The sequence below is a fragment of the Limnohabitans sp. genome, from assembly GCF_034680285.1.
Lineage (GTDB): Bacteria > Pseudomonadota > Gammaproteobacteria > Burkholderiales > Burkholderiaceae_C > Limnohabitans_A.
The window spans coordinates 110,278-167,033 of the sequence record NZ_JAXITC010000003.1 but is presented as its reverse complement, the minus strand read 5'-3'; the positions used below and the strand labels follow the sequence as shown (position 1 = coordinate 167,033).

At 57.8% G+C, this 56,756-nt stretch carries 53 protein-coding genes, 1 other RNA gene and 1 pseudogene (2 of these 55 only partly in view); 29 read left to right on the top strand and 26 right to left on the bottom strand.

Features of this window, described 5'->3' with window-relative positions; genetic code table 11:
• Positions 1–729, bottom strand: the 5' portion of a protein-coding gene (gene meaB, locus SWE17_RS04110) for a methylmalonyl Co-A mutase-associated GTPase MeaB (RefSeq protein ID WP_322991851.1). 285 nt of this gene lie to the left of the window's left edge; only the first 729 of its 1,014 coding nucleotides appear in the window; it begins with the start codon at positions 727–729; its stop codon lies beyond the left edge, outside the window.
• Complete coding sequence (scpA, locus tag SWE17_RS04105; protein WP_322991850.1) at positions 726–2,903, bottom strand: methylmalonyl-CoA mutase; 2,178 nt, start codon at positions 2,901–2,903, stop codon at positions 726–728. The genes meaB and scpA overlap by 4 nt, the downstream gene beginning before the upstream one ends.
• A gap of 186 nt (positions 2,904–3,089) precedes the next feature.
• Here scpA and SWE17_RS04100 point away from each other — a divergent pair, with 186 nt between their 5' ends.
• Entirely contained in the window at positions 3,090–3,725 is a 636-nt protein-coding gene (locus tag SWE17_RS04100) for a GntR family transcriptional regulator (RefSeq protein WP_322991849.1), read from the top strand.
• A gap of 122 nt (positions 3,726–3,847) precedes the next feature.
• Positions 3,848–5,800 (top strand): methyl-accepting chemotaxis protein, encoded by a 1,953-nt coding sequence (locus SWE17_RS04095; RefSeq protein ID WP_322991848.1) that lies wholly within the window; start codon positions 3,848–3,850, stop codon positions 5,798–5,800.
• Positions 5,801–5,879: 79 nt separating this feature from the next.
• Here the strand turns inward: SWE17_RS04095 and dusA are convergent, their stop codons facing one another.
• Positions 5,880–6,881, bottom strand: a complete 1,002-nt coding sequence (dusA, locus tag SWE17_RS04090) for a tRNA dihydrouridine(20/20a) synthase DusA (RefSeq protein WP_322991847.1) — start codon at positions 6,879–6,881, stop codon at positions 5,880–5,882.
• Positions 6,882–7,006: 125 nt separating this feature from the next.
• Here dusA and SWE17_RS04085 point away from each other — a divergent pair, with 125 nt between their 5' ends.
• Complete coding sequence (locus SWE17_RS04085) at positions 7,007–7,426, top strand: NfeD family protein (protein ID WP_322991846.1); 420 nt, start codon at positions 7,007–7,009, stop codon at positions 7,424–7,426.
• A 37-nt stretch (positions 7,427–7,463) separates the two neighbouring features.
• Positions 7,464–8,381: a stomatin-like protein gene (locus tag SWE17_RS04080; RefSeq protein ID WP_322991845.1), complete on the top strand. Its 918-nt coding sequence runs from the start codon at positions 7,464–7,466 to the stop codon at positions 8,379–8,381.
• Positions 8,382–8,484: 103 nt separating this feature from the next.
• Here the strand turns inward: SWE17_RS04080 and phbB are convergent, their stop codons facing one another.
• From phbB to SWE17_RS04065, 3 genes are read right to left on the bottom strand one after another with little or no spacing between them, the layout of a single operon-like run.
• Positions 8,485–9,222: an acetoacetyl-CoA reductase gene (gene phbB, locus SWE17_RS04075; protein ID WP_100117905.1), complete on the bottom strand. Its 738-nt coding sequence runs from the start codon at positions 9,220–9,222 to the stop codon at positions 8,485–8,487.
• A gap of 47 nt (positions 9,223–9,269) precedes the next feature.
• Entirely contained in the window at positions 9,270–10,451 is a 1,182-nt protein-coding gene (locus SWE17_RS04070; protein WP_322991844.1) for an acetyl-CoA C-acetyltransferase, read from the bottom strand.
• 24 nt (positions 10,452–10,475) lie between these two features.
• The gene (locus tag SWE17_RS04065) at positions 10,476–12,194 is read right to left on the bottom strand and encodes a class I poly(R)-hydroxyalkanoic acid synthase (protein WP_322991843.1); all 1,719 of its coding nucleotides are present in this window, start codon (positions 12,192–12,194) and stop codon (positions 10,476–10,478) included.
• An 88-nt stretch (positions 12,195–12,282) separates the two neighbouring features.
• Between SWE17_RS04065 and SWE17_RS04060 the strand changes: the two genes are divergently transcribed.
• Positions 12,283–12,573: a hypothetical protein gene (locus tag SWE17_RS04060; RefSeq protein WP_322991842.1), complete on the top strand. Its 291-nt coding sequence runs from the start codon at positions 12,283–12,285 to the stop codon at positions 12,571–12,573.
• Here SWE17_RS04060 and pgeF read toward each other — a convergent pair.
• Positions 12,487–13,275 (bottom strand): peptidoglycan editing factor PgeF, encoded by a 789-nt coding sequence (gene pgeF / locus SWE17_RS04055; protein WP_322993941.1) that lies wholly within the window; start codon positions 13,273–13,275, stop codon positions 12,487–12,489. The genes SWE17_RS04060 and pgeF overlap by 87 nt on opposite strands.
• A gap of 133 nt (positions 13,276–13,408) precedes the next feature.
• Here pgeF and aat point away from each other — a divergent pair, with 133 nt between their 5' ends.
• Genes aat through SWE17_RS04040 form a run of 3 tightly spaced genes read left to right on the top strand, consistent with a single transcriptional unit; the run spans position 13,409 to position 15,742 of the window.
• Positions 13,409–14,176 carry a leucyl/phenylalanyl-tRNA--protein transferase gene (aat, locus tag SWE17_RS04050; RefSeq protein WP_322991840.1) on the top strand — a complete coding sequence of 256 codons (768 nt, stop codon included), beginning with the start codon at positions 13,409–13,411 and terminating at the stop codon, positions 14,174–14,176.
• Positions 14,173–14,910, top strand: coding sequence for an arginyltransferase (locus SWE17_RS04045; protein ID WP_322991839.1), 738 nt, complete (start codon positions 14,173–14,175; stop codon positions 14,908–14,910). Before aat ends, SWE17_RS04045 begins: the two co-directional genes overlap by 4 nt.
• Before the next feature lie 49 nt (positions 14,911–14,959).
• A complete protein-coding gene (locus tag SWE17_RS04040; RefSeq protein ID WP_322991838.1) occupies positions 14,960–15,742 on the top strand; it encodes an IclR family transcriptional regulator in 783 nt (260 codons plus the stop codon).
• A gap of 69 nt (positions 15,743–15,811) precedes the next feature.
• Here the strand turns inward: SWE17_RS04040 and SWE17_RS04035 are convergent, their stop codons facing one another.
• The 6 genes from SWE17_RS04035 to SWE17_RS04010 form a co-directional block, all read right to left on the bottom strand.
• On the bottom strand, positions 15,812–16,912 hold the full coding sequence (locus tag SWE17_RS04035; protein WP_416234964.1) for a serine hydrolase: 1,101 nt from the start codon (positions 16,910–16,912) through the stop codon (positions 15,812–15,814).
• Positions 16,913–17,036: 124 nt separating this feature from the next.
• The gene (locus SWE17_RS04030) at positions 17,037–18,575 is read right to left on the bottom strand and encodes a 2-isopropylmalate synthase (protein ID WP_322991836.1); all 1,539 of its coding nucleotides are present in this window, start codon (positions 18,573–18,575) and stop codon (positions 17,037–17,039) included.
• A gap of 197 nt (positions 18,576–18,772) precedes the next feature.
• Positions 18,773–19,588 carry a CDP-diacylglycerol--serine O-phosphatidyltransferase gene (gene pssA / locus SWE17_RS04025; protein ID WP_322991835.1) on the bottom strand — a complete coding sequence of 272 codons (816 nt, stop codon included), beginning with the start codon at positions 19,586–19,588 and terminating at the stop codon, positions 18,773–18,775.
• A gap of 118 nt (positions 19,589–19,706) precedes the next feature.
• Positions 19,707–20,723 (bottom strand): ketol-acid reductoisomerase, encoded by a 1,017-nt coding sequence (ilvC, locus tag SWE17_RS04020; protein WP_100117581.1) that lies wholly within the window; start codon positions 20,721–20,723, stop codon positions 19,707–19,709.
• A gap of 40 nt (positions 20,724–20,763) precedes the next feature.
• A complete protein-coding gene (gene ilvN, locus SWE17_RS04015; protein ID WP_053175395.1) occupies positions 20,764–21,255 on the bottom strand; it encodes an acetolactate synthase small subunit in 492 nt (163 codons plus the stop codon).
• A gap of 2 nt (positions 21,256–21,257) precedes the next feature.
• Positions 21,258–23,021: an acetolactate synthase 3 catalytic subunit gene (locus SWE17_RS04010; protein WP_322991834.1), complete on the bottom strand. Its 1,764-nt coding sequence runs from the start codon at positions 23,019–23,021 to the stop codon at positions 21,258–21,260.
• Positions 23,022–23,302: 281 nt separating this feature from the next.
• On the opposite strand from SWE17_RS04010, the gene SWE17_RS04005 reads away from it, so the two are divergent.
• From SWE17_RS04005 to SWE17_RS03980, 6 genes are all read left to right on the top strand, one after another.
• Positions 23,303–23,869, top strand: a complete 567-nt coding sequence (locus tag SWE17_RS04005) for an RNA polymerase sigma factor (protein WP_322991833.1) — start codon at positions 23,303–23,305, stop codon at positions 23,867–23,869.
• Positions 23,866–24,312, top strand: a complete 447-nt coding sequence (locus SWE17_RS04000) for a DUF3619 family protein (protein ID WP_322991832.1) — start codon at positions 23,866–23,868, stop codon at positions 24,310–24,312. The genes SWE17_RS04005 and SWE17_RS04000 overlap by 4 nt, the downstream gene beginning before the upstream one ends.
• Positions 24,305–25,051, top strand: coding sequence for a DUF3106 domain-containing protein (locus SWE17_RS03995; protein WP_322991831.1), 747 nt, complete (start codon positions 24,305–24,307; stop codon positions 25,049–25,051). Before SWE17_RS04000 ends, SWE17_RS03995 begins: the two co-directional genes overlap by 8 nt.
• Positions 25,052–25,113: 62 nt before the next feature.
• Complete coding sequence (locus SWE17_RS03990) at positions 25,114–25,587, top strand: RDD family protein (RefSeq protein WP_416234963.1); 474 nt, start codon at positions 25,114–25,116, stop codon at positions 25,585–25,587.
• A gap of 22 nt (positions 25,588–25,609) precedes the next feature.
• Positions 25,610–26,020 (top strand): diacylglycerol kinase, encoded by a 411-nt coding sequence (locus SWE17_RS03985; RefSeq protein ID WP_322991829.1) that lies wholly within the window; start codon positions 25,610–25,612, stop codon positions 26,018–26,020.
• A gap of 5 nt (positions 26,021–26,025) precedes the next feature.
• On the top strand, positions 26,026–26,634 hold the full coding sequence (locus SWE17_RS03980) for a TIGR00730 family Rossman fold protein (protein WP_322991828.1): 609 nt from the start codon (positions 26,026–26,028) through the stop codon (positions 26,632–26,634).
• Positions 26,635–26,692: 58 nt separating this feature from the next.
• Here SWE17_RS03980 and SWE17_RS03975 read toward each other — a convergent pair whose 3' ends face one another.
• The gene (locus SWE17_RS03975; RefSeq protein WP_322991827.1) at positions 26,693–27,031 is read right to left on the bottom strand and encodes a P-II family nitrogen regulator; all 339 of its coding nucleotides are present in this window, start codon (positions 27,029–27,031) and stop codon (positions 26,693–26,695) included.
• Positions 27,032–27,066: 35 nt separating this feature from the next.
• Positions 27,067–28,740: an NAD+ synthase gene (locus SWE17_RS03970; RefSeq protein WP_322991826.1), complete on the bottom strand. Its 1,674-nt coding sequence runs from the start codon at positions 28,738–28,740 to the stop codon at positions 27,067–27,069.
• A 4-nt stretch (positions 28,741–28,744) separates the two neighbouring features.
• On the opposite strand from SWE17_RS03970, the gene SWE17_RS03965 reads away from it, so the two are divergent.
• Both SWE17_RS03965 and SWE17_RS03960 read left to right on the top strand, forming a co-directional pair.
• The gene (locus SWE17_RS03965; RefSeq protein ID WP_322991825.1) at positions 28,745–29,944 is read left to right on the top strand and encodes a GNAT family N-acetyltransferase; all 1,200 of its coding nucleotides are present in this window, start codon (positions 28,745–28,747) and stop codon (positions 29,942–29,944) included.
• A gap of 260 nt (positions 29,945–30,204) precedes the next feature.
• Positions 30,205–31,266 (top strand): STAS-like domain-containing protein, encoded by a 1,062-nt coding sequence (locus SWE17_RS03960; RefSeq protein ID WP_322991824.1) that lies wholly within the window; start codon positions 30,205–30,207, stop codon positions 31,264–31,266.
• Positions 31,267–31,388: 122 nt separating this feature from the next.
• Here the strand turns inward: SWE17_RS03960 and ppa are convergent, their stop codons facing one another.
• Positions 31,389–31,919 carry an inorganic diphosphatase gene (gene ppa, locus SWE17_RS03955; protein ID WP_322991823.1) on the bottom strand — a complete coding sequence of 177 codons (531 nt, stop codon included), beginning with the start codon at positions 31,917–31,919 and terminating at the stop codon, positions 31,389–31,391.
• 159 nt (positions 31,920–32,078) lie between these two features.
• Between ppa and SWE17_RS03950 the strand changes: the two genes are divergently transcribed.
• The 4 genes from SWE17_RS03950 (at position 32,079) to glp (ending at position 36,691) form a co-directional block, all read left to right on the top strand.
• Positions 32,079–33,512 (top strand): aldehyde dehydrogenase family protein, encoded by a 1,434-nt coding sequence (locus tag SWE17_RS03950; protein WP_322991822.1) that lies wholly within the window; start codon positions 32,079–32,081, stop codon positions 33,510–33,512.
• A 65-nt stretch (positions 33,513–33,577) separates the two neighbouring features.
• Positions 33,578–34,720 (top strand): GTP 3',8-cyclase MoaA, encoded by a 1,143-nt coding sequence (gene moaA, locus SWE17_RS03945; protein WP_322991821.1) that lies wholly within the window; start codon positions 33,578–33,580, stop codon positions 34,718–34,720.
• A 5-nt stretch (positions 34,721–34,725) separates the two neighbouring features.
• On the top strand, positions 34,726–35,349 hold the full coding sequence (gene mobA, locus SWE17_RS03940; RefSeq protein ID WP_322991820.1) for a molybdenum cofactor guanylyltransferase MobA: 624 nt from the start codon (positions 34,726–34,728) through the stop codon (positions 35,347–35,349).
• 31 nt (positions 35,350–35,380) lie between these two features.
• On the top strand, positions 35,381–36,691 hold the full coding sequence (glp, locus tag SWE17_RS03935) for a gephyrin-like molybdotransferase Glp (RefSeq protein WP_416234962.1): 1,311 nt from the start codon (positions 35,381–35,383) through the stop codon (positions 36,689–36,691).
• A gap of 86 nt (positions 36,692–36,777) precedes the next feature.
• On the opposite strand, the gene SWE17_RS03930 is transcribed toward glp, so the two are convergent.
• From SWE17_RS03930 to SWE17_RS03915, 4 genes are all read right to left on the bottom strand, one after another.
• Entirely contained in the window at positions 36,778–39,861 is a 3,084-nt protein-coding gene (locus SWE17_RS03930) for an efflux RND transporter permease subunit (RefSeq protein WP_322991818.1), read from the bottom strand.
• The gene (locus SWE17_RS03925; protein ID WP_322991817.1) at positions 39,848–41,185 is read right to left on the bottom strand and encodes an efflux RND transporter periplasmic adaptor subunit; all 1,338 of its coding nucleotides are present in this window, start codon (positions 41,183–41,185) and stop codon (positions 39,848–39,850) included. The genes SWE17_RS03930 and SWE17_RS03925 overlap by 14 nt, the downstream gene beginning before the upstream one ends.
• Before the next feature lie 131 nt (positions 41,186–41,316).
• Positions 41,317–41,763 (bottom strand): ribonuclease HI, encoded by a 447-nt coding sequence (rnhA, locus tag SWE17_RS03920; RefSeq protein WP_322991816.1) that lies wholly within the window; start codon positions 41,761–41,763, stop codon positions 41,317–41,319.
• Positions 41,750–42,589, bottom strand: coding sequence for a class I SAM-dependent methyltransferase (locus SWE17_RS03915; RefSeq protein WP_416234959.1), 840 nt, complete (start codon positions 42,587–42,589; stop codon positions 41,750–41,752). The genes rnhA and SWE17_RS03915 overlap by 14 nt, the downstream gene beginning before the upstream one ends.
• On the opposite strand from SWE17_RS03915, the gene gloB reads away from it, so the two are divergent.
• Both gloB and SWE17_RS03905 read left to right on the top strand, forming a co-directional pair.
• On the top strand, positions 42,588–43,358 hold the full coding sequence (gloB, locus tag SWE17_RS03910) for a hydroxyacylglutathione hydrolase (RefSeq protein WP_322991814.1): 771 nt from the start codon (positions 42,588–42,590) through the stop codon (positions 43,356–43,358). The genes SWE17_RS03915 and gloB overlap by 2 nt on opposite strands.
• Positions 43,359–43,387: 29 nt before the next feature.
• Positions 43,388–44,950 (top strand): transglycosylase SLT domain-containing protein, encoded by a 1,563-nt coding sequence (locus SWE17_RS03905; protein WP_416234961.1) that lies wholly within the window; start codon positions 43,388–43,390, stop codon positions 44,948–44,950.
• Positions 44,951–44,977: 27 nt separating this feature from the next.
• Here the strand turns inward: SWE17_RS03905 and SWE17_RS03900 are convergent, their stop codons facing one another.
• The 4 genes from SWE17_RS03900 to dnaX form a co-directional block, all read right to left on the bottom strand.
• Entirely contained in the window at positions 44,978–45,985 is a 1,008-nt protein-coding gene (locus tag SWE17_RS03900) for an ABC transporter substrate-binding protein (RefSeq protein WP_322991932.1), read from the bottom strand.
• 214 nt (positions 45,986–46,199) lie between these two features.
• Positions 46,200–46,790 carry a recombination mediator RecR gene (recR, locus tag SWE17_RS03895; RefSeq protein WP_322991813.1) on the bottom strand — a complete coding sequence of 197 codons (591 nt, stop codon included), beginning with the start codon at positions 46,788–46,790 and terminating at the stop codon, positions 46,200–46,202.
• A gap of 10 nt (positions 46,791–46,800) precedes the next feature.
• Positions 46,801–47,124 (bottom strand): YbaB/EbfC family nucleoid-associated protein, encoded by a 324-nt coding sequence (locus tag SWE17_RS03890; protein WP_100117600.1) that lies wholly within the window; start codon positions 47,122–47,124, stop codon positions 46,801–46,803.
• A gap of 39 nt (positions 47,125–47,163) precedes the next feature.
• Complete coding sequence (dnaX, locus tag SWE17_RS03885; RefSeq protein ID WP_322991812.1) at positions 47,164–49,098, bottom strand: DNA polymerase III subunit gamma/tau; 1,935 nt, start codon at positions 49,096–49,098, stop codon at positions 47,164–47,166.
• A gap of 174 nt (positions 49,099–49,272) precedes the next feature.
• On the opposite strand from dnaX, the gene ffs reads away from it, so the two are divergent.
• Positions 49,273–49,369, top strand: an RNA gene (ffs, locus tag SWE17_RS03880) — signal recognition particle sRNA small type.
• 91 nt (positions 49,370–49,460) lie between these two features.
• Here the strand turns inward: ffs and SWE17_RS03875 are convergent.
• Entirely contained in the window at positions 49,461–49,754 is a 294-nt protein-coding gene (locus SWE17_RS03875; protein ID WP_322991811.1) for a hypothetical protein, read from the bottom strand.
• Between the two features lie 83 nt (positions 49,755–49,837).
• Positions 49,838–51,175: a TIGR03862 family flavoprotein gene (locus tag SWE17_RS03870; RefSeq protein WP_322991810.1), complete on the bottom strand. Its 1,338-nt coding sequence runs from the start codon at positions 51,173–51,175 to the stop codon at positions 49,838–49,840.
• A gap of 103 nt (positions 51,176–51,278) precedes the next feature.
• Here SWE17_RS03870 and trxA point away from each other — a divergent pair, with 103 nt between their 5' ends.
• The 6 genes and pseudogenes from trxA to SWE17_RS03840 all read left to right on the top strand — a co-directional run.
• The gene (gene trxA, locus SWE17_RS03865) at positions 51,279–51,611 is read left to right on the top strand and encodes a thioredoxin TrxA (RefSeq protein ID WP_322991809.1); all 333 of its coding nucleotides are present in this window, start codon (positions 51,279–51,281) and stop codon (positions 51,609–51,611) included.
• 249 nt (positions 51,612–51,860) lie between these two features.
• Positions 51,861–53,123 carry a transcription termination factor Rho gene (rho, locus tag SWE17_RS03860; RefSeq protein ID WP_100117604.1) on the top strand — a complete coding sequence of 421 codons (1,263 nt, stop codon included), beginning with the start codon at positions 51,861–51,863 and terminating at the stop codon, positions 53,121–53,123.
• An 85-nt stretch (positions 53,124–53,208) separates the two neighbouring features.
• Positions 53,209–53,472 carry a type B 50S ribosomal protein L31 gene (locus SWE17_RS03855; RefSeq protein WP_322991808.1) on the top strand — a complete coding sequence of 88 codons (264 nt, stop codon included), beginning with the start codon at positions 53,209–53,211 and terminating at the stop codon, positions 53,470–53,472.
• Positions 53,473–53,616: 144 nt separating this feature from the next.
• The gene (locus tag SWE17_RS03850) at positions 53,617–55,350 is read left to right on the top strand and encodes a hypothetical protein (RefSeq protein WP_322991807.1); all 1,734 of its coding nucleotides are present in this window, start codon (positions 53,617–53,619) and stop codon (positions 55,348–55,350) included.
• 3 nt (positions 55,351–55,353) lie between these two features.
• Positions 55,354–56,715 (top strand): MATE family efflux transporter, encoded by a 1,362-nt coding sequence (locus tag SWE17_RS03845; protein ID WP_322991806.1) that lies wholly within the window; start codon positions 55,354–55,356, stop codon positions 56,713–56,715.
• A 37-nt stretch (positions 56,716–56,752) separates the two neighbouring features.
• Positions 56,753–56,756: pseudogene (locus tag SWE17_RS03840) on the top strand (antibiotic biosynthesis monooxygenase family protein) (it continues 298 nt past the right edge of the window).

The following is a 56,756-nucleotide window of genomic DNA, read 5'->3' as shown; positions in this document are numbered from 1 at the left end:
CACCTTGGGGTGCCACTGGGTGGTGTCGGCGTGTGCATGGCCCGAGCCACCGTGCATACCCAGCAACTGCAAAGCGCTGGTGATCTGAAGCTCGGCGCGGGTGGCCGCAATGGCATCGATGTCGGCTTTGTTGATGACGACCAAGTCGGCAATTTCCATCACGCCTTTTTTAATCGCCTGCAAATCGTCGCCTGCGTTGGGCAGCTGCATGAGCACGAACATGTCGGTCATGTTGGCCACGGCGGTCTCGGACTGGCCCACGCCCACGGTCTCGACGATCACCACGTCGTAGCCCGCCGCTTCGCACACCAGCATGGACTCGCGGGTTTTTTCAGCCACACCGCCCAAAGTGCCGCTGCTGGGGCTGGGGCGGATGTAGGCGCGCTCGTGCACGCTGAGCAACTCCATGCGGGTTTTGTCACCCAAGATGGAGCCGCCCGACACGGTGCTGGACGGGTCCACCGCCAGCACCGCCACGCGGTGGCCTTGACCAATCAGGTAGAGACCCAGCGCCTCAATGAAAGTGGACTTGCCCACGCCCGGGACGCCGCTGATGCCCAAACGGAAAGATTTCCCTGTGTGTGGCAGCATGACCGTGAGCAACTCGTCGACCAAGGCGCGGTGGTCCGCACGCGTGGATTCGAGCAGCGTGATGGCCTTGGCCATGGCGCGACGCTGCCCGGCAGCGTTGCCGTGCAACAGACCGTCGAGCAACTGCGCAGGACTCACCCGAGGGCCTTCTTGATCTGCTCCAGCACATCCTTGGCACTGACCGGGATCGGGGTGCCGGGGCCGTAGATGCCTTTAACACCCGCTTCGTACAACATGTCGTAGTCCTGACGCGGAATCACGCCGCCCACGAACACAATGATGTCGTCAGCGCCCTGCTTTTTGAGCTCGGCAATGATGGCGGGCACCAGGGTTTTGTGGCCTGCGGCGAGTGTCGAGACGCCCACGGCGTGCACATCGTTTTCAATCGCCTGGCGGGCGCACTCTTCGGGGGTCTGAAACAACGGGCCCATGTCCACGTCGTAGCCCAGGTCGGCAAACGCGGTGGCGACCACTTTGGCACCCCGGTCGTGGCCGTCCTGGCCGAGTTTGGAGATCATCACGCGGGGGCGACGGCCTTGTGCATCGGCAAAAGCGGCGATGTCGGCCTTGAGCTGGTTCCAGTACTCCATGGTGTCTCCCACGTTTTCGCCGTCGTCATAAGCCGCGGCGTACACGCCAGCGACCTTTTGTGTGTCGGCGCGGTGGCGACCGAAGGCTTTTTCCAGCGCGTCGGACACCTCGCCCACCGTGGCACGCAGGCGCACGGCCTGGATGGACAGGTCGAGCAAGTTGCCCTGGCCAGATTCGGCGGCTGCGCTCAAAGCGTCCAGCGCGGCCTGCACCTTGGCGCTGTCACGCGTCGCACGAATCTTGTTCAGGCGTTCAATCTGGCCGTCGCGCACCCGCACGTTGTCGATCGACAACGTTTCGATCGGGTCTTCTTTGGCCAGCTTGTATTTGTTCACGCCCACGATGACATCTTTGCCGGAGTCGATGCGGGCCTGCTTTTCAGCGGCCGCTCCTTCGATTTTGAGCTTGGCCCAACCACTGCCCACGGCCTTGGTCATGCCGCCCATGGCCTCGACTTCTTCGATGATGGCCCAGGCCTTGTCGGCCATTTCTTGGGTGAGCGACTCCATCATGTAAGAGCCAGCCCAGGGATCGATCACGTTGGTGATGTGCGTCTCTTCCTGAATGATGAGCTGCGTGTTGCGGGCAATGCGCGAGCTGAATTCGGTGGGCAGTGCGATCGCCTCGTCAAACGAGTTGGTGTGCAGTGACTGGGTGCCGCCAAACACGGCCGCCATGGCTTCGATGGTGGTGCGCACCACGTTGTTGTACGGGTCTTGCTCGGTGAGCGACCAGCCCGAGGTCTGGCTGTGTGTGCGCAGCATCAGGCTCTTGGGGTTCTTGGCGTCAAAGCCCTTCATGATGCGGCACCACAGTAGACGAGCCGCGCGCATCTTGGCGATCTCCAGATAGAAGTTCATGCCCACCGCCCAGAAGAAGGACAGGCGACCGGCGAACTCGTCGACGTCCATGCCCTTGGCAATCGCCGTCTTCACGTATTCCTTGCCATCGGCCAGGGTAAAGGCCATCTCCAGCGCTTGGTTGGCACCGGCTTCTTGCATGTGGTAACCCGAGATCGAGATCGAGTTGAACTTGGGCATGTTCTTGGCCGTGTACTCGATGATGTCACCGATGATCTTCATCGACGGCTCGGGCGGGTAGATGTAGGTGTTGCGCACCATGAACTCTTTCAGAATGTCGTTCTGAATCGTTCCTGAGAGTTTGTCTTGCGACACGCCCTGCTCCTCGGCCGCCACCACATAACCGGCCAGCACGGGCAACACCGCACCGTTCATGGTCATGGACACGCTGACCTTGTCGAGCGGGATCTGGTCAAACAAGATCTTCATGTCCTCGACCGAGTCAATCGCCACACCGGCTTTGCCCACGTCACCCGTCACGCGGGGGTGATCGGAGTCGTAGCCTCGGTGCGTGGCCAAGTCAAAAGCCACCGACACGCCCTGTCCGCCTGCGGCCAAGGCCTTGCGGTAAAAGGCGTTGGACTCTTCGGCGGTGGAGAAACCCGCGTATTGGCGGATCGTCCAAGGGCGCACAGCGTACATGGTGGCTTGCGGCCCCCGCAAGAAAGGCTCAAAGCCCGGCAGCGTGTTGGCGTAAGGCAGGTTGGCCGTGTCGGCCGCTGTGTACAAAGGCTTGACGACGATGCCGTCGGGTGTCTTCCAGTTGAGCGCGTTCACATCGCCACCAGGGGCGGATTTGACCGCAGCTTTTTGCCAGGCTTCCAGGTTGGAAGCGTTGAATTCAAAGGATTTGGACGTCATGGCGCTGTACTTTCGGGACAAAAATGGCTGAGACGGATTTTGGCAGCCCAGGGCTGCCTACCGGCTTACAAGTACCGTGATTCATAATTATTGATGCAAAATATTTTAACCGGCTTACAATTCAGCATCTGAAACGCCTGAAATACTTTGGGCCACGCCCGAACAGCACCCCTTCTAAATCAACCCATGTCCGCCCTGTCCCTCGCCCCCCGCGCCCTGTACGAAGAAGTTGCCGAACTGTTGCGGCAGCGCATCTTTGCGCGCGAATTGGAACCCGGCAGCTGGATCGACGAGTTACGCATTTCCGAGGCCTTGGGCATCAGCCGCACCCCGCTGCGTGAAGCTCTTAAGGTGCTGGCGGCAGAAGGCCTGGTGACCATGAAGGTGCGCCGGGGCGCTTATGTGACCGAGGTCAGCGAAAAAGACTTGCGCGATGTGTACCACTTGCTGGCCTTGCTCGAATCAGACGCGGCACGCGTGGTGGCCATCAAGGCCAGTGCCGATGAACTGCAGCAGATCGAATCGCTGCACCGTGACTTGGAACAGGCCACTGCCGACCGGGATCGGTTCTTTGACATCAACGAAGCCTTCCACATGCTGATTTTGGAGTTGGCGGATAACCGTTGGCGCAACCAGATGGTGGCCGATTTGCGCAAAGTGATGAAACTCAACCGGCACAGCTCTCTGTTCAAAGAGGGGCGCATTGTGCAATCGTTGGCCGAGCACAGCGCCATCGTGCAGGCATTGAAAGACCGTCAGCCCGAGCTGGCTGCGCAGCGCATGCAAGCCCACTTTACCCATGGGCTGGAAGCAGCTACCTGAAGCCGCGTTTCTACAAGGTGGAAAAATCACCGCCAATCCGTCAAAAAACCTGAATTTGGTAGGGACTTTCACTAAAATCACATTTCTGATGCTTTAGCCATAAAACGTGGCCATTTTCGAAAATGCTGAATATCCAAAACTTGCGCATCGGGACTCGACTGGGCATGTCCTTTGCCATTTTGCTGGCCTTGCTTGTCGCGATGGCTGCGGTCGGTATCCAAGAATTGGCCAAGGTTGCCAAAGACACGGAAATGATCGCGCATGACCGGCTGATCAAAGTCACCCTGGCACAAACGATCGAAAACGAAGTGAACCGGCAGTCCCGCGCGATTCGCACGGCTTTGATCGCCAACGACAAGAAAGTGGTCGCCGCCGAGTTGGAAAAAATCAAAGATTCCACACCTCGGATTACCGACGCAGTCAATCGGCTCCAAGCCACCGTGGACACAGCCGAGGGCCAAGAAGCATTGACGCGCCTGAACCAAGCCAGGAAAGTTTTCGAAGACCACGAGCACAAGCTCATCGATCTCATCAAGGCCAACCGCATTGAGCGAGGACAAGAGTACTTGGTCGAGGAAATGCTCAAGCCCCAAACGGACTACATCCTGAGCGTCGAAGCTTTGGCTGAAACAGAGAAAAAAGAGATTGAGGCTTTCGCAGTCGATGCGGCAGAAAACGCCTTATTGGGTCAAAACATCATGCTGACGATCGCGGTCATCGCCGTGGTCATCGCTTTGTTGGTGGCCTTGCTGACCACCCGCTCCATCACACAACCCTTGCAACAATTGCAAAACTTGTTGAGTGATGTTGAAAAAACCTCTGACTTCAGCAAGCGCATGGCGCAAGTCGGTAAAGACGAAGTCGCATTGACAGCGATCGCTTTCAACCAAATGCTCGATGCCCAACAACGGGCCATTCGGGAAGTCAACCAAGTGGTCTCGGCGATGGCCCAAGGCGACTTTGACACCCGCATCAGTACCGATTTGCGTGGCGATTTGGCCAACATGAAACAAGCGGTCAATGACAGTTCAGAAAGCGTCAAAGTCACCATGGCGGCTCTCAACGAGGTGATGCAATCCCTGCACGATGGTCATTTCGGTGTGCAGATTCAAGCCCAAGTCCATGGGCAATTCAAGGTCACCTTGGACCATGCTGCGAAGGCCACTGCAGCACTTCAAGCCATGATGGGTGATGTCGGCCAAGTGATGTCACGCGTTTCTCAAGGTGATTTGACCAGCCGGGTTCAAGCTTCAGGACGTGGTGATTTGGAACAGCTCAAGATCAACATCAACCAGTCTCTGGACACTCTGGCACGCACCTTGCGCGAAATCAACACCAACACCCAGTTGTTGGCCTCCCAAGCCACCCAAACCAACCAAGCCGTGTCACAAATTGCCTCAGGCGCAGACACGCAGACCACGTCCATCAGCCAAGTGGCCACAGCTCTGCGCATGAGTTCGGACTCCATTGCCGATGTGTCCAGCAACACCGAATCGGCCAGCTACCAATCCAGGGCGTCCGTGGCTTTGGTGCGCAGTGGCAAACAAAAAATGCTGCACATGGCCGAGGTCGTCAACAACATCGCGGCCAACTCCCAAAAGATCAACAAAATCTCAGAGGTCATCGAAAGCATTGCCAACCGAACGAATCTTTTGAGCCTGAACGCGGCCATCGAAGCGGCCCGCGCAGGTGAACAAGGCAAAGGCTTTGCCGTGGTCGCTGACGAAGTGGGCAAACTGGCCATCAGCAGTGCTGAAAGCACCAAAGAAATTGCGATTTTGGTCAAACAAGCCACCATCGAGGCACAACGTGCCGTTCAAACGGTCTCGGGCGTCAATGAAGACATGGACAAAATCGAAGCAGGCGCGGGTCAAACAGATGGCATGCTGCAACGCATTGCCGCAGCCGTCGAAGAGCAAAGCAGCGCCTTGCAAGAAATTGATGCCAACGTCGCCAACTTGAGCCACATTGCCGGCAACAACGCCGCAGCTGCCGACGAATTAACGGCCACAGCCCTTGAGTTGGAAAAAATTGCCGACAACAACCGCCGTGAAGTGGAGAAATTCCACTTTTAAGCAGCGCTCAGATCAGCGGCTACTGGGGCAGAACTCAAAACGCCCCTCGCCCTGAACAGGCAGACGGCCATGCCAAGCATCAGTCAGTGACCACCGCCCCCCGCGCCAAAGCTGCACGGGCCAAAGCCCAAACCTCACGCGGCGGCAAAGGCTTGAGCTTGTGGTCGCTCCAGACCTGACGCCACAAACGACCGCCTCGCTGACCGTGGTACAGGCCCAGCATGTGCCGGGCGATCGCATACCAAGGGCAGCCATCTTCGGCAAAAGCGCGCTCCATATAAGCGACCATGGCCTCTTCCACCGCTTCGCGGCTCGGCACTTCGTGGGCGTCGCCGTAAAAAGCGGCGTCCCAGGTGCTGAGCAGCCAAGGGTTGTAATAAGCCTCGCGCCCGATCATCACACCATCGGCGTGCTGCAAATGCAGGGCAATTTCTTCGTTTGTTTTGATGCCGCCGTTCACGGCGATCAGCAGCCCCGGAAAGTCCTTTTTGAGTTGGTAGGCCAGCTCGTAACGAAGCGGCGGAATCTCGCGGTTTTCCTTGGGGCTCAGACCATCGAGCCAGGCATTACGCGCATGGACGATGAAAACCTTGCACCCCGCTTCGCTCACCGTGCCGACAAAGTCGCGCACAAAGTCGTAGCTTTCGATGCGGTCAATGCCAATGCGGTGTTTAACGGTCACCGGCACATCCACCACGTCCAACATGGCTTTCACGCCATCGGCCACGGTGCGCGGCTCGTTCATCAGGCAAGCGCCAAATGCGCCGCGCTGCACGCGGTCTGAGGGACAACCGCAGTTGAGGTTGATCTCGTCGTAACCCCACTCTTGGCCCAACTTGGCGGCGTGGGCCAGGTCAGCAGCATTGCTGCCGCCCAGTTGCAGGGCCACGGGGTGCTCTTCGGCGTTGAAGCGCAGGTGCCGCTGCACACTGCCGTGGCGCAAGGCGCCGGTGGTCACCATCTCGGTGTAAAGCAGGGTGTGGCGGGTCAGCAGACGGTGAAAAAACCGGCAATGGCGGTCGGTCCAATCCATCATGGGCGCTACAGACAAGCGCCAGCGTTGGGTTTCGGGGAAATGCATGGGAGCTGATTATCCTTGGCTTGCTGCGGCCTTGAAAACAAACACTTACGCCTCATTTCAGCAGGGCGTTTAATGAACACAGTTCGTAAGCCTGACAATGATCGCTTGAGCAAGGAGAAATCGAAATGGGTGACACAACATTGTGGTGGGTTATGGCCGGTGTCTTGGTGGCACTGGAGTTGCTGACCGGCACTTTTTATCTCTTGATGTTGGGCTTGGGCGCCGTGGCTGCAGCCTTGGTGGCCATGGCAGGACTAGGCCTGAACACACAATTGGTCGCCGCAGCCATGGTGGGGGGCTTGGGGGCCGTCTTGCTGGGCCAATGGCGCAAGCGCCAAACCACCACGCCGCAAGAAGCAAATGACCAACATCTGGACTTGGGCGCCACCGTACAGGTCGATGCCTGGGATGCCCAGGGCAGCGCGCAAGTCAAACACCGAGGCGCAGCTTGGACAGCCGTGCTGGCTCCGGGTCAAACTGCTGCGCCGGGCGTTTACCGCATTCAGTCCATGGCGGGCAACCGCTTGGTGCTCGAAAAAATTTGAGCTTTTGACCATCCATTCATCACCAGGGAGAAAAATCATGGAAATTGCTGTAGTCCTCTTGATCATTGCAGTCTTGTTCATCGTCAAGACAGTCAAAGTGGTGCCACAACAAGAAGCATGGGTAGTCGAAAGGCTTGGGAAATTCCACGCCAGTCTGGCCCCCGGCCTGAACTTCGTGGTGCCCTTTGTGGACAACGTGATCCAAAAGCACAGCCTGAAAGAAATACCACTCGATGTCCCCAGCCAGATTTGCATCACGCGCGACAACACACAACTGCAGGTCGACGGGATTTTGTACTTTCAAGTCACTGACCCCAAATTGGCCAGCTACGGCTCTTCCAACTACATCGTGGCCGTGACGCAGCTGGCGCAAACCAGCCTGCGCAGCGTGATCGGCAAGCTGGAACTGGACAAAACCTTTGAAGAACGCGACATCATCAACGCGCAGGTGGTGGCCGCCATCGACGAAGCAGCGCTCAACTGGGGCGTGAAGGTGTTGCGTTACGAGATCAAAGACCTGACACCACCCAAAGAAATTTTGCTGGCCATGCAGTCGCAAATCACGGCTGAGCGCGAAAAGCGTGCGCTGATCGCAGCCTCTGAAGGTCGCCGACAAGAGCAGATCAACATCGCCACCGGCGAGCGCGAGGCCTTCATTGCCCGCTCAGAGGGCGAAAAGCAAGCTGCTATCAACAAGGCCCAAGGCGATGCGGCTGCCATCACCGAAATGGCCAACGCCACCGCGCAAGCCATCGAGCGCATCGCCACGGCCATCCGGCAGCCCGGGGGCGAGCAAGCGGTGCAGCTGAAAGTGGCTGAACAAGCCGTACAAGCTTATGCCAAGGTGGCGCAAGACGCCAAGACCACGCTGATCGTGCCGGGCAATATGAGCGAGGTCTCGGGCCTGATCGCTTCGGCCATGCAGATGGTGAGCACAGGCAAGCAAGCCAGCTGAAGCCGCCCTGCAGACGCAAAAAACCCGCCGAGGCGGGTTTTTTCGTGGGTACTGCTGACTTGCAATGCCCAGTTTGGCCGCGCCAAACTGAGCAAGCCAAGCATTAGCCCATGTGCAGACCACCGTTGACCGAGAAGTCAGCGCCGGTGGCGTAACCGCCCTCTTCGCTGGCCAACCACGACACGATGGAGGCGATTTCGCTGGGCTTGCCCAAGCGCTTGACCGGCACCGTGGCCACGATTTTCTCGAGCACATCTGGGCGAATGGCGTTGACCATGTCGGTGCCGATGTAGCCAGGGCTGACCGTGTTCACGGTCACGCCTTTGGTGGCCATTTCTTGCGCCAAGGCCATCGAGAAACCGTGCATGCCGGCTTTGGCGGCCGAGTAGTTGGTTTGGCCTGCTTGGCCTTTATTGCCGTTCACGGAAGAGATCTGGATGATCCGGCCCCAGCCTTTTTCCACCATATCGGGCACGACCTGCTTGGTTACGTTGAACATGGAGTTCAGGTTGGTGTCGATCACCGCATCCCAGTCTTCGCGTGTCATTTTCAAGAACACGCGGTCCTTGGTGATGCCTGCGTTGTTCACCAACACATCAATGACGCCATGCTCTTCTTTCGCTTTGGTGAAAGCGGCGACGGTGGAGTCCCAATCACCCACGTTACCTACCGATGCGTAGAACGTGTAGCCCAGGGCTTTTTGCTCGTCCAGCCATTTGGTGAAGTCACGCGTTGGGCCGCAGCCTGCAATGACCTTGAAACCTTCTTTGTGAAGGCGCTGGCAAATCGCGGTACCAATACCGCCCATGCCACCTGTGACGTACGCTACTTTTTGACTCATGTTTGTCTCCATTTTTATGAGTGGTTGAAATGATGGGAAATTTGAAATCAGACGCGCTCGATGGCCAGTGAAACGCCCATGCCGCCACCAATACACAGTGCAGCCAAGCCCTTCTTGGCCTGGGTGCGCTGCATTTCGTGCAACAAAGTCACCAAGATGCGGCAGCCGGACGCGCCGATGGGGTGACCAATCGCGATCGCGCCGCCGTTGACGTTGACCTTGGCCGGATCGATGTCCAAGGCACGGTTGACGGCGCAGGCCTGCGCAGCGAAGGCTTCGTTCAGTTCGAACAAATCCACGTCTTGGGCTTTCCAGCCCGCGCGGGCCAGCGCCTTTTGCGATGCTGGCACGGGGCCCATGCCCATGGTGGCTGGGTCCAGACCGCTGGTGCCAAAAGCGGCAATGCGGGCCAAGGGCTTGAGGCCCAAAGCGGCAGCCTTCTTGGCGCTCATGACCATCACAGCGGCCGCACCGTCGTTGATGCCCGAGGCGTTGCCTGCGGTCACGCTACCGGCCTTGTCAAAGGCGGGGCGCAGACCGGCCAGCACTTCTTGGCTGGTTTTCTTGTTGATGAATTCGTCAGTGTTGAACACCAAGGCATCGCCCTTGCGCTGGGGAATCATCACATCGACGATTTCGTCTTTGAACTTGCCAGCTTCTTGTGCAGCAGCCGCCTTGCTTTGGCTACCGGCCGCCAAAGCGTCTTGCATTTCACGCGTGATGCCATGGGCCTTGGCCACGTTTTCTGCGGTGATGCCCATGTGGTACTGGTTGTACACGTCCCACAGGCCGTCCACGATCATGGTGTCGGTCATCTTCCAGTCGCCCATGCGCTGGCCGTCACGGCTGCCGCTCAAAACATGTGGGCTGGCGCTCATGTTTTCCTGACCACCGGCAATCACGATTTCGCTGTCGCCCCAAGCCACAGCTTGCGCGGCCAACATCACGGCCTTGAGACCCGAGCCGCACACGGCATTGATGGTGAGAGCGGGGGTTTCTTTGGCCACACCGGCTTTCATCATGGCTTGACGTGCAGGGTTTTGGCCTGCGCCAGCAGCCAGCACTTGGCCCATGATCACTTCACCGATGGCGTCTACCGGCAAACCACTGCGCTCCAGCAAGCCTTTGATGACGATGCTGCCCAGTTCGGTGGCCGGGGTTTTGGCGAGTGAGCCACCAAATTTACCCACGGCTGTGCGGGCTGCTGCAACGATGACGATGTCTTCCATTTTTGTCTCCAGTAAAAAAATCAATCAGGCTTTGGCTTTGACGTAACGGCCTGGAGCCGCTTCGATGGCTTTGAATTTGGCCGCTTTGCCATAGGTTTTGGGTGCTGTAATTTGCTTGCCCGCATGGGTTTTGAGCCAATCCGACCAATCGGTCCACCAGCTGCCCGGCACTTCTTTGGCACTGGCAATCCAGCTGTTCACATCGGCGGGGAATTTGCTGCCTTCGCTCAGCCAGTGGCTGCGTTTTTTCGCTGCGGGTGGGTTAATCACACCTGCGATGTGACCCGAAGCTCCCATCACAAAACGCTTTTTGCCTGGCAAAACTTGCGTGCTGGCATAAGCCCCGCCGATCGGCACGATGTGGTCTTCGCGCGAACCGTAGATGTAAACCGGTATGTCGACTTTGCCCAGATCAATGCTTTCGCCGCAGACTTTGACCTTGGCGGGTTTGACCAGGTTGTTCTCAAGGTAAGTGTGGCGCAAATACCAGGCGTAGAAAGGGCCGGGCAAGTTGGTCGAGTCGCTGTTCCAGTAAAGCAAGTCAAAAGGCGGCGGAGTTTCGCCCTTGAGGTAATTGCCCACCACGTAGTTCCAAACCAAGTCGTTGGGGCGCAAAAAGCTGAAAGTAGAGGCCAAGTCCTGGCCCTTGAGCAAGCCACCTTGCCCCATTTGCTGCTCACGGAATTTGACGAAGTTCTCGTCAATGAACACATCCAAAATGCCGGTGTCGGTGAAGTTGATCAGGGTGGTGAGGAAAGTCGCACTGGCCACCGGTTTTTCACCCCGAGCGGCCAAAACAGCGAGTGCTGTTGAGAGGATGGTGCCACCCACGCAAAAGCCCAAAGCGTTGATCTTGGGTGCGCCCGTGATCGCTTGCACGGTGTGGATGGCCTCTATGGCGGCGTGTTCGATGTAGTCGTCCCAGCTTTTTTTCGCCATGGACTCATCAGGGTTGCGCCAGCTCACCACAAAAGTTCGGTGGCCTTGGCTCACGGCGTAGCGGATCAGTGAGTTTTCGGGCTGTAAATCCAGGATGTAGAACTTGTTGATGCAAGGCGGCACCAGCAAAAACGGCTTTTCATAAACCTTGGCGGTCAGCGGTTTGTATTCGATGAGTTGGAAAAACTCGTTTTCAAAAACCACGGCACCTTCGGTGGTGGCGACGTTCTTGCCGACTTCAAACAGGCTTTCATCGGTCATGGAGACATGGCCTTGCTGCATGTCGTGCATCAGGTTCTGAATCCCTTTGGCGATGCTTTCGCCTTTTGTCTCGATCGCTTTCTTTTGCGCCTCGGCATTGAATGCCAGAAAGTTACTGGGAGCCGAAGCGGCCACCCATTGCTCAATGGCAAAGCGAATACGGGTACGTGTTTTTTCGTCGGCATCCACCGCATCGGCCAAACCCATGAGGGTTCGAGCGTTCAACAAATAAGTGGCCGCATTGAATGCAGCCATCGGATTGGCAGCCCAAGCCTCACCCGAAAAACGCCGATCTTTGACTTGGACAGAGCTTTGCAAGCCTTGATTCCACAACTCAGAGGCGTCTTTGAAATACTGCCCTTGCAGGGTTTTGAGCTTTTCCTGTGAGAATTGCAGGGGAGCGCTGGTCGGGGTTGCGACTGATTTCAAGCCACCCAAGTCGATGGTTTGAAAATGCTGCATGGCTTGCCCCCAGCTTTTGGCCAGGTTTTCTTGAAAACCTTCACCCCATTGGTTCCAAAACTCTGGTGTTGGTCCACTCATGGCCAGTCTCCTGAAAGTTGTTTTTTTGATATCCGTTGCACTCAGTATCTTTCAATTTGATGTCGCCTAAATTACAAAGCCCAAAAAAATGTATTTGATCGTTATTGCCTGGCTGTATGTGACCTTGCTGATGGGCTTGGCTGAAGCCTTTAGCACTCAAGGGACGGTATTGGGCGCCATCATCACTTTTCTGTTGTACGGTGTTCTGCCCATGTCCTTGGTGATTTATTTGGGGGGAACACCCTTGCGCCGCAAAGAACGCTTGCGCAAAGCTGAACAGGAAAATCCGGCATCAGGACGTGAGCCAGATACAAGCAGCCATTCGACCGGACTGCCCCAAAGTGGGGCTGTCTCGCCTGTGAGAAAAGAACCGGACTGAGTTGTTGACCGTGCACCAGTCGGGATGGCCGTCATTGCCGTAAATCTGTTCGATCCCAAGTTGGCACAAACGCCAACGCGCCAATCCGGCCAAGTCGGCCAGCCATTTGCCAGGCCTCACGGGCTTGAAGAGCCCTTCTGGGGCAGCCTTTTGCTGACAAAAAGCCGCCCTCACCTCGTCGCCCACTTCAAAGGCTTGCGGTCCAATGCAAGGTCCAAGCCACACCAAAATATCTTCAGAGCGGGTCTGATCCAGCGGTGAAGTGTTGCGCAAGGACTCCAGCACGCCCTGCCCTGCCTGACCCGCTAAACCGCGCCAACCGGCGTGCGCGGCAGCCACCCATTGGCCTTGGGTGTGGCACATCAAAACGGGCAAACAATCGGCCACCATGATGGTGCAAGCGGCTTGTGGCCCTGTGGCGATACAGGCGTCGGCTTCGGTCCCGCTGCTGCTGTGTGCATCCAAATTCGCCACTTGCTGGCCATGGACCTGCTTCAAAAAAACAAGTGGCGCGCCGACGGCAGACTGCAAAAGCGCCCTGTTACCCTGAACATGGGCCTGCTCGTCGCCCACATGGTCCCCCAAATTCATGCTGTTCCATGGCGGTGAAGAGACACCGCCACGTCGATCTGTCATCAAAGTCCGGACGTGCGGAGGTGCTGGCCAGTCGGCCTGAAACCCAAAATCAGCTAAAGAGGTCATACATGGGGCTTCAACAGAGGGCTAAGCCTCCCAAACAAAGGAAGCTTATTTTGAGATGAAGGATAAACCCAAAAAGTGGCGCTTGACCCGCGCACACCAAGGTCCTCGCTCGCTTTTCAGGTGTAATGTGCTCATGCCACGCCACCGTTCCGAGCCCCAACTGACATGGATTGACGTGGGGCAAGCCTTGCCCACACCGGACCTTGCCTGGGGTGCCCATTCCCCAGCCCCTGGCTTGGTCGCAGCCAGCGCTGACCTATCGGCCATGCGGCTTGTCGAGTCCTACAGCCAAGGCATTTTCCCTTGGTACAGCAGCGGCCAACCCGTTCTCTGGTGGAGCCCCGATCCTCGCATGGTGTTGCGGCCACAAAACTTCAGGTTTCACCGTTCACTGCGGCAGGCGCTCAAACGAGGGCGACTTCAGCCGAATTTCTCCCTGTGTTTTGATCGGGATTTCCAACAAGTCATTGAACGTTGCAGCCAAACCCCCAGAAAAGGGCAGAGCGGGACTTGGATCGTGCCCGACATGGTCAAAGCTTACAGAGAGTTGCACGACATGGGACTGGCCCACAGTGCAGAACTTTGGGTGGGTGGCAACTTGGTGGGCGGGCTTTATTTTGTGGCGCTGGGCCACGCTGTCTTTGGCGAGTCGATGTTCACCACCGTCACCGATGGCTCCAAAATGGCTTTGGCCTTGTTGGTCAGCGTTTGCCTTCAACACGGCATTGAGGCCATCGACTGTCAACAAAACACCGACCACCTGGCATCGATGGGCGCTTCTGAAATCACACGAGACGCGTTTGTCGAGCATGTCCAGCAAGCGCGAAGCCATCCACCAATAAATTGGGCTGATCAAACTCTATACTGGGATTTGTTGGCGAATTTGGACAACGCAACGTGACCCATTTGAACGAACTTCCCCTGCAATCCCTGCAGTTTTACGCCACTGCGGCTTACGATTGCAGCTACCTGCCCGATCGCGCCGCCCGATCTCAAGTTGCCACGCCCAGCCACCTGATTCATAACGAGGTGTATTCGGACTTGGTTGAACAGGGCTTTCGCCGCAGCGGCATGTTCACTTACCGACCTTACTGCGATGGTTGCCAAGCCTGCAAGCCATTGCGCGTCAATGTAGAGGCATTTAAGCCAGACCGCAGCCAGCGCCGTGCTTGGCGCGACCATCAACACCTGCAAGTTCGCATTCTCGATTTGCAGTTTGACCCCGATCATTACGCCCTGTATTTGCGTTACCAAACCCATCGCCACGCAGGCGGTGGTATGGACCAAGACAGCGTTGACCAGTACCAACAATTTTTGTTGCAAAGCCGGGTCAACTCCAGAATCATTGAATTTCGAGCAGCGGCACCCAATGGGGAGTTGGGTGCGCTCAAAATGGTCAGCATTGTGGATGTGCTGAACCATGGTTTATCAGCGGTTTACACGTTCTACGAACCGGCGGATGAAGCCAGCTATGGCACCTTTGGTGTGCTGTGGCAAATTGACCAAGCCCGCAAGTTGAAACTGCCCCATGTGTATTTGGGCTATTGGATTGAGGCCAGCCCAAAAATGAATTACAAATCTCGGTTTGTGCCATGCGAAATCAGGGTCCATGGCCAATGGGAACCCATGCCGTAAGCGTCTGAAATTTTCACAGTGTAAAATTTTGAGGCCACCCCACGACACCATGAAAAAAGACCCCGCCTTCACGCCGACACCCACCATTCAGGTCATCGAACGCATGTTTTCGCTGATCGATGTACTGGCCTCTCGCTCAGAAGCCATCTCACTGAAAGAAATCAGCGAAAAAACGGGCCTTCACCCTTCTACAGCGCACCGCATCTTGAATGATCTGGCCACAGGTCGATTCGTTGACCGGCCTGAGGCCGGCAATTACCGATTGGGCATGCGCCTTCTGGAGTTGGGTAATCTGGTCAAGGGCCGTTTGAACGTGCGTGACGCGGCTTTGGCGCCTATGCGCGATTTGCACAAACTGATTCAGCAGCCCGTGAACCTGAGCATGCGGCAAGGCGATGAAATTGTGTACATCGAACGCGCTTACAGCGAACGGTCTGGCATGCAAGTCGTCCGCGCCATTGGTGGGCGCGCCCCCCTGCACTTGACCTCTGTGGGCAAGCTTTTTTTGGCGGCCGATGACCCTTTGCGGGTGCGTTCTTATGCCACGCGCACAGGCCTTCTGGGACAAACGCGCAACAGCATTACCCAATTGCAAGTACTCGAGCGTGAGCTGTCACGGGTCAAGCAATACGGCATCGCCCGAGACAATGAAGAATTAGAGTTGGGCGTGCGCTGCATTGCAGCGGGGATTTATGACGACCAAGGCAAATTGCTGGCGGGTCTGTCCATCTCTGCTCCCGCCGACCGCTTGGACGAAGGTTGGCTACCCAAACTGCAAGCCACAGCACACGACATCTCCAGCACTTTGGGCTTCCACGAACAGCACGGCTGAACAAAACAGCGGATTGAATCGCCCACAAAAAACCCCGCCATGCGGGGTTTTTTGTGAGCTTGAACCATCTCACCCAGGCTGGTGTTCGGCCAAAGCGGAGTGTCGGGTACCAGAGGCATTGGCGGATTTTTCAACCCAGCGGCGCACGCGCTCGGCATCAGCGATGCGGCTGAGCTTGCCGGCAGAGTCCAAAAACACCATGATCAACTTTCGGCCAGAAACTTGGGCTTGCATGACCAAGCACTGACCAGCTTCCGAGATGTAACCCGTTTTTTGCAAGCCAATGTCCCAATTGGCACTCTTCACCAAGCGGTTGGTGTTGTTGTATTGGAGGGTGCGGCGACCCACTTCGATTTCGCGACCATGCGAGGTCGAGAGTTCGCGCAAAACAGGCTCTTTGTAGGCAGCCCCAACCAGAACGGCCAAATCGTTGGCACTGGACTGGTTGCGACTGGACAATCCTGTCGGCTCCACATACCGGGTGTCTGACATGCCTAAGGCCTGAGCGCGCATGTTCATGCGTTTGACAAATTGCTCCAAACCACCTGGGAAAGAGCGTCCCAAGGCGTGGGCCGCTCGGTTTTCACTGGACATCAGAGACAAGTGCAGTAAATCACCCCGGCTGAGCACTGTGCCCACAGCCAAGCGAGAAGAACTGCCTTTTTCGGTGTCCACGTCGGCTTGGGTGATCGTGATCATTTCGGACATCGGCAGCTGAGCCTCCGAAATGACCAAACCCGTCATGAGCTTGGTGAGCGAAGCAATGGGCAAGACCGCGTTGTCATTTTTACGAAACAACACCTCACGGGTGTCTTGGTCGATGACCAAAGCCACGCTGGAACGAAGATCCAAGGGGTCTGATGAAGCGTGGAGCCCCGCCAACTGCCCATGCGAGGCACGCATAGGCACAGCAGGACGCTGCACGGCATTGAGCCGTTTGACGTTGGTCTTGGCTTTGGGGTTGGCCGCGACTTGCTTCTTGCTGACCGCCTTTTTGACCGCTTTTTGAGCAGCAACAGGCTTCTTTTTGTCGTTCGTCGATTTATTTTGCGCCCAAACAGGCGCAGGCAACACAAAAGTCACCCACAAGGCGCACCCCAAAATGGCCGCTGCCAATTTCTTCAGGGAGGACCCGCTCGTTGGCGGTGAAAAAGAAAAACCTGATCGCATCGGGGACATTGTGTTTCTATCAATTGCTTAATCTTATTTGAGTGTACCAAATAAAAAAAGTCACGCAAGAACAATGACTTGCGTGACTTTATTCAAGCCAGATAGTACATCTTAAGAATTATTTTTAGCCTTGAGCAGCCACCCGATCGGCTTTGCTCTGCAATTTATTGAGGGCACTGAGGTAAGCCTTGGCGGAAGCCACAACGATATCGGGGTCTGAGCCTACGCCATTGACAACGCGACCGCTGTTTTGCAAACGCACCGTCACTTCGCCCTGGCTCTCTGTTGAACCGCTGATCGCGTTGACCGAATAGAGCACCATTTCAGCACCACTTTTGATGTGTGACTCGATGGCTTTCAGTGAAGCATCCACCGGACCATTTCCATCGGATTCGGTACGAACTTCTTTGCCCTGGACCGTGAAAACCACCGCCGCATGAGGGCGCTCACCGGTTTCACTGCGTTGGGACATGGAGACGAAGCCGTACTGCTCTTTTTCAGCGGTCACACTCTCGTCCCCCACCAGCGCCAAGATGTCTTCGTCGAAAATCTCGCTCTTGCGGTCGGCCAATTCCTTGAACTTGGCAAAAGCGTTGTTGATTTCGGTCTCGCTGTCCAAAGTGACGCCCAAGTCTTGCAAACGCTGTTTGAAAGCGTTGCGACCGCTGAGCTTGCCCAGCACGATTTTGTTGGTGGTCCAGCCCACGTCTTCGGCACGCATGATTTCGTAGGTGTCACGGGCCTTGAGCACGCCATCTTGGTGAATGCCCGAGGCGTGGGCAAAGGCATTGGCACCCACCACGGCCTTGTTGGGCTGAACCACAAAACCTGTGGTCTGACTGACCATGCGACTGGCCGCCACGATGTGGCTGGTGTCAATGCCGATGTCCAAACCGAAATAGTCGCGGCGCGTCTTGACCGCCATGACCACTTCTTCAAGTGAGCAATTGCCCGCACGCTCACCCAAGCCGTTGATGGTGCACTCGACCTGGCGGGCGCCGCCGATCTTCACACCGGCCAAGGAGTTGGCCACCGCCATGCCCAGGTCGTTGTGGCAATGCACGGACCAAATCGCTTTGTCGGAGTTGGGAATGCGTTCACGCAGGGTGCGGATGAACTCGCCGTACAGCTCAGGCACCGCGTAACCCACGGTGTCGGGCACGTTGATGGTGGTCGCGCCTTCAGCAATCACAGCTTCAAGAACACGGCACAAAAAATCCATGTCGCTTCGGTAGCCGTCTTCTGGGCTGAACTCGACATCACCCACCAAATTGCGGGCAAAGCGCACCGATTGCTTGGCCTGCTCAAACACCTGGTCTGGCGTCATGCGCAGCTTCTTTTCCATGTGCAGGGGCGACGTGGCAATGAAGGTGTGAATGCGACCGCTGTTGGCGCCTTTGAGGGCCTCGGCGGCACGTGCAATGTCGCGGTCATTCGCTCGGGACAAAGAGCAAATGGTAGAGTCTTTGATCGCGTCGGCAATCGTTTTGACGGCCTCGAAGTCACCATTGGAGCTGGCAGCAAAACCGGCTTCGATCACGTCCACGCGCAGACGCTCCAGCTGGCGGGCAATGCGCAGCTTCTCGTCACGGGTCATGGAAGCGCCGGGCGATTGTTCGCCGTCGCGCAAGGTGGTGTCGAAAATAATCAGTTTGTCAGTCATGTTCACTCCTGGTCAAAAACCCGCAAGTCCAAGCAAAAATGCAAAAGGCCCGATGCGGATGGCATTCGGGCCTTTTGGGAAAATGTTTGCGTGCGCTACACATCCCGCCCGAGGGGCGCTAGCAGTAGTGCAAACAAAGAAAATTTCATACAAATACTGTAGCACAGTTCAAAACCCAAACTGTCTTGCAGTGGACATCACTGGTGCAAACCCCGTTCATCGGGCTCATCGGTGGAAGTGCTGATCATGCTGGTGGGTTGGCCTTTGGCCTTGCGCCAAATATAAATCACATAACCACTCAAGCCGTAAAGCACAAACAAGCCAAACAACACAGTGGGTGGATCGATGTTCACGGCCGCGATGCCCAAGGCCACCAACACCAAAGTGGCAAACGGCACGCTCTTTTTCATGTGCATGTCTTTGAAACTGTAAAACGGCACATTGGTCACCATGGTCAAGCCCGCAAACATGCATACGGCAAACATGCCCCAAGACACTGCTTTGGCGGGCACGGCGTTTTCAAACATGATCCACACAAAACCCATGACCAAAGCGGCTGCCGCTGGCGAAGGCAGGCCCTGGAAATAACGCTTATCGACCACACCCGTGTTGACATTGAAGCGTGCCAGGCGCAGGGCTGCACATGCGCAGTAAACAAACGCGGCAATCCATCCCCAGCGGCCCAGCTCCTTCAAGGTCCAGACGTAGGCAATCAAGGCTGGCGCTGCGCCGAAAGACACCATGTCGGACAGCGAATCCATCTGCTCACCAAATGCGCTTTGGGTGTTCGTCATGCGGGCCACACGGCCGTCCAGGCTGTCGAGCACCATGGCGCTGAAAATACCCACTGTGGCCAAGTCGAAACGGCCATTGATGGCCATGACCACAGCGTAGAAACCTGCAAACAGAGCCGCCAAAGTGATCATGTTGGGCAACATGTAGATGCCCTTGGAGGGTTTGCGCACCGGCACTGGGCCTTCTGCGTCTTCAGCGGTGTTGTTGGCTTTGTTCATCATCCATTCCTGTTCCGGTTTATTGGATCCATCCCGTGTCAGCTGAGTTTAAGGCAGACCCAGCGCCCAAGAAAAAGGCCACCTGAGTGGCCTTTTCCCATCTTGCCCAAAGGCCAGATCAGTTGCGGGACTTGTCAACCAGCTTGTTCTTGGCGATCCAAGGCATCATGGCGCGCAATTGTGCGCCCACGACTTCGATGGAGTGCTCAGAAGTCAAGCGACGACGCGCGGTCATGCTTGGGTAGTTGGTCTTGCCTTCCAAGATGAACATCTTGGCGTATTCACCCGTCTGGATGCGCTTCAAGGCATTGCGCATGGCGACGCGAGACTCTTCGTTGATGACTTCAGGACCAGTCACGTACTCGCCGTATTCGGCGTTGTTCGAGATCGAGTAGTTCATGTTGCCGATGCCGCCTTCGTAGATCAGGTCAACGATCAGCTTCAACTCGTGCAAGCACTCGAAGTAAGCCATTTCAGGCGCGTAACCGGCTTCCACCAAGGTTTCGTAACCCATCTTGATCAACTCAACCGCGCCACCGCACAGAACAGCCTGCTCACCGAACAAGTCGGTTTCGGTTTCTTCTTTGAAGTTGGTCTCGATGATGCCGGCCTTGCCGCCACCGTTGGCCATGGCGTAGCTCAGGGCCAAAGCGCGGGCCTTGCCGCTCTTGTCCTGGTGAATCGCCACCAAGTGGGGCACGCCGCCACCTTGGGTGTAAGTGTTGCGCACGGTGTGGCCTGGGGCCTTAGGGGCAACCATCCACACGTCCAGGTCTTCACGGGGAACGACTTGGTTGTAGTGCACGTTGAAACCGTGGGCGAAAGCCAAAGAAGCACCTTGCTTGATGTGGGGGGCCACATTGTTGTTGTAAACCTCGGCGATCATTTCGTCGGGCAACAAGATCATGACCACGTCGGCGGCTTTGACCGCGTCGTTGACTTCCATCACGGTCAAACCGGCTTTGCCGACTTTGTCCCACGATGCGCCACCTTTGCGTAGACCGACGACCACTTTGACGCCGCTGTCGTTCAAGTTTTGGGCGTGTGCATGGCCTTGCGAGCCATAACCAAGGATGGCAACAGTTTTGCCCTTGATGACGCTCAAATCACAATCTTTGTCGTAAAAAACTTTCACAGGGTTCTCCTTAGGAATAAAACAGTTTCAAGGGTTGAGTTTAGACGCGCAGGATGCGCTCGCCGCGCCCGATACCGCAAGCGCCAGTGCGCACGGTCTCCAAGATGGCACTGCGGTCGATCGCCTCCAAAAAGGCGTCGTTCTTGGATTGGTCACCGGTCAGTTCTACGGTGTAGCTCTTGTCGGTGACGTCAATCACACGGCCACGGAAGATGTCAGCCATGCGTTTCATTTCTTCGCGTTCCTTACCCACGGCTCGCACCTTCACAAGCATCAGCTCGCGCTCGGTGTAGGCACCTTCGGTCAGGTCCACGACCTTGACCACCTCGATCAGGCGGTTCAGGTGTTTGGTGATTTGCTCGATCACGTCATCCGACCCTGTGGTCTGGATGGTCATGCGCGAGAGGCTGGGATCTTCGGTCGGGGCCACGGTCAAAGACTCGATGTTGTAGCCACGCGCAGAGAACAAGCCCACCACACGGGACAAAGCGCCCGCTTCGTTTTCAATCAGTACAGCAATGATGTGTTTCATGATTACAGGTCCTCCACGCCCATGAGCATCTCGGTGATGCCCTTGCCGGCCTGCACCATCGGGAACACGTTTTCTGTTGGGTCAGTTCGGATGTCCAAGAAAACCGTGCGGTCCTTGAGCCTGCGGGCTTCGCGCAAGGCGGGCTCCACATCCTCTGGTTTTTCAACCAAGATGCCGACGTGGCCATAAGCTTCGGCCAACTTCACGAAATTGGGCAAAGCATCCATGTAGCTGTGGCTGTAACGACCGGAGTAATCAATCTCCTGCCACTGGCGCACCATGCCCAAATAACCATTGTTCAGGGCCACCACATTGATGGGTGTGTTGTACTGCAAGCAGGTCGAGAGTTCCTGAATGCACATCTGCACCGAGCCTTCGCCCGTCACGCAGAACACTTCGCTGTCTGGCTTGGCCAATTTGATGCCCATGGCATAGGGAATGCCCACGCCCATGGTGCCCAAACCACCGGAGTTGATCCAGCGACGTGGTTCGTTGAACTTGTAGTACTGAGCGGCCCACATCTGGTGCTGACCCACGTCAGATGTGATGTAAGCATCCGCGTCTTTTGTCATGTCCCACAAGGTCTCAATGACTTTTTGCGGCTTGATGACGAGCGAGTTGCTGTTGTCGTACTTCATGCAATCGCGTTTGCGCCAGCCTTCAACCGTTTCCCACCACTGGGCCAAGGCCTGAGGATCGGGTTTTTGGCCAGACTCTCGGATCATGCCCATGAGTTCGGTCAGCACGTCTTTCACGTCGCCCACGATCGGCACATCCACTTTCACGCGCTTGGAGATGCTCGATGGGTCAATGTCAATGTGGATGATCTTGCGATCCACCGAGGCAAAGTGCTTGGGGTTACCGATCACGCGGTCGTCAAACCGTGCACCCACTGCCAACAAAACGTCACAGTTTTGCATGGCGTTGTTGGCTTCGAGCGTACCGTGCATGCCCAGCATGCCCAGGAAACGGCGATCGGTCGCCGGGAAAGCGCCCAAGCCCATCAAAGTGTTGGTCACCGGCACATTGAGCATGTCGACCAAGGCCCGCAGCTCGGCGCTGGCGTTGCTCAAGAGCACACCACCGCCTGTGTAAATGTAAGGGCGCTTGGCCGACATCAACAACTGCAAAGCTTTGCGGATCTGACCGCCGTGGCCCTTGCGAACCGGGTTGTAAGAACGCATCTCAACCGACTCGGGGTAGCCCGAATACATCGTCTTGTTGAAAGAGACGTCTTTGGGCACGTCAACCACCACAGGGCCAGGACGGCCGCTGCGTGCAATGTGGAAAGCCTTCTTCATGACCTCGGCCATGTCTTTGGCGTCTTTGACCAAGAAGTTGTGCTTGACGATAGGACGTGTAATGCCCACGGTGTCGCATTCTTGGAAGGCATCCAGGCCAATGGCCGCAGTGGGCACTTGGCCACTGATGATGACCATCGGAATGCTGTCCATGTAAGCGGTCGCAATGCCGGTGACGGCATTGGTCAGGCCGGGGCCCGATGTGACCAGCGCCACACCCACCTCGCCCGTGGCACGGGCAAAACCGTCGGCCGCATGCACGGCAGCTTGCTCGTGACGCACCAGGACGTGCTGAATGGTGTCTTGCTTGTAGAAAGCGTCGTAGATGTGCAAAACAGCACCGCCGGGGTAACCCCAGATGTATTGCACGTTTTCGGCTTGGAGCGCTTTGACGAGGATTTCTGCGCCGCGCAATTCTTGAGCGCCCGCAGGGGTGTTGACCGTATCGGCCTTGTTCATTTCCATATTCAACCTTTGTGAATTTCTCTAACGAAAAACCTTGGGTGCCCCTGGGCTCGACTCTTGTGAAGTGGCTTTGGGACTTAAGACCACAGACATGGGCACCAAACTGTAAAAGTGCCGGACTGTGATCCGTTTGCTTTTTTTCAATTGCAACCCGGTATTATGGCATCAGTCAAATGCATGTCATAAAAACCCCGTCGTTTTGCGCCTCCCAATGCGATAATTTCATTTAACTGATTTATCAATTTTCAAGCGACACCGACGATGGTGCAAAGGCAATCCCGTTGGCATCCGACTCTGAACTTGCAGACTTTCTGAAAAACATGGAGAAAAAGGCGTTCAAACGCACTTACTACCATGTCAGAAACGAGGATGCGGCCTTGGATATCCTCCAAGACAGCATGATCAAGCTGTGCACGCATTACGCAGACAAGCCCGCGGCAGAACTGCCCTTGTTGTTTCAGCGCATCCTCTCCAACACCACACTGGACTGGTTTCGCCGACAAAAAACCAGAGGTGCTTTGTTTACCAATTTAGGCGATTTCAACGCTGTTAACGGAGATGGCGACTTTGACTTGCTAGAGGTTACCGGCAACAACGTTGATAACGCTGTCTCAGAAAGCACCGAGGACTGGGTTGGCCGGGTTCAAACGCTCGAGCACATTGAAACCGCTGTCATGGCTTTGCCTGCACGTCAACGAGAAGCCTTCTTGCTGCGTTATTGGGAGGAGCACGACGTGGCGCAAACCGCGGCAGTGATGGGCTGCTCAGAAGGCAGCGTCAAAACCCATTGTTCTCGGGCAATCCAAGCCCTGAGCAAAACATTGGGAATACAAGGAATCAGACCATGAAACACGCGAACACTTCCACTGAAGCCCAAATTGATCAATTGGGCCACTACTTTTCGGGCCAACTCACCCTCGCCAGTACTGATTTGTCGCACGACATTTCGGAGCGTCTTCGCGTCGCTCGCCAATTGGCGATCGGGCATCGCAAAACTGCGGCACAACTCCGACAGGTTCAAAACAATCAGGTCAATGCAAACGGCACTTTGACAGTATCGGGCGACGAAGGCTTAGGGCTTTGGAGTGTTCTGGCTTCTTCATTGCCCTTGTTGGCATTGGTCGTGGGTCTTCTGACCATTCAGGCAGTCAAAGATGACCACATCGCTGTAGAAATCGCTGCTACAGACTCGGCTCTTTTGACTGACGAATTACCTCCTCATGCATACACCGATGCCGGTTTTGCCCAGTTTTTGAAAATCAAACACAGCGCCTCGGAACAGCATGACTGAGTTGCATTTGGGTCGCATTTTTCTGCGGAAAACTTATCTCATCGTAAGTTTGGGCAGTTTATTGGCTCTGGGGTGGCTGAATGCGGCTGCGCAAACCAGCTTGCCCAGTGCTGTGGTTTCCCCACCTGGTCCTCAAACTTCCAACACAAAACCCAACGCGACACGCCTTACGGCGACATCCCCCATATCCAGTGCCTGGCATCAACTGACGCCCATGCAAAGACAAGCACTGGCCCCGTTAGGGGCCCAATGGAGTGCCTTGAGCGCGCAGCAACAAGCCAAGTGGCTGACTCTTTCAAAGAATTTCACGCAACTGCCCGTGGCCGATCAGGTCACCATGCATTCACGCATGGCCGATTGGGTGGACTTGAGCCCTCAACAACGTAACTTGGCTCGTTTGAACTTCAATCAGTTCCAAAACTTGCCCAAGGAGGATAAAAAAGCCGCTTGGGAAGCCTACCAAGCCTTGCCTAAAGAAGAAAAGCGTTTGCTCAGTTCAGGCTCAATCGGTCCCACCAAAAGTGCCGCGCCGACCATCAAGCCGGTAGATCCCCACCGCCAAGTCCAAACAGCTGTCAAGGCCCCTTCTGGCAGCCCCCATGCAGCGGCTGCAATTGACCGCAAAACCCTGTTGCCACGTCAGCCGACTGTGGTCTCACCCAAGCAAGGCACGCCCTTGCCCTCATCGACAGACATGTCCGAAGATCTCAAGCCCTCCACTGAAACGGCACCCTCATGATGCTTCAGCCCTCCAGCAGCGCTCCCCTGCAGGACATGTCCACCCCATCACTCAAGCGACGCATGGCCTGCTGGCTTTACGAAGGCATGCTGTTGTTTGGCGTCATGGTGTCTTCTGGGCTGGTTTATTTTGTGGCCGCCTATTGGGCGACAGGGTTGGCTCCTGGCGACATGAACGTCCACCCTCAACTCAAATCAGGCTTGCAGGCGTCTAGCTTTTTGGTTTTGGGTCTGTATTTCATTTGGATGTGGCGGCGCGGTCAGACCCTGGCCATGAAGACCTGGCGGATTCAAATTGTGGCCACCGATGGTCAAAAAATCAGTCGAAAAACGGCCTTCAAACGCTACCTCACCAGCTGGATTTGGTTCCTCCCCCCTTTGGCGGTCTCTTCAGCACTCGGGCTGCCTGTGGTCGAATTGACTGTTTTGACCTTGGGCTGGGTGGCCGTCTGGGCTGTCCTCAGCCGCTTTCACCCGCAAGGCCAGTTTTGGCATGATGCAATTGCAGGGACACGGCTGGTCACGACAGCCACCTGAATAGTTTGACTTTTCGCGCGCCATGCAAGAACCCACAAACGCACACTCCCCTGCCGACACCGTGAACCCACAAAAAGCCCGCAAAGGACTGAACCGAGTCCTCCATGCGGGAGGGTATTCACTTCAAGGACTTCGCGCAGGCTGGGGGGAAACTGCGTTTCGTCAAGAAGCCATCTTGGCCGCAGGCTTGTTGCCCTTGGCTTTCTGGCTGGGTCAAAGCTGGGTCGAAACGGCCTTGCTGGCCGGTACGGTGCTGCTGGTCATGATTGTTGAATTGCTCAACACCTGCATCGAATCGGCCATTGACCGGATTGGCCCAGAATGGCATCACTTGTCCAAGCGTGCCAAAGACATGGGCAGCGCTGCCGTACTGCTCAGTCTGCTGCTGTGTGTGGGGGTTTGGGTCGGCGCACTTTGGCAGCGTTTGGCGTGAACCCAATGGACGCCACCGCCTCAATTCAGACATCGCCCGCCTTCTCGCTCTGCGTTTACTGCGGCTCAAAACCTGGCAACAAACCCGAGTTTTCTCAAATTGCCGTCCAAGTAGGCACTTGGATCGGCCAGCATGGTGGTCAATTGGTCTACGGTGGCGGACGCAATGGCCTGATGGGCTTGGTGGCCGAAGCCACTTTGGCTGCTGGTGGCACCGTGATCGGCATCATCCCCAAAGCATTGGTCGAAAAAGAATGGGCGCACCATGGTTGCACCGAACTTCATGTGGTCGACACCATGCACGAGCGCAAACGCCTGATGGCCGACAAAGCCGACGCTTTTTTGGCATTGCCCGGCGGCATCGGCACGTTTGAAGAGTTGTTTGAGGTCTGGACCTGGCGACAGCTGGGGTACCACGACAAGCCCGTGGGCATCCTCAACAGCCTCGGCTACTACGATGGGCTGATGTCCTTCATCGGTCAAGTGGTGCAAGACGGTTTCATGGGCGATTGGCAGACCGAACTGGTCACCCTGGGCACTGAGCCCGAAGCGCTGCTGCAAAGCTTGGTGCAAAAAGCAGGCTTTTCTCCCCGCGCCAAAGTCGAACTGCTCTGATCTTTGCGTGAACTGAGCCGGGCTAAGAGAGCCGTTCAAAGAGAGCCCGGCTTTCCCATCAAACCGCAGTTTCGTCTTGCTCGCCGGTGCGAATACGGATCACGCGTTCGACCGTGGTCACAAAAATCTTGCCGTCACCGATCTTGCCGGTGCGCGCTGCCTTGATGATGGCGTCCACACAGCTGTCCAAGTCTTGGTCCTTGACCACCACCTCGACCTTGACCTTGGGCAAAAAGTCGACCACATACTCGGCACCCCGGTACAACTCGGTGTGGCCTTTTTGACGGCCAAAACCCTTAACTTCGGTGACGGTGAGGCCCGTCACGCCGCATTCGGCCAAGGCTTCGCGCACTTCTTCCAGCTTGAAGGGCTTGATGACGGCGGTGATCTGTTTCATGGGGAAAGTCCTCAAAGAATGGTGGTTGCCCGAAATCAGGCGCGGAATTTGTTGGTCATAGGATAACGCCAATCCTTGCCAAAACTGCGGTGCGTCACGCGAATGCCCACAGGGGATTGGCGGCGTTTGTACTCGTTGAGCTTGATCAGGCGGGTCACTTTTTCCACATCGGCCCGTTCAAAGCCATCGGCAATCAGCGCTTCCACGCCCTCGTCGTTTTCCATGTAACGCTGAATGATCGCGTCCAGCACCTCATACGCGGGCAGGCTGTCTTGGTCTTTTTGGTCGGGGCGCAGCTCGGCGCTGGGCGGGCGGGTGATGATGCGCTCGGGGATCGGTTGGCTGCCCGTGCCATACGGATCATGAAGGTTGCGCCAGCGGGCCAGGTCAAACACGCGGGTCTTGACCACGTCTTTGATCACCGCAAAACCGCCCGCCATGTCGCCATACAGCGTGCAGTACCCCGTGGCCATCTCGCTCTTGTTGCCGGTGGTCAACACAATCGCCCCGGTCTTGTTGGACAGCGCCATGAGCAGCGTGCCGCGAATGCGGGCCTGAATGTTCTCTTCGGTCGTGTCTTCTTTCAGGCCCTCAAACTGGACCGACAGCGCCTGTTTGAAGCCGTCAAACAGTGGCGCAATCGAAATTTCGTCATAACGCACGTTCAAGCGCTTGACCATGTCGCGCGAATCGATCCAGCTGATGTCGGCCGTGTAGGGCGAAGGCATCATCACCGCGTGGATCTTGTCGGCCCCGATCGCGTCCACCGCAATCGCCAACACCAGCGCCGAATCGATGCCGCCCGACAGGCCCAAAATCGCACCCTTGAAACCGTTTTTGTCCAAATAGTCGCGCACGCCCAACACCAGCGCATCCCACAACTCGGCATCGGCGCTGGCCATGGGCACCAAGGCCTCGGGCGCAGCGCTCACATCCACACCGTTTGCCGCGGCTTGAACTTGCACCGTCATGGCCGCCTCGCGAAAACCTTCAGCCCGCGCCACGGTTTCGCCGTGGGCATTGAGCGCAAAGGAGCGGCCTTCAAAAATCACCTCGTCTTGCCCGCCGACCAAGTGCGCGTAAACCAGGGGCAGACCGCAATCGGCCACGCGCTCGCGCATGCGCTGCTCACGCTCCGGGCCCTTGCCCGCATGAAAAGGCGAGGCGTTCAGCACCGCCAGCATTTGCGCGCCCGCGTCTCGCGCCAAACGGGCCGGTTCGTCAAACCAAGCGTCTTCGCAAATCAGCAAGCCCACGCGCACACCCTCGACCTCGAACACACCCACCCCGTTGCCGGGAGTGAAGTAGCGGCGCTCGTCAAAAACCTGGTAGTTAGGCAACTCGCGCTTGTCGTAAGCACACACCACCTGCCCCTCGCACAGCACGCTGGCGCGGTTGTGGCGGCGCGTCACCGCCACGCTGCGGGTGCGCAGGCCGCCGCCTTCGGGGTGGCCCACCACCACATGCAAACCTTTTAACCCAGCCAGTTCGCGGGCCACTGTTTTCAGGGCATCATCACAGGCGTCAATGAAGGCGGGGCGCAGCAACAAGTCTTCGGCCGCATAGCCGCAAATCGACAGCTCGGGCGTCAACACCAAGCGCGCGCCCTCGGCATGCGCCCGGGTGGCGAAATCGATGATCTTGCGGGCATTGCCCGGCATGTCACCGACGACAAAGTTGAGCTGGGCCACACGAATTTGGAGAGTCATACAGGTGCTGGAAAATGTGAGCTTGAATTATGTCACCCGGGTGCAAGACGACCTGAGTGCCATCGCGCCCGAAGCCTGGGACGGACTGCTCGCCCGGCAAGACGCCCCTTCCCCCTTCATGCAGCATGCCTATTTGTCAGCCATGCAGACCAGCCAATCGGCCGCGCCCGAGACCGGTTGGACGCTGCAAGTCATCAGCCTGTGGCGCAGCACCTCGCAAGGCGATGTGTTGGCCGCCGCCTGCCCGCTCTACATCAAGACCCACTCACGCGGCGAATACGTGTTCGACCACGCCTGGGCCGACGCCTACCAGCGCCACGGCCTGGACTATTACCCCAAAGCGCTGGTCGCCTCGCCCTTCACACCCGTGCCCGGCAGCCGCCTGCTGGCTGAATCTGACGCCGCCCGCCAAGCCCTGCTGGCCGCCTTGCTGGACATTTGCCAAACCAACAACATCCCCTCGCTGCACATCCTGTTTGGCAGCGCGCAAGACTTGCAAGCCTGCGAGCAAGCCGGGCTGCTGCAGCGCGACCAAGTGCAGTTCCATTGGCAAAACCAAGGCTGGCGCGACTTTGATGACTTTTTGGCCAGCCTGACGCAAGAAAAACGCAAAAAAATCCGGCAAGAACGCCGCAAAGTGCGGGAGGCGGGCGTCAGCTTTCGCGCCGTGCGTGGCCCTGACATGACAGGCGACGACTGGGCCGTGCTGCTGCGCTGCTACCAGCAGACCTATTGGGAACACGGCAACGCGCCCTATTTGACCCCGGCGTTTTTTGAGGCCATGCGCACCGACATGGCCGCCAACTGGCTGCTGTTTGTGGCAGAACACGCGGGCCAACCCATCGGCATCAGCCTGATCGGCCTTCACATGGACGCCGCTGGCCAGCCCGAAGTGGCCTACGGCCGCTATTGGGGGGCGCTTGCGCGGGTGGACTGCCTGCACTTTGAAGCCTGCTACTACCAGCCCATCGCATGGTGCATCCAGCACGGCCTCAAACGCTTTGAAGGCGGCGCACAAGGCGAACACAAAATGGCCCGCGCCCTGCTGCCTACACCCACACACAGCGCCCACTGGCTGGCGCACCCGGCGTTTTCTGAGGCAGTGGCCCGGTTTCTAGAGCGGGAAAAAGCGGGGGTGGAGAACTACCTCGAAGCGCTCAATCAGCACTCACCACTCAAACAAACGCAGCAGCCCAACTTGTAAGTCGGCACCTTCAGGTCAGACATCGGCCACCGCCCCCTTCCGACACATTCTGTCGCTTCGCCTTGGACACTGGTTTCTGTCACCACACAGGAAGGGACGCTGGGCCAATTTGGAAGTGAAATCGAGGAGCAGGCTTGCCTTCATCAAGTCACTGCACCCACAATTGCGGGCTGAAACGGCCTACCAATAAGCATGGAAGCATCAATAAAATTTAGCAAGATATACAATAATTCAAATTCAAATACCAATTCACGATACAAATGCTGGACGTCAACGATGCAATCATCCTGAGCTGTGCGCCCCAAGGCGGTGCCATGGCCACCGCAGCGACCGAGCAAACGGGCTTGACGCGGGTGGCTGTTTCGCGGCGCATCAAGAAGCTGGCCGATGCAGGCTACTTGCAACGCCACGGCACGGGTACCCGGCAAACCTACAGCCTGGGCGACAAGCGCTTTTGGTTAAGAGTGGAACCCCTTGCCGACATCGTGCGGCGGGGCGGCGAGATGGTGGTGTGGGAACAGCATTTGGCGGCTTTGTTGGCAGACTTGCAGCCCAATGTCAAAAACCTGGCTTACACCGCATTCACCGAAATGCTGAACAACGCCCTCGACCATTCCAGCGGGCAGCAGGTGGTGATGGGCATGCATGTGCAGGACGGGCAATTGCAGATGTTGGTGGCCGATGACGGCGAGGGGATCTTCCGCAAGATTGCCAAAGCCGCTGATTTGTTTGACCCGCGCTTGGCCATTTTGGAGCTGGCCAAGGGCAAGTACACCACCGCGCCCTTGGGCCATTCGGGCATGGGTATTTTTGTGTCATCGCGGATGATGGATGGCTTTGCCATCGAGTCGTTCGGCTTGCGTTTTGACCCGAATGAGGCCAACGCTCCCCTGCCCCGTTTTGACTGGATCGACGCCAGCGCGCAGCTCAAGCCCGCCCAAGCGCAGACGGTGGTGCGCATGGCCATTGCGCTAGACAGCACACGCACGGGCAATGATGTTTATTTCAAATATTTTGAGTCCAGCAATGTGGGCGATGCCGAGCCTGGCGATGCCTTTCACACCACAGAAATTCCGGTGCGCTTGGCCCAGCTGAGCAGTGAACTGGTGTCACGCTCGCAAGCCAAATGGGTGATGAACCGCGCCACCCAGTTCAAGACCGTGATCCTCGACTTCGAAGGCGTGGTCCATGTGGGCCAGGCTTTTGTGGACGAGGTGTTCCGAGTCTTTGCCACAGCCCACCCCCACATTCGCCTGAAGACCATGGGCATGAGCCCCGAGGTGGCCAAGTTGGTGAGTTTGTTTGGGGGTGAGCGGGGCTGAAGCACCACCATACGCAGCAACAAGCGCTGAATGCTCGCCCATAAAAAAACGCCTGCGCGGCGCAAACCGGGCAAGCGTTTTGGGGTTCAAGGGCTTCAGTCAGAAGCCATTGAGCCAGGCGTTCAGGCCTTGTTGTAGTTGGCGATGCCGTCCATCAGTTCTTTGGCGGCGGATTCGACGCCTTCCCAGCCCTTGACCTTGACCCATTTGCCTTTTTCCAGGTCTTTGTAGTGCTCAAAGAAGTGGGCGATTTGCTTGAGCTGCAGCTCGTGCACGTCAGCCAGGGCCTTGATGTTGGCGTAGATGGGCAGGATTTTTTCTGTGGGCACGGCCAAGATCTTGCCGTCCATGCCGCCTTCGTCTTCCATCAGCAAGATGCCAATGGCGCGGCACGACACCACCACGCCTGGGGGCAGCGGGAAGGGCGTCATCACCAACACGTCGACCGGGTCACCGTCACCGGCGATGGTCTGGGGCACGTAGCCGTAGTTGGTGGGGTAGTGCATGGCGGTGCCCATGAAGCGGTCCACAAACAAAGCGCCGGACTCTTTGTCCACTTCGTACTTCACAGGGTCGGAGTTCATCGGGATTTCGATGATGACGTTGAATGCGTCGGGTACTTTGCTGCCGGGGGTGACTTTGTTCAGGGACATGGTGTCTGCTTTTGAAAGTTAAGAGGAATCGGAAAATCCTAGGGATTAACCCCGATTTTACTTTCACGGCGCTTGCGAAAGCGAAGGCTCTTGATCCGCTTATGGGCGTGATGTCTCTTGCGTGATTTCCAAGGCTGCGGCACAACCGACAATGGTGGCATGCAACACAACTTCATCGCCAACCAATCCGTCCCTGCCCTGGCCGGCCAGACCATCGACGTGCTGGACCCGTCTGACGGGCAGGTGTTTGATCAGATCCCGCGCAGCCAAGCGGCTGACATCGACCAGGCCGTACAAGCGGCCCGCGCTGCATTCAATGGGCCTTGGGGGCGGTTGACGGGCGTGGAACGTGGGCGCTTGTTGATGGCCCTGTCGCGCAAAGTGGCTGAAAACGCAGGCGAACTAGCCGCGCTGGAGCAGCGCGATTGCGGCAAACCCACCAAACAAGCCGCCGCCGACGCGGTGGCCCTGGCGCGTTACTTTGAGTTTTACGCCGGGGCTTGCGACAAGCTGCACGGCGAGACCCTGCCCTACCAAAACGGCTACAGCGTCTTGACCTGGCGCGAGCCGCATGGCGTCACCGGCCATGTGATCCCCTGGAATTACCCGATGCAGATTTTTGGGCGCAGTGTGGGTGGCGCCTTGGCGGCGGGTAACGCCTGTGTGGTCAAGCCTGCCGAAGACGCGTGCCTGAGCCTGATCCGCGTGGCGCAACTGGCGGCCGAAGTCGGCTTTCCGGCCGGTGCCTTGAACATCGTCACCGGTTATGGCCACGAGGTGGGCGACGCGCTGTCCCGCCACCCCGGCATCGACCACATCAGCTTCACGGGCAGCCCCCGTGTGGGCACACTGATCCAGCAAGTGGCCGCCGAGCGCCACTGCCCGGTCACCCTGGAGCTGGGCGGCAAGAGCCCCCAAATCATTTTTGACGACGCCGACTTGGACGCGGCCATTCCCGTGGTGGTCAACGCCATCGTGCAAAACTCCGGCCAGACCTGCAGCGCAGGTTCGCGGGTGCTGATTCAGCAAGGCATTTACGAGCCCCTGCTGGCCCGCTTGGGCGAGGCCTTCAGCCGCCTGCAAGTGGGCTCGGCCGCCATGAATCTGGACTTGGGGCCCCTGATCCGCGCCAGCCAGTTGGAGCGGGTGACCGGCTTTTTGGACCAAGCCCGGGCCGATGGCATCGCCACCGTGGCGCAAGGCCAGATTGCGCCCGGCGTCCCCGCAGGTGGTTACTACCAAGCCCCGGTGCTCTTGCGTGACGTGCCGGTGATGCACCGTTTGGCGCAAGAAGAGGTGTTTGGTCCCGTGCTGTCGGCCATGGCCTTCAAAGACGAAGACCACGCAGTCGAGCTGGCCAACGCCACCGAGTTCGGTTTGGTGGCGGGCATTTGGACGCGTGACGGCGGTCGCCAATTCCGCATGGCCAAACGCGTGCGCAGCGGCCAAGTCTTCATCAACAACTACGGCGCAGCGGGCGGGGTGGAGCTGCCCTTTGGCGGCGTCAAGTCATCGGGCTACGGCCGCGAAAAAGGCCTGGAAGCGCTGTTGGGCTTCACCACCCTCAAAACCGTTGCCATCGCGCACGGCTGAAACGAACCCTAACGCTTGACCATGCCACCTCCAAGGGGGTGGCGGGTCGGGCACAATCGTTGGCTATGTCTGAACGCGTCATTCCGCTGGTTGATCAGCGCCATCCCAGTCTGCCCTTGCCTGCCCTGCCTGCAGGGCAAGACCTGAGCGCCTTGCCGCTGGACGGCCTGCGCCGACCCCTGACCGATTTGCGCATCAGCGTGACCGACCGCTGCAACTTCCGATGCAGCTACTGCATGCCCAAGGAAATCTTTGACAAGGACTACGCCTACCTGCCGCACAGCCATTTGCTGAGCTTTGAAGAAATCACCCGCATTGCCACCGTTTTTGTGGGCCGGGGTGTACGCAAAATCCGCCTGACGGGCGGTGAACCTTTGCTGCGCAAGAACATCGAGATCCTGATCGAACAACTGGCCGCGCTTCGCACGCCAGAGGGTTTGCCACTCGACTTGACCCTGACCACCAACGGCTCGCTGTTGGCACGCAAGGCGCAAAGCTTGAAAGACGCCGGCCTGCAACGCGTCACCGTCAGCCTGGACGGCCTGGACGATGCGGTTTTTCGCCAAATGAACGACGTGGACTTTCCGGTGGCCGATGTGCTGGCCGGGATCGAGGCGGCGCGGGCGGCGGGTTTGGGGCCAATCAAGGTCAACATGGTGGTCAAGCGCGGCACCAACGACCACGAAATTTTGCCCATGGCGCGGCATTTCAGGGGTACGGGCATCGTGCTGCGCTTCATTGAATACATGGACGTGGGCGCAACCAATGGCTGGTGCATGGACGAGGTGCTGCCCAGCGCCGAGGTGATCCGCCGGCTGCAAACGGAGTTGCCGCTGGTGCAACTGGACCCCACCGTCCCGGGCGAAACTGCCGAGCGCTGGGGTTACGCCAACGCCCAAGGCGAGCACGACCCGAGCTTGGGTGAAGTGGGTGTGATCAGCAGCGTGACGCAAGCCTTTTGTGGCGACTGCAACCGCGCACGCCTGTCCACCGAAGGTCGCTTGTATTTGTGCCTGTTTGCCAGCCAGGGCTACGACTTGCGCCAATTGTTGCGCGACCCGGCCCAGTCTGACCACGAGCTGGCCCAGACTGTGGACGCCATTTGGCGCGGACGCACCGACCAATACTCGCGTTTGCGCAGCTTGCGCGGGCCGGACACCGCCAGCGGCCCCGGCCGTCGGGTGGAAATGAGCTACATCGGAGGCTGAAGGCCATGAACAACAACGCACCCGGCATCACGGGCCTCATCCTTGCTGGCGGGCGCGGCTCGCGCATGGGCGGCAGCGACAAAGGCTTGCAAAACTTCCATGGCCTGCCACTGGCTTTGCAAACCCTGATGCGCCTGCAGTTGCAAAGCCTGCCACTGCAAGAAGTGCTGATCAACGCCAACCGCAACCTGGCGGCCTACGAATCGCTGGGCGTGCCGGTTTGGCCCGACAGCATCGACGGTTTTGCTGGGCCTCTGGCGGGTTTTCAAACGGGTTTGGAGCGCTGCGAAACCCCGCTCATGCTCACGGTGCCTTGTGACACGCCACTTTTTCCACTCGATCTGGTAGAGCGCCTCTATGAGGCCATGGACGCCCAAGACGCCGATCTGGCCATGGCCGCAGCCCCAGAGGCCGATGGCACGGTGCGCCCGCAGCCGGTGTTTTGCCTGCTCAAAACCGATCTGCTCGAGAATTTGGTGAAGTTCACCCAAGGCGGTGGCCGCAAGATCGACGCTTGGACCGCACAGCACCGCTGCGCCATCGTCCCGTTTGACCTGCCCGGCGACAGCGCGCAGGCCTTTGCCAACGCCAACACGCTGGCCGAGCTGCAGCAACTCGAAGCCCTCTGAATCCCATGGCCACACAATGGCCGCGCAGACCATGACCACGCCCTTGTCTCCCGCCCAGTCTTCCACTCTGTCCCTGAACGAGATCGCCGAACGCCTGCAAGGCTACGACCCTCAAGCCCTGTCGGCCCGCCATGTGAACGACTTTTTGGCCCAGCTGGTTCAGCCCGTGCGCGAACAAGAAATCGTGCCCTTGATGCAGGCCCATGGCCGCATCTTGGCGCAAGACGTGGTCTCACCCATCAGCGTGCCACCTCACGACAACTCGGCCATGGACGGCTACGCCCTGCGCGGCGCGGAACTGCTGACCGACCGCTCGACACCCCTCACCGTTGTAGGCACCGCGTTTGCCGGTGCTGCCTGGCAAGGCACGGTGAATGCGGGCGAGTGCGTGCGCATCATGACCGGGGCCATCATGCCCGCTGGGCTTGACACCGTAGCTCCGCAAGAGCTGGTGAAGGTGGACGGCGACACCGTCCACATCCCGCCCGGCATGCTGCAAGTGGGCGACAACCGCCGCCTTTTGGGCGAAGACCTGATGGCAGGACAAGCTGCCCTGCGTGCAGGCACGCGCCTCGCGCCTGCTGCCTGTGGCTTGCTGGCCAGCCTGGGCTTGCCCAGCGTCAGCGTGTGGCGCAGACCCAAAGTGGCCTATTTCTCAACCGGTGACGAAATCCTGAGCCTGGGCGAAGCGCCCCGCGAAGGCGCGGTGTACGACAGCAACCGCTACACCGTGGCCGGCATGGTGCAGGCGCTGGGCTGCGAGCTGATCGACATGGGCGTGGTGCGCGACGAGCCTGCCGCGCTGGAACAAGCTTTTGTGGATGCGGCTGCACAGGCCGACGCCATCATCACCAGCGGCGGCGTGAGCGTGGGCGAGGCCGATCACACCAAGGCCATGATGAAAAAACTGGGCGATGTGGCCTTTTGGCGCATCGCCATGCGCCCTGGCCGCCCCATGGCGGTAGGCCGCATCCAGCGTGGCGAACGCTCAGCGGTGCTGTTTGGCCTGCCGGGCAACCCCGTGGCCGTCATGGTCACCTTTGCCGCCTTTGTGCGCCCTGCTCTGCAGCAGCTCATGGGCTGGCAAGCACCTGCCTTGCCGCTGCTCAAAGCGAAAAGCACCGAGGCGCTGCGCAAGAAGCCCGGCCGCACCGAATACCAGCGCGGCATCGTCAGCACCAACGCGGCGGGCGACTTGCAGGTCAGCATCACCGGCAACCAAGGCTCGGGTGTGCTCAGCTCCATGGTGCAAGCCAACGGCCTGATCGTTCTGGGCCACGCCCAAGGCAACGTGGCTGTGGGCGACGAGGTGGATGTGATGATGTTTGGCGGGCACCTGTGAACAAACAGCCCTTGCTCCCCAACAAAAAAGCGGCCTAGGCCGCTTTTTTGTTGAGGCACAGGGGTTTTACCCCCCGGACCAGACACTCAATGGGCTTGCGTTTCATGCGGCAAGTCGTGCGCCACCGATTTGTTGGGTCCCGGTACCGCCTTGCGGGCCAGCAAAGAATACATGGTGGGCACCACAAAAATGGCCAGCAAAGTCCCCAGGCTCATGCCGCCCACGATCACCCAGCCAATTTGTGTGCGGCTTTCTGCGCCAGCACCCGTCGCAAGGGCCAGTGGCACAGCCCCGAGAACCATGGCACCCGTGGTCATCAAGATCGGACGCAGACGCTGTGCGGAAGCCTTGACCAAGGCCTCTTTCATCGCCATGCCTTGCTCGCGCAGCTGGTTGGTGAACTCCACAATCAAAATGCCGTGTTTGGTGATCAAGCCCACCAAGGTGATCAGGCCAATTTGAGAGTAAACGTTCAGAGAACCCCCCGTGAACTTGAGCGCCAACAAGGCCCCGATCATGGACAAGGGCACCGACAACATGATCACCAGGGGGTCGATGAAACTTTCAAACTGAGCCGCCAAGACCAAAAAGATGAAGAACAGCGCCAGCACAAACACAATCACCAAAGCGCCCTGTGAATTTTTAAATTCGCGCGAGGTACCATTCAATTCGGTCGTGTAACCGGGTTTGAGCAACTTGGCGGCGGTAGCGTCCATGAACTTGATGGCCTCGCCCAAGGAGTAATCAGGCGCCAAGTTGGCGGTGATGGACACCGAGCGGCGCTGACCAAAGTGGTTCAACTCGCGTGGCGAGACGCTTTCGCGCACTTTGACCAAACTCGACAACGGAACCATGGTGTCGTTGCGGCCGCGCACTTGGATCACATCGATGTCATCGGGGGTGTTGCGGGCCGATGACTGGGTTTGCACAATCACATCGTACTGCTCGGCATCGCGTTTGTAGCGCGTCACGACTCGGCCGCCCAACATGGTCTCAATCGTTCGAGCCACCACATCGATACTGACCCCCAGCTCGGCCGCTTTGACCCGATCTACATCAATCCGCAGCTCTGGTTTGTTCAAACGCAAATCGACATCGGGCGACAAAATGCCGGGGTTTTTAGCCACTTCGTCCATGATCTGACGGGTCAGTTGGTTCAGATTTTGGTAGCTGTCCGAGGTTTGAATCACGAAATTCAAAGGTCGCTCACGGAAGCCCTGTCCCAAAGAAGGCGGCGTGATCGGGAATGCATTCACACCCGGCAAACCGTTGAACTTGGCCCCCATTTCACGTGCAATTTCGAGGGTGGTGCGCTTGCGCTCGTCCCAATCTACTGCGCGGTAAACCACGGTGCCTTGCCCCACGGTTGGGTTGCCCATGTTGGCAAAAATTCTGTCGAACTCTGGATAGGCTTGACCTATTTTCTCCAAAGACTTGGCATAGCGGTCGGTGTACTGGAGTGTCGAACCATCCGGTGCGTTGATGGTTGCCAAAATCGTACCCCGATCTTCCAGCGGCGCCAACTCCTGCTTCATCGTGGGGTAGATCAAGGCAATACCAACGCCCGAACTCAGCATCACCAGCACCACAACCCATCGGGCACGGGTCAAAATGAAGCCGAGGAGTTTTTCATAGCCGTTCGAGAGGGCTGTGAGCCAACGCTCCATGTTCCGATCAAACCAACTCGGATTGGGGTTGTGACGCAGAAGTTTGGAGCTCAGCATCGGCGTCAGCGTCAGCGCGATAAAACCTGACACCACCACAGCGCCGGCCAGTGCCAAGGCAAACTCACCAAACAACTTGCCTGTACGCCCCGGCGTGAAGGCCAAGGGTGCAAAAACAGCCGCCAGCGTCAAAGTCATTGCAATGACGGCAAAACTGATTTCACGCACACCTTTGATGGCAGCTGAAAACGGGTCCAAGCCTTCTTCGATGTGCCGGTAAATGTTCTCCAACACCACAATCGCATCGTCCACCACCAAGCCGATCGCCAGCACCAGTGCCAACAAAGTCAAGGTGTTGATGGTGAATCCCGCCAAAGCCATCATGGCAAATGTGCCAATCAAACTGACTGGAATGGTGATGATGGGGATGACCGAGGCACGCAAGGTGCGCAAAAACACAAAAATCACCAAAGCCACCAACACTACAGCTTCGACGATGGTTTGGAAAACGTTCTTGATGGACCGGTCGATGAATACCGAGTTGTCGTTGGCCACGTTGATTTCCATATCACCCGGCAAATCAGCCTTCAGTCGGGGAATCATTTCGCGCACGCCCTTGGACAACTCGAGCGGGTTGGCAGTGGCTTGGCGAATCACGCCAGCCGAAATGGCCGGTTGGCCATTCAAACGAACCGCACTGCGGTCGTTGGCCGCATCTTCCTTGATCTGGGCCACATCACGCAGCTTGACCGGAAAACCATTCACGCTGCGAATCACGATGTCACCAAATTGCCCTGGACGGATCAAGTCGGTTTGAGAAGAAACGCTGAATTCGCGGTTGGTGGACTCGATCCGACCCGCGGGCAACTCCAAGTTGCTGCGTCGTATCGCGTCCTCCACGTCTTGAGGCGTGAGCTTGTAAGAGGACAGGCGAGCAGCATCAAGCGACACCAGCATGGCGTACTTGCGCTCACCGAAGATGCGCACATCGGCCACCCCGGTCACGGTTTGCAAACGCGGCTTCACCACACGGTTGACCAAATCGTTGATTTGCAATGCGTTCAAAGTGTCGCTGGAAAATGCCAGCCAAATCACCGGAAAGGCATCGGCCTCCACCTTCGCAATGACGGGCTCCTCAATCGCTTGAGGTAATCGGTTACGCACACGGGAGGTGCGGTCGCGCACTTCAGCGGCCGCCGTGTCAGCGTCTTTTTCAAGGCGGAAACGCACGGTGATTTGCGATTGCTCGGCCCGGCTGATGGAGGTGATGACATCCACCGCGTCGATGCCGGCAATCGAATCTTCCAGCGGCTTGGTGACCTGAGACTCGATCACCTCGGCAGATGCACCCACATAACGGGTGGTTACCGTGACTGTGGGCTCGTCGATTTTGGGATATTCACGCAGCGAGAGGCTTTTGAAGCTCACGGCGCCAATCAGCATAATCAGCAGAGCCATCACGACGGCCAGAACTGGCCGCCGGATCGAAGTTTCAGCGAGCTGCATCTGCACCCCTCAGGCACGGGTTAGGACCAGACATGGCCGCATTTGGGTTGGCTGAGGCCATGGACTTGGCGCCTTGTGGCGCTTTGCCCGCTGCGGGTGCTGTCGGTGTCGCTCCAGAAACGGTTGCCGAAGGTGCCCCACCTGCTGGCGCAGCGGCTTGGCCTGGCCCGCCCGCTGGCTTAGCGCCTGCGGGTTGGGCCACGTCGATCACCCGAACTGCAGTCCCGTCTTTTTGCAAACGCTGGTGGCCTGCTGTGACCACGGTGTCACCGGCTGCCAAGCCTTCCAAAATTTCCACCTTGCCCGGCTGGCGCAAACCAGTTTTCACGGCGACACGCTCAGACATGAGCGAATCAGGTTTTTCTCCCGGTACGACCTTGACCACGAAAGTGCGGCCGCCTTGAGGAATGATGGCCTCTTCGGGGATGACCATCGCGTTCTCACGGGAACCGAACACGGCGTTCACGCGGGCAAACATGCCTGGGCGCAATTGCTGCTGACGGTTATCAATACAGCCACGCACACCGACCGAACGGCCATTGGCCTCGATCAAGGGGTCCACCGCTTGGACAACGGCCATGAAAGGACGACCTGGCAATGCATCGACCGTCAACTGGGCTTTTTGACCCGCGCGGATTTTGGCTTGGAATCGCTCAGGCAAACGGAAGTCGAGCAAAACGGCGTCCAAGTCTTCAATGTTGACCATGTCCGCGCCGTCTTTGAGGTAATCGCCCACGTTCACTTGCTTGAGACCCGTGATACCGTCAAAAGGGGCCAACACTTTCAGCCGCTGGAGGGTGGCATCGGCCAAAGCCAGTTTGGCACGCGTGACTTCCAGGGCAGCACCACTTTCGTCCAGTGAACGTTTGCTGATGAAGTTTTGCGCCACCAGCTCTTGGTTGCGTTTGTGGTTCGCCTCTGCGATCGACAACTCGGCCTTGGCCTGGGACAGCTGGGCTTGCTGCAGCTGGTCTTCAAACTGAACCATCACCTGGCCTTTGCGCACGCGCTGACCATCGTTGAAGAAGATTTGTTTGACACGCCCTCCCACTTCAGGGCGTAGCATCACACCTTGCCGGGATCGCAAACTGCCCACGGCTTGCGTTTCGTCCACCAAGGTTTGAGTTTCGACTTTGGCGACCTCAATCGCAGTCGGTTTGGCAGGACCCGCAGAGGCCCCCGCGCCGGCAGGAGCTGGACTCGTGACGGAGGGCTGGGCTCCATCGGCGGAACCACTGGTTTTGTTTTGAAACCACCAGGCTGCGCCAGAGGCCGCACAAACACCCACCAACGCCATCACAGCGTATTTCTTCTTGTAAGCCATTCAGATCTCTCTCGCAGGTTGAACTCACCCAGACTCTCGAAATGTAACAGCGTCTGCGCACTGACCCAATAGGGCGTCATTCGCGCATGATTGGATGTTTCAGGACCACTTGGGTTTATGTACGGAACGTTTCAACGGCCCAAAGCCTTGTCCACGCCTTGGTTGGCGAGTGCATCGGCCCTTTCGTTGCCGGGATCACCCGCATGCCCCTTTACCCAACGCCAGTCAATTTGGTGTCCCGAGGATGACACCACGGTATCGAGCTTTTGCCACAAATCGGCATTTTTGACCGGCTGTTTGGCGGCCGTGCGCCACCCCCTGGCTTTCCAACCATGGATCCACTCGGTGATGCCTTTGCGCACATATTCACTGTCCAGATACAGCGTGACCTGACAAGGCCGCTTGAGCGCAGTCAGGCCTTCGATCACAGCCGTCATCTCCATGCGGTTGTTGGTGGTGTTCAACTCACCACCGCACAACTCTTGAACGTGCTGGCCCGACTGCAAGCGAACGCCCCACCCCCCGGGGCCAGGATTGCCCTTGCAAGCGCCATCTGTGTAAATTTCAACGTGACTCAACGGTGTCTTTCGGGGCCTTAGTGGGGCCCATGAGTGTGTCTGTGCGGGCAATGGGTGCCGTCGCACCAGCCGGCGATCGTACCGCGCGCCAACGCCGGCCATCGATGAAGCGTCCCCCGGGGGCCCTTTTGGTGGCCATCAAGAGGTAAACACCTCCAAAAATGGGCCACCACCGCTCACCCAAAGCATCCATCCATTGCAAACGTTGCATCCAAGACTCACTGCCCGTTGCCGGTGTCCAGCCTCCAAACCGGCTGATCTGAACTTCAAAACCCAACAAACGCAACCAGTCGCGCAAACGGCGGTAAGCAATCAAGGACGATGGCATGTGTGTGCCAGCGGGGGGCGCATGTACCTGACGTTGACCCCGTGCTTGCTGCCACCCCCACCAGCTCCAGGGGTTCAGCCCAGTGATCAACACTTGACCTTCGGGAATCAGCACCCGCGCCACTTCTCGCAAACAAGCATGAGGATCGGCAGAGCGTTCCAAAGCATGCGGCAACACCACCAAGTCCAGACTGTCTGCTGGCCAAGGCCAAGCTCGGCTGTCTAAGCACAGACTGTGCAGAGGCTCAGACCCCAACTCGGCTTCTGGTTGAATTGTTTCGAATTCGGCCTGCGCCAGCCATCGGTGGGGCATGCGGTTGCTGCGCAGAGCTTGAAGCTCAGGCCAACCCAATTGCACAGCGTGGTAGCCAAACACATCGCCCAGAAGTTCGTCAGCTTGGCTCTGCTCCCAAGACAACAAACGCGACGCGACCGGCTGGCCCAAAGGAGTCAACCATGTCTGTACTGTTTCCTTGCTTTCTATAATCTGACTCTCCATGAAGCTCATCGCACTGCCCGCATTCTCTGACAACTACATTTGGTTGTTGCACAACGACCAACACGCACTTGTGGTGGACCCCGGTGACAGTGCGCCTGTCTTGTCTTGGTTGGAAAAGAACCCGAGCGTGGCGCTGGACAGGATTCTAGTCACCCACCACCATGCCGACCACACGGGCGGCCTGCCTGAGCTGGTCGCACAAACAGGGGCCCAAGTGTTTGGGCCTGCCCTTGAAAAAATGCCTTTACCTGCACAGGGTTTGCAACAGGGTGACATGCTCGAATGGCAAGGCTTGACGCTGATGGTGCACGATGTACCGGGACACACCTTGGGTCACATTGCTTTTTGGCTCCACCCCCCCGGGCAAGCGCCGATCTTGTTTTGTGGAGACACCCTGTTTTCGGGGGGCTGTGGTCGGCTTTTTGAAGGATCGCCGGCTCAAATGCTTGATTCTCTAGACCGCTTGGCTGCTTTACCGGACGAAACCCGCGTTTGCTGCGCCCATGAGTACACTCTGTCCAACCTTAAATTTGCCTTGGTGGTCGATCCTGAGAACCTGGCCTTGAAAAGCTACGCTCAGCAGTGCATGCAATTGCGCGAACAAAACCAGGCCACCTTGCCTGGGCTGTTGTCCACTGAGCGCGCCATCAACCCCTTTTTGCGCAGCCGCAGCCCAACGGTCACATTGGCCGTTCAGCAGCGCGATAAGACTGCCATCGACGACGTCAGCAGCTTTGCGGCGCTTCGCAACTGGAAAAACGAATTTTGAAGAACGCTTGGGTCTCCCACCATAAATTGATCTGGCCAACCCACTCTTACGCTGGGCGACGCTTGTTTGCGGCCAGCTGTTTGGGGCTGACGTTATTTTTGGGCGCTTGCGCCACGGCACCCAACACTGGCCCCGCTTTGGTCCCAACCAAAGAACAGGTTCAAGCTGCGGAGACAACTGAGCCAGTAAAACAAACTCAAGCCGAAAACTCCCCCGAAAGAAACAACCCATTGACGGACGAGTCGGTCATGGGCCTCAAACCCCGCAGTAATTTGGCCCTTACGCCGCCCAGAGATATCTGGGAGAGGATTCGCCGGGGGTTTGCGATGCCCGACCTTGAGAACGACCTGGTACGCAACCGTGAGCAATGGTATTCGGGCCGCCCAGATTACATGCTGCGCATGACCGAGCGTTCTCGCCCCTATTTATTCCATGTGGTCGAAGAACTGGAGCGGCGCAACATGCCCACCGAGCTGGCTTTGCTCCCCTTCATTGAGTCTGCCTTCAACCCCCAAGCTGTCTCAAGTGCTAAGGCCGCAGGCATGTGGCAGTTCATGCCGGCCACGGGCAAGTACTTCGACTTGAAACAGAACCTGTTCAGAGACGACCGTCGGGACGTGCTGGAATCGACCCGCGCCGCACTGGATTACCTTCAAAAGCTCTACGGCATGTTTGGCGATTGGCAGCTGGCCTTGGCCGCCTACAACTGGGGAGAAGGCAGTGTGGGCAGAGCACTGGCCCGAAACAAAGCCCAGGGCAAACCGCTGACTTACAGCGATCTGAACATGCCCAACGAAACGCGCTACTACGTGCCCAAACTGCAGGCGGTGAAGAACATCGTGGCGCAACCGGAAGTCTTCAACACCCAGCTGCCTCTGATTCAGAACCACCCCTATTTCAAAAGTGTGCCGATCGAGCGGGACATCGACGTGGCCGTCGCGGTCAAATTGGCCGCGGTCAGATTGGAGGACTTCAAAGCCCTCAACCCCTCGATGCGCCGCCCTGTGATCTTGGCGGCCGGAACGCCGCAAATTTTGCTGCCCTGGGACAACGCCACGGTGTTTGAACGTAACCTGCAAGCCCATGCCAACAAACCACTGGCCACATGGACAGCTTGGCAAGCGCCCAAGACCATGAAGCCCGAAGAAGTGGCACAACAATTGGGCATGCCCGTGGAGCAATTGCGCTCGGTCAATGACATCCCATTGCGGATGATGATCACGGCTGGCTCCACCCTGTTGGTGCACCGCAAAGGGCAGCTGGACAACGATGTGACCGAACACCTGGCTGATAACGGCCAACTGGGACTCGCCCCTGAAATGGTACTCAAAAGGATCGCGGTCAAAGCCCGTAAAGGTGATTCTCTGGCCAGCTTGGCTGCCCGCCATGGTGTCTCAGAAGCCAATATGGCATCTTGGAACAAGTTAAAAGCCAACGCGCATTTGACTGCTGGGCAAACTTTGACCATCTTGGTACCTTCTCAAGGCGCCAGACGCGTGACCCGCCCCAGTGCAAACAAGCCAGAGCGCCCCCCAGCCAATCGGCAAACCAGTCAAAAAGCCAAAAAGAAAGCCCCATCCAGCAAAAAATAACCGCCCAGCCCACCCTGGGTAGGCACGCTAAGCGGCGAAGCGGGTTTTGGATTTCACCGCAAAACTGTTGGTGTAGGACGAGGTCAAAACCGGACGAACACCCACTTGACGGTCAGGCAATCGGTTGTAGGCATGCCAAGCGTTGGTCACAGCCTCTGCAGAGAACAAGCCATCGAGCGCAAACGACTCGCGCAGTTTTTCGAATGCCCCCAAATAAATGGCCCGGTCACCCTCCCAATGTGTAGAGGGCACCGTCTTCAAAATGTCGGTCAAACCTGCCGTTTGCAGCCATTTGAGGGCGTGGACGACCGCATCGCTCAAAGCTTGCGTCAGCTCAGGCTGCTTTTGTAAATAATCCGATCGGGCCCACAAGCTAGTGCCGGAAACCGGGCCACCCATGAGTTTTCGAGAAGCCACCAGCGTGCGGGCCTCGCCCAACAGTCGAATCTCATTGCGCTGCTCCAGTCCATACATGATGGGGTCGGAGTGACACAACGCATCAATGGCGCCAGAGCGCAATGCGTCCACCACGCTTGCAGAGGAGCCCACCTCCACAAAGACCACATCCTCCGGCAGAAGGCCGTTTTGCATCAACCAATGACACACCATGAAATGGGTGCTGGATTGGAGCGCGGTCACTCCGACACGGGTCCCTTTGAGGGCCATCACCGAGCGCACATTCAGCCGCGTTGAAACACCCAGACTGAGTTGAGGGGTACGTGCCAACTGAACAAACGCTTGGTAACCCAAACCCTTTTGCTGCAAGCCAAAGAGATGTTCAAACGCACCCGAGACCACTTGAGCTTGCCCTTGCACGGCACTGGCCAAAGCTTTGGCACCTGACTCTTGAGGCAACCATTCCACAGAGATGCCCGCTTGCCTGAAATACCCGAGCCGGTCGGCCAAGGTCAAAGGCAATTGGTGCAGGCTGTGTGGCGCGACCAATGCGATGCTCACACGGTGGTTGGTCCGCTGCTCAGAGCGTGAAGGATCGGGCGCAGCCAATGCCGTGCGAGATACCGCCAAGGCACCCACAGCCGAAAGTAAAAAAGCACGACGCCTTTCACGCCCAACAGTCACTGCTCCTCCCCATGAAACACTCTTTAATATGAGCGTGTCAGCTTATTGGGAATGCAGATTTTGCGCATCGGGATTGATCCCGATCGGGTTTTCACGTAATGGATTGCCAGCAAATCATCAGAGGCAAGTGCCCTTGTCCATGGACTGCTTATTCTGGCGCAGTCGTCGATCAGCGGCGATCGACGAGCGCATGGGCGATGGTGCCCAGATCCACATATTCCAATTCGCTGCCCGCAGGCACGCCCCGGGCCAAGCGGGTAACGCGCAAACCCTGCTGGCGAATCATCTCTGAAATGACATGGGCCGTCGCCTCGCCCTCAGCGGTGAAGTTGGTGGCCAAAATCACTTCCGTCAGCACACCATCCCCCACCCGTTGTTTGAGCTTGGCCAGACCAATGTCGTGCGGCCCAATGCCATCCAAAGGGCTGAGCTTGCCCATCAGCACAAAGTACAAACCCCTGTAGGTGCCCGTGCGCTCTATGGCCGATTGGTCTGCCGGTGTTTCGATCACGCACAAAACGGTGCGATCGCGTGTGGCATCCAAGCAGGTGTCGCACAACTCCGCCTCGGTGAAGGTGTGGCAACACGCACAGTGTCGGATCTTTTGGACCGCATTGTCCAAGGCAGCGGCCAGTTGACGCGCTGTGGCACGGTCGTTTTGCAACAGCTGAAATGCCATGCGCTGGGCCGACTTGATGCCCACCCCAGGCAGGCCCTTGAGGGCATGCACCAAAGTCGCAAGGGCGTGGGTATCGGCCATGTTCAGTCGATCAGAACGGGAGTTTCATGCCCGGTGGCAAACCCGCAGTGAGCTTGCCCATTTTTTGCTGAGAAACCTCTTCGGCCATGCGCACGGCGTCGTTGAAAGCTGCCGCCACCAAGTCTTCCAGCATGTCTTTGTCATCGGCCAGCAAACTGGGATCGATGGTCACACGGCGAACGCTGTGTTTGCAGGTCATCAAGACCTTGACCATGCCAGAGCCCGCCTGACCCTCTACTTCCACAAAAGCCAGTTCGTCTTGGGCTTTTTTCAAGTTGTCCTGCATGGCCTGCGCCTGCTTCATGAGGCCGGCAAGTTGTCCTTTGTTGAACATGGGGTTTCCTTATTGAGGGTAGGTTGTGGGGTTTGAAAATCAAATCAACTGAATGCTACCGGGCACAATTTTGGCCCCGAAGTCGCGCACCATGGCCTGCACCAGCGGGTCGTTCTGGATGAGCTCTTGCGCGGCTTGCATTTTTTCGGCAGCCTTGATGGCCAGACGCTTGGCGGGACTGTCGGTCACCGTGCCAATCTGGATGTGCAACTTCACATCGCCATGGCCTGCTGCCAGCAAAGCGGCTTGCAAACGCTCCCGGCTAGCCGCGTGGTTGAGCGTCTCGCGCTCTACGCGCAGCTGCCATTGGTCAGCGTCACGGGCCAACAGTTGCGACTGCAAGGCCAACTCGCGCACCAGTGCGGTGATGGTCTCTTGGTCCAACAGGCCTTGCACCACCGCCATCCAAACATCGCCTTCGGGTGTGGCCTGCACCGTCGCCAAAACCTCGGCGCGGGGCGTGTCAAAACGGGCAGAGGGCGCAGCCGCCTCGCGCACGGGCAAGGCGCGCAGTTCGGGCGCTGGTGCGTCTGTATGGGGCGAGGCCGAGACCTGTACTTCTGCGTAATCGGTCGTGTCAGGCCACTCTTCCCAAGGCGCAGGCTCTTGGCTGGGTTCGGGCTGTAACAAGGCTTGCGCCGGAATCAACGCCGGCGCGGTCAGGTCTGATGGGCTTGAATGGCTGGCTGAGGGCATGACCGGGACCGCTGCAGCCACGGGCGGCAGCTCAAGTTCGCGCGCGACAAGGTTTTGCGGTGGAGGAGCAGCCTGAGGCCTAGCGGCCTTCACAGAAACAGGCGCCTGAGCCGGCGCAGACACTGCCGTCAGGGATTCAGGACGGGTTCGCGGACTTTTTTTTTCCGCTGTGGCCGCGGCAGGTTTGAAGGCCAACAACCGTAAAAGCACCATGGTCAAGGCGGCGTACTCGTCTGGGGCCAGGCCCAACTCGTTGCGCCCGTGCAAGCACAAGCTGTAAAGCAACTGGGTTTCCTCGGCAGGCATGACGGCTGCAAGATCGGCCAAACCCTGGGTATCGGGGTCTTCGCCGTCTTGCGCCATGCCGGGCACCATCTGCATCACGGCCATGCGCTGCAGCAGCATGGCCATGTCTTCCAGTGTGGCGGCGGCCGACACACCTTGCAGCCGCAAAGCGTTGACCTGGTTCACCACGGTGGCCCCATCGCCTTCGGCCAAAGCCCGGATGAGTTGCAGCACATGGCTGCGGTCCACGCTGCCCAGCATCTGGCGAACGCCCGCCTCTTGTACCAAGCCATTGCCAAACGCAATCGCTTGGTCAGTCAAGCTCAAGGCATCACGCATCGATCCGCGTGCAGCCCGGGCCAGCAGGCGCAAGGCCAACGGCTCGGCGCTCAGCTGCTCGGCCGCCATCACCTGGGTCAGGTGCTCAAACACCGTTTCGGGGGCCATGGGCCGCAAATTGAATTGCAAACAACGCGACAGCACCGTCACGGGCACTTTTTGCGGATCGGTCGTGGCCAGCACGAACTTCAAATATTCAGGGGGCTCTTCCAGGGTTTTCAACATCGCGTTGAACGCGGTGTTGGTGAGCATGTGCACCTCGTCGATCATGAAGACCTTGAAGCGACCCTGCACAGGTTTGTAGACGGCCTGCTCCAGCAGACTTTGCACCTCGTCCACGCCCCGGTTGGAGGCGGCATCCAGCTCGGTGTAATCCACAAATCGGCCGGCATCGATGTCTCGGCAAGCTTGGCAAACGCCACACGGCTCGGCGGTGATGCCACCTTGCCCGTCTGCGCCTTGGCAGTTGAGCGATTTGGCCAAAATACGCGACACCGTCGTCTTACCAACGCCCCGGGTGCCTGTGAACAAATAAGCATGGTGCAAGCGCTGCTGCACCAGGGCATTGGTCAAAGCCTGAACCACATGCTCCTGGCCCACCATTTCGGTGAAATTGCGGGGGCGGTATTTGCGCGCGAGGACAAGGTAAGACATGCCCTGATTCTATCGGGCTGAGGAGGCTTGATCAGGCCAACGCGCTGTTCACCATGTGGATCAAGTACCACCGATCTCAACCCTGAAGCCCAAACAGATCAGAACTGTCTGCGGGCCCATCAAAAAACAAACTTGAATCTGAAAGGCTGGGCCAGCTCGCCTACAATCATGGGTGACGGGCCTTCCCGCATGGTGAAGCGGCCAACCGGGTCAGGTGGGGAACCAAGCAGCCCTAACTGTGAATCCAGTGCCGGGGTCAAGGCTCGTCACCTTTTTCTTTTCAGTCGGTCAAGCGTTTGCTTGAACTCGGATGGGCTGCATGCCCTCTCCCACCCCAGACCGTCAACTCCGCCCAAGCTGTTTCAGGCCATGCGTCGGCGCAGCGCTGGAAAAGGCAGGGCTTTGACTTTGCCCGAACTGACCAACTGGGGGGCAACTGGCGCCGCGCGCAGCATGTCAGACACGACTTGATCGGCATTTTGATGGGCACCCAGACGGTTGGCTTCAAAAGCCAATTTGGTCTGCTGGGCCATTTGTGCCACAAAATTCTGGGGGTAGTCACGCACATTGAAACCACGCAAAGCCATGACTTTCATGAAAGCATTGGCGGCCTCTTCAACGGCACGTTGGTATTCTTGGGAAGCTTCTGGAGACATGTCGACCTCGTTATTGATGAAGTGATTCACTTCCTCTCAACGCGCCAAGTGCGCTGCGGGTCTACACAACATGTGTTGATTTGTTACAAATTTGTCAAAATATCTAAGCCAGCGGATCGGCCACTGGCCAGACAAGCGGTCAGCAAATACCCCCCTGTCGGGGCCTCCCAATCCATCATTTCACCAGCGCAGTAAACGTCAGGACGGTTCAAGAGCCTTCCCTCAGGTGTAACACCCGAGTACTCAACACCGCCCGCCGTACTGATCGCTTCGGCAACAGGTCTGGGTTTTTCGAGCGAGATCACCAACCCCTTCAAACTCTTAGCCAAGGCCTCTGGCTGGGCCAAAACCTGCTGTGAGCACAGCTCATGCAACAAGCCCATTTTGACGCCATCAATCCCCAACCGGCTTTTGAGGTGACTCGACAAACTTCGGCTACCGCGCGGCCAGCTCACCTCCCGAAGGACTTGTTCGAAAGGTTTACCGGGCAACAAGTCCAACAAGAAATGCGCAGGGCCTTGCGCCAGATCATCGCGCAACAGGGCCGATGCCGCATACACCAAACTGCCCTCCACCCCAGTGTCCGTGATGACGAACTCGCCTTGGCGCTCGAACCGCGGGGGCAAGCCGGTCCCTGCCGACTCACCCAAGGAATCCGCGGCTCCCAGCGCCAGAGGGCACACACGCAGTGCCACTGATTTCAGCGGATGCCCGGCAAATCGGCTGCGGAAGTGTTCGGTCCAACCTTTGCCATCGCGCCCCATGACATCAAAACCACAATTGGATGGCTTCAGAGGGGCGATGCTGACACCTTGATCAGCCAACAAGGGCACCCAAGAACCATCGGAGCCTAAACGCGGCCAACTGGCGCCGCCCAATGCCAATAAGGTGGCGCGAGCACTCACCCGCCTAACACCCACTGGCCCTGTGGGCTGAAACAACAGCTGGTCTTTCTCCCAACCCAGCCATCGGTGGCGCATGTGAAATTGGACAGGAACGCCTGAAGTGGGGTGCCGCAGTCGCTGCAACCAAGCCCGAAGCAAGGGCGCCGCTTTCATCTCTAAGGGAAATACCCGACCCGAAGTACCCACAAAAGTCTCCACCCCCAATCCTCGGGCCCAGTCACGAACAGCTTGTGCATCCATATGGCGCAACCAGGGCGCTACTTGGTCTTGGCGTGGGCCGAACCGTGTCATGAACAGATCGGGGGCTTCCGAATGGGTCAAGTTCAACCCACCTTTTCCTGCCAGCAAAAATTTTCGCCCGACCGATGGCATGGCATCAAAGAGATGGACCGAAACGCCCGCTTGCGAGAGAACCTCTGCGGCCATTAACCCGGCCGGGCCACCGCCCACAATGGCCACGTCAACCGACAAGTCTGTGGCGATATGAGGAACGGAAAGATCTGCGGGAAAAGTCATGTAATTACGCTGGACAACGCTTAGGCGACAGTGAACGGGGAAAGTATTCTGTCAAAATAGACCTAACTTTAGCTGCATCTTCAATGTTCACAAGGAATAGGCCATGGCCAGCGATTTGATCAAACACATTACCGACGCCACTTTTGATGCCGACGTGCTCCAATCCAGTCAGCCAGTGGTGGTCGATTTTTGGGCCGAATGGTGCGGTCCCTGCAAGATGATTGCCCCCATCTTGGACGAAGTGGCCAGTGCTTATGAAGGTAAGCTGCAAATTGCCAAGATGAACGTGGACGACAACCGCGACGTCCCGGCCAAATTTGGCATTCGCGGCATTCCTACTTTGATGATTTTCAAAGATGGTCAATTGGCTGCCACCAAAGTGGGCGCCATGAGCAAGTCGCAACTGACCGCTTTCATCGACCAGCAATTGGCCTGATGTACGTTGGCGCCCCTGCTGGCGGCACCACTCAAGACAAAACCGGGTAAAAACGACCCGGTTTTTTGTTTTCCGAGACCCACACAAAACCTGTCATAATTTCAACTAAGGCAGCCCTAACAGGGTCATACGCCTCAATTGACGGAAGCTACGGCCCCCAACCCCGGGCGGCATCCGATCCAACCCATTTCCACCCGGTTATCCCGAAAAACGGTCAACAGTTGACCGATTCGCCACAGGCCCATTCCCATGCATTTGAACGAACTCAAGGCACTTCATGTGTCCGAACTCCTGAAGCAAGCCGACGCACTCGAAATCGAGAACACGGGCCGCATGCGCAAACAGGAATTGATGTTTGCGATCATCAAAAAGCGCGCCAAAGCTGGCGAGCAGGTGTTTGCCGACGGCGTGCTGGAAATTTTGCCTGACGGTTTCGGCTTTTTGCGCAGCCCCGACTCCAGCTACACGGCCAGCACGGACGACATCTACATCAGCCCCAGCCAGGTACGCCGCTTCAACCTGCACACAGGCGACATGATCGAAGGTGAAGTGCGCATCCCCAAAGATGGCGAGCGCTACTTTGCGCTGACCAAGCTGGACAAGGTCAACGACGATCTGCCCGAGAACAACAAACACAAGGTCATGTTCGAGAACTTGACGCCCCTGTTCCCCAAAGAACAGATGCGTCTGGAACGCGACATCAAGGGCGAAGAAAACATCACCGCCCGTGTGATCGACATCATTGCACCGCTCGGCCGCGGCCAGCGTGCCTTGATCGTGGCCCAGCCCAAGTCGGGCAAAACCGTGATGATGCAGCAGATCGCGCACGCTATCACCGCCAACTACCCCGACGTTCACCTGATGGTGTTGTTGGTGGATGAGCGCCCTGAAGAAGTGACCGAAATGCAGCGCAGCGTGCGCGGTGAGGTGATCTCTTCGACCTTTGACGAACCCGCTTCGCGCCATGTGCACGTGGCCGAAATGGTGATCGAGCGCGCCAAACGCCTGGTCGAGCTGAAAAAAGACGTGGTGATCTTGCTGGACTCGATCACCCGCTTGGCCCGCGCTTACAACAACGTGGTGCCATCATCCGGCAAAGTGCTCTCGGGTGGTGTGGACGCCAATGCTTTGCAACGCCCCAAGCGCTTCTTTGGCGCAGCGCGCAATGTAGAAGAAGGCGGCAGTTTGACCATCATCGCCACGGCCCTGGTCGACACCGGCAGCCGCATGGACGAGGTGATCTTTGAAGAGTTCAAGGGCACCGGCAACTGCGAAATCCACTTGGAGCGCCGTTTGTACGAAAAACGCGTGTTCCCGGCCATCAACTTGAACCGCAGTGGTACGCGTCGCGAAGAGTTGCTGCTTCAGCCAGAAGTGCTGCAGAAAACCCGCATCTTGCGTCAATTCATGTACAACATGGACGAAATCGAGGCGATGGAGATGGTTTTGAAGAGCATGAAAGCCACCAAGAACAACTCCGAGTTCTTTGACATGATGCGGCGCGGCGGCTGATACCCTATAATCGACAGGTTTTGCGGAAAGTGCACTCAGATAGGCTGAAGTGTGGCTACCGTAGCGAAAATAAAAGGATTTCCCCATGAAAGACGGCATTCACCCCAACTACCGTGAAATTTGCTTCCAAGACATGTCCAATGGTTTCAAGTTCGTGACCCGTTCATGCGCTAACACCAAAGAAATGATCACCATGGAAGACGGCCGCGAGTTGCCGCTTTACAAGTTGGACACGACCAGCGAGTCGCACCCCTTCTACACGGGCACGCAAAAGTCGGTGGACAACATGGGCGGCCGCGTGGAGAAATTCCGCAACCGTTTCGGCAAGACCACCGTCATCGCCAAGTAATTCGCGAATCGGTGAACCCCAAAGGGCAGCCCGGGCAACCGGCCTGCCCTTTTTGTTTGGCATTCATCTGGTGACCGTTTGAGCGAACGCACAGCAGCTGAAGCGACACCTGGATACCGTTTTCTCCTGATATCTTTTGCCCCTGTGAACCAACCCACCCCAGCCATCGTTGCCCAAAGTGCAGTCCGCAGGCTACCGCGTCTGTATTTGCTGCTGCTTTGCATCGCCTATGTTTTGCCAGGTTTTCTGGGGCGCTCGCCTTGGAAAGCCCAAGACGTCGAAGCCTTTGGCTACATGCTGCAAATGGCCCACCCAGGCATGGGAGACTCGCTCAGTTGGCTCAAGCCCACGCTGCTCGGGAGCCCCGATGGCAACCTCGCTTTGTTGCCCTACTGGTTGGGCGCCTTGTTCATACGAATGGCTCCCGCGGGTTGGGAAGATCTGTTTGCACGGCTGCCGTTCATGGGCATGCTGATCGCCACTTTGGCATCGACTTGGTATGCCGTGCACGCGCTCACCCGGCATCCGGCCGCTCAACCCGTGAGTTTTGCATTTGGTGGAGAAGCCAAACCGACCGACTACGCCAGAGCCATGGCCGACGGTGGATTGCTGGCGCTTCTCGCCTGCTTGGGTTTGGCGCAACTTTCACACGAAACCACGCCCGCCCTGAGTCAGTTGTGCTTTGGAGCTTTGCTGTTTTTTGGCTTGGCGACCTGGTCACGACACCGCGTTCGCAGTGCAACAGCCGTCACGGTCGGCATGCTGGGCCTGACCTTGTCGGGTGCCCCCACTTTGGCTCTGCTCTTGGGCTTGGGTGGCGCTGGCGTGTGCGCTGTGGGCCAACCCGACCCTTCGCAGCGCCGCATGAGCATGCTGGATTTGGGCATCCTGGCCTTGGTGCTGCTGCTGTGCGTCACCACGGCGGGTGCGCTGGATTTGTGGCGTTGGCGCGTGGTGCCTCACACGCTGTTGGACCTGCACAGGCTGGCCAAATTGATCGCTTGGTTCACCTGGCCTGCTTGGCCCTTGGCCGTCTGGTCTTTGTGGCGTTGGCGTGGTCAGCTCTCGCGCGCTTGGCGCTACCCCCACTTGGGTTTGCCCATTTGGTTCGTGACCGTGACCGTGGTTGCCACCTGGTTCACAGGACTGTCTGATCGGGCATTGTTAACTGCCCTGCCCGCGATTGCCACCTTGGCAGCATTGGCCCTGCCGACACTCAAGCGCAGCTTGGGGGCCTTGATCGATTGGTTCACCTTGGCGTTTTTCAGCCTTTGCGCCTTGGCGATTTGGGTGGTTTGGTTGGCCATGCAAACCGGCACCCCTGCCAAACCCGCGGGCAACGTGGTCCGCTTGGCGCCTGAATTTGTGCCTGAGTTTTCCATGGCGGCATTCGCTTTGGCACTGGGGGCCACACTGGGCTGGGCTGGGCTGGTCAGATGGCGCACCGGTTACCACCGCGCAGCGATTTGGAAAAGCATGGTTTTGCCTGCAGGAGGCGCTGTCCTTTGCTGGTTGCTGCTCACGACCTTGTGGCTACCCTTGGTCGACTACGGTCGCAGCTACGCTCCTTTGATGGCCAAAGTCAGCCAAGCCACCAACGGCAGTACTTGCTTTCAATTTGCAGGCATCAGCAAAGCCCAAGGTGCCGCCCTCATCTACCACGCGCAGGCTCGCTTACTGCCTTTGCAAGCACCTCAAGATGACTGCTCTTGGTTGATTGTGGACCGGGCCAATCTGCCCCTGCTGTCAGCCAAAGTGCAGTCATTGGGCTGGACAGAGCAAACAGCCATCAAACGACCCACAGACAAAAGCGAAACCTTGGTCATTTTCCGTCCGGCTCAGCCGCTGATCACGCCCTCTGTCGAATCCTCGCGCTGAAGCATGTCTGAGCTGCGCGTCATCGCCCGTCATGCTGGCACCGTACTCGTCGGCCAACTCGCCGTCATGTCGTTTGGCATCGCCGACACCCTGATTGCCGGACGTTACAGCCCACAGGCTCTGGCTGTTTTGGCATTGGCCTCTTCCATTTACATCAGCATTTATGTGGCACTGAACGGACTGATTCAGGCCTTGTTGCCCGTTTGGGCCGAACTCCAAGGCGGTGGACGGCAAGCCCAAGTGGGTCAGTCGGTACGCCAAGCGCTTTACATTGCAGGCGGCGCAGCGGTGCTGGGCATCTGCGGACTCTGGTTTCCTGACCTGTGGCTCGCGGCCACCGAAGTGCCCGAAGAACTTTGGCCCGATGTCCGCGCCTATTTGCGCATTTTGGCGGTGGCCTTGGTACCTTCCTTGCTGTTTCGCTTGTATGGCACGCTCAACCAAAGCCTGGGCCATCCGCGCTTGGTGACTTGGCTGCAAGCGGGGGCCTTGCTGGTCAAAGTGCCACTGTCTTACGCTTTGACCTTTGGGGGCGCAGGCTTTGCGGGCATGGGCGTGGTGGGCTGCGCTTGGGCCACATTGGCCGTTAACCTTCTCATGATGCTGGCAGGCCTGTGGCTTTTGAGAACACAAGACATCTACCTGCCCTACCGCTTATGGCAACGTCCTGAAAAACCTGATGGGGCTGTGCTTCGGCGTTTCTTGGCGCTGGGTGTGCCCGCAGGTTTGTCCATCATGGTGGAAGTGACCTCCTTCACCTTGATGGCCTTGTTCATTGCACGTCTGGGCGCGGTGGCCTTGGCCAGCCACCAAATCGCGGCCAGTTTGGCCTCTGTGCTTTACATGGTGCCACTGGCATTGGGCATCGCCAGCAGCGCACGCACAGGTTTTTGGCTGGGCGCTGGGCAAAGACACAAAGCACGACGCGCCGCTGCTTTGGGCATCGGCTTGGGGATAGGAGCCGCTCTATTGGGGGCTGGCCTCTTGTTTTTAGGTCGAGAAGCACTGGCCCAAGCCTTCAGCAATGACCCCCAAGTGGTCCAAGCTGCCACGTTATGGCTGGGCTGGGTAGCGCTCTACCACTTAGCAGATGCGGTGCAAGCAGTCTGCGCCTACCTGCTTCGCTGCTACAGGATCACCCTGATGCCCTTGCTCATTTACACCGCCTTGCTCTGGGGTGTGGGCTTGTATGGTGGCTATGTGTTGGCTTACCAAGGCATCGAATGGGCAGGATGGCCCCTTCGGTCCAGCGTGGAGACCTTTTGGATCACCAGCACCGCCGCCTTGGCTTTGGTGTCGCTGTTGTTCACCGCCATGGTCTGGCATGCCTCGCGCTTGACAAGCCCATCGCCCAAGATGCATTAAGGTAAGGTCTTCGATTACTTTGAAAAAGAAGCCCGCCATGA

Coding starts and splice junctions, on each gene's coding strand:
- ppa (WP_322991823.1), bottom strand. CDS start 31,919: ATGTCCCTGAACAAAGTCACCCCCGGCAGCAAAGTACCCGACGCATTC.
- SWE17_RS04080 (WP_322991845.1), top strand. CDS start 7,464: ATGGAAATTGCTGTAGTCCTCTTGATCATTGCAGTCTTGTTCATCGTC.
- SWE17_RS03915 (WP_416234959.1), bottom strand. CDS start 42,589: ATGGAGAGTCAGATTATAGAAAGCAAGGAAACAGTACAGACATGGTTG.
- SWE17_RS04010 (WP_322991834.1), bottom strand. CDS start 23,021: ATGGAAATGAACAAGGCCGATACGGTCAACACCCCTGCGGGCGCTCAA.
- SWE17_RS04000 (WP_322991832.1), top strand. CDS start 23,866: ATGAAACACGCGAACACTTCCACTGAAGCCCAAATTGATCAATTGGGC.
- SWE17_RS04065 (WP_322991843.1), bottom strand. CDS start 12,194: ATGAGTGGACCAACACCAGAGTTTTGGAACCAATGGGGTGAAGGTTTT.
- SWE17_RS03875 (WP_322991811.1), bottom strand. CDS start 49,754: ATGTCTCCAGAAGCTTCCCAAGAATACCAACGTGCCGTTGAAGAGGCC.
- SWE17_RS03855 (WP_322991808.1), top strand. CDS start 53,209: ATGAAAGACGGCATTCACCCCAACTACCGTGAAATTTGCTTCCAAGAC.
- SWE17_RS03890 (WP_100117600.1), bottom strand. CDS start 47,124: ATGTTCAACAAAGGACAACTTGCCGGCCTCATGAAGCAGGCGCAGGCC.
- SWE17_RS04095 (WP_322991848.1), top strand. CDS start 3,848: ATGCTGAATATCCAAAACTTGCGCATCGGGACTCGACTGGGCATGTCC.
- pssA (WP_322991835.1), bottom strand. CDS start 19,588: ATGAACAAAGCCAACAACACCGCTGAAGACGCAGAAGGCCCAGTGCCG.
- mobA (WP_322991820.1), top strand. CDS start 34,726: ATGAACAACAACGCACCCGGCATCACGGGCCTCATCCTTGCTGGCGGG.
- dusA (WP_322991847.1), bottom strand. CDS start 6,881: ATGCATTTCCCCGAAACCCAACGCTGGCGCTTGTCTGTAGCGCCCATG.
- gloB (WP_322991814.1), top strand. CDS start 42,588: ATGAAGCTCATCGCACTGCCCGCATTCTCTGACAACTACATTTGGTTG.
- phbB (WP_100117905.1), bottom strand. CDS start 9,222: ATGAGTCAAAAAGTAGCGTACGTCACAGGTGGCATGGGCGGTATTGGT.
- rho (WP_100117604.1), top strand. CDS start 51,861: ATGCATTTGAACGAACTCAAGGCACTTCATGTGTCCGAACTCCTGAAG.
- SWE17_RS04085 (WP_322991846.1), top strand. CDS start 7,007: ATGGGTGACACAACATTGTGGTGGGTTATGGCCGGTGTCTTGGTGGCA.
- SWE17_RS03985 (WP_322991829.1), top strand. CDS start 25,610: ATGCAAGAACCCACAAACGCACACTCCCCTGCCGACACCGTGAACCCA.
- dnaX (WP_322991812.1), bottom strand. CDS start 49,098: ATGTCTTACCTTGTCCTCGCGCGCAAATACCGCCCCCGCAATTTCACC.
- SWE17_RS03930 (WP_322991818.1), bottom strand. CDS start 39,861: ATGCAGCTCGCTGAAACTTCGATCCGGCGGCCAGTTCTGGCCGTCGTG.
- SWE17_RS03975 (WP_322991827.1), bottom strand. CDS start 27,031: ATGAAACAGATCACCGCCGTCATCAAGCCCTTCAAGCTGGAAGAAGTG.
- SWE17_RS04100 (WP_322991849.1), top strand. CDS start 3,090: ATGTCCGCCCTGTCCCTCGCCCCCCGCGCCCTGTACGAAGAAGTTGCC.
- SWE17_RS04060 (WP_322991842.1), top strand. CDS start 12,283: ATGTATTTGATCGTTATTGCCTGGCTGTATGTGACCTTGCTGATGGGC.
- SWE17_RS04040 (WP_322991838.1), top strand. CDS start 14,960: ATGAAAAAAGACCCCGCCTTCACGCCGACACCCACCATTCAGGTCATC.
- ilvN (WP_053175395.1), bottom strand. CDS start 21,255: ATGAAACACATCATTGCTGTACTGATTGAAAACGAAGCGGGCGCTTTG.
- trxA (WP_322991809.1), top strand. CDS start 51,279: ATGGCCAGCGATTTGATCAAACACATTACCGACGCCACTTTTGATGCC.
- recR (WP_322991813.1), bottom strand. CDS start 46,790: ATGGCCGATACCCACGCCCTTGCGACTTTGGTGCATGCCCTCAAGGGC.
- pgeF (WP_322993941.1), bottom strand. CDS start 13,275: ATGACCTCTTTAGCTGATTTTGGGTTTCAGGCCGACTGGCCAGCACCT.
- SWE17_RS04035 (WP_416234964.1), bottom strand. CDS start 16,912: ATGCGATCAGGTTTTTCTTTTTCACCGCCAACGAGCGGGTCCTCCCTG.
- aat (WP_322991840.1), top strand. CDS start 13,409: ATGCCACGCCACCGTTCCGAGCCCCAACTGACATGGATTGACGTGGGG.
- SWE17_RS04030 (WP_322991836.1), bottom strand. CDS start 18,575: ATGACTGACAAACTGATTATTTTCGACACCACCTTGCGCGACGGCGAA.
- SWE17_RS03960 (WP_322991824.1), top strand. CDS start 30,205: ATGCTGGACGTCAACGATGCAATCATCCTGAGCTGTGCGCCCCAAGGC.
- glp (WP_416234962.1), top strand. CDS start 35,381: ATGACCACGCCCTTGTCTCCCGCCCAGTCTTCCACTCTGTCCCTGAAC.
- moaA (WP_322991821.1), top strand. CDS start 33,578: ATGTCTGAACGCGTCATTCCGCTGGTTGATCAGCGCCATCCCAGTCTG.
- SWE17_RS03950 (WP_322991822.1), top strand. CDS start 32,079: ATGCAACACAACTTCATCGCCAACCAATCCGTCCCTGCCCTGGCCGGC.
- SWE17_RS04070 (WP_322991844.1), bottom strand. CDS start 10,451: ATGGAAGACATCGTCATCGTTGCAGCAGCCCGCACAGCCGTGGGTAAA.
- SWE17_RS03995 (WP_322991831.1), top strand. CDS start 24,305: ATGACTGAGTTGCATTTGGGTCGCATTTTTCTGCGGAAAACTTATCTC.
- SWE17_RS03845 (WP_322991806.1), top strand. CDS start 55,354: ATGTCTGAGCTGCGCGTCATCGCCCGTCATGCTGGCACCGTACTCGTC.
- SWE17_RS03990 (WP_416234963.1), top strand. CDS start 25,114: ATGGCCTGCTGGCTTTACGAAGGCATGCTGTTGTTTGGCGTCATGGTG.
- SWE17_RS03870 (WP_322991810.1), bottom strand. CDS start 51,175: ATGACTTTTCCCGCAGATCTTTCCGTTCCTCATATCGCCACAGACTTG.
- scpA (WP_322991850.1), bottom strand. CDS start 2,903: ATGACGTCCAAATCCTTTGAATTCAACGCTTCCAACCTGGAAGCCTGG.
- SWE17_RS03980 (WP_322991828.1), top strand. CDS start 26,026: ATGGACGCCACCGCCTCAATTCAGACATCGCCCGCCTTCTCGCTCTGC.
- SWE17_RS03925 (WP_322991817.1), bottom strand. CDS start 41,185: ATGGCTTACAAGAAGAAATACGCTGTGATGGCGTTGGTGGGTGTTTGT.
- SWE17_RS03970 (WP_322991826.1), bottom strand. CDS start 28,740: ATGACTCTCCAAATTCGTGTGGCCCAGCTCAACTTTGTCGTCGGTGAC.